Origin of the sequence: Corallococcus terminator (assembly GCF_049194865.1) — a bacterium.
In the GTDB taxonomy this organism is placed as follows: Bacteria; Myxococcota; Myxococcia; order Myxococcales; family Myxococcaceae; genus Myxococcus; species Myxococcus terminator_A.
On the sequence record NZ_JBLZWL010000098.1, the window covers coordinates 1 to 57,671 of the forward strand.

Annotated in this window: 49 protein-coding genes and 2 tRNA genes (1 of these 51 running past the window's edge); 38 read left to right on the plus strand and 13 right to left on the minus strand. The window is 69.1% G+C overall.

All coding sequences use genetic code 11. The features are described 5' to 3' along the window. Positions 1 to 349: 349 nt before the first annotated feature. Positions 350 to 1,648: a hypothetical protein gene (locus tag ACN469_RS30020; RefSeq protein ID WP_498773360.1), complete on the plus strand. Its 1,299-nt coding sequence runs from the start codon at positions 350 to 352 to the stop codon at positions 1,646 to 1,648. 119 nt (positions 1,649 to 1,767) lie between these two features. After that, on the plus strand, positions 1,768 to 3,711 hold the full coding sequence (locus tag ACN469_RS30025; protein WP_498773362.1) for a HEAT repeat domain-containing protein: 1,944 nt from the start codon (positions 1,768 to 1,770) through the stop codon (positions 3,709 to 3,711). 26 nt (positions 3,712 to 3,737) lie between these two features. Here ACN469_RS30025 and ACN469_RS30030 read toward each other — a convergent pair whose 3' ends face one another. Then, entirely contained in the window at positions 3,738 to 5,450 is a 1,713-nt protein-coding gene (locus ACN469_RS30030; protein ID WP_498773364.1) for an HAD-IG family 5'-nucleotidase, read from the minus strand. A 389-nt stretch (positions 5,451 to 5,839) separates the two neighbouring features. Here ACN469_RS30030 and ACN469_RS30035 point away from each other — a divergent pair, with 389 nt between their 5' ends. From ACN469_RS30035 to ACN469_RS30055, 5 genes are read left to right on the plus strand one after another with little or no spacing between them, the layout of a single operon-like run. Then, the gene (locus ACN469_RS30035) at positions 5,840 to 7,909 is read left to right on the plus strand and encodes a serine/threonine protein kinase (protein ID WP_498773366.1); all 2,070 of its coding nucleotides are present in this window, start codon (positions 5,840 to 5,842) and stop codon (positions 7,907 to 7,909) included. A 2-nt stretch (positions 7,910 to 7,911) separates the two neighbouring features. Then, complete coding sequence (locus ACN469_RS30040) at positions 7,912 to 8,577, plus strand: response regulator (RefSeq protein ID WP_498773368.1); 666 nt, start codon at positions 7,912 to 7,914, stop codon at positions 8,575 to 8,577. Between the two features lie 26 nt (positions 8,578 to 8,603). Beyond that, positions 8,604 to 9,923: a M16 family metallopeptidase gene (locus tag ACN469_RS30045; protein ID WP_498773370.1), complete on the plus strand. Its 1,320-nt coding sequence runs from the start codon at positions 8,604 to 8,606 to the stop codon at positions 9,921 to 9,923. An 8-nt stretch (positions 9,924 to 9,931) separates the two neighbouring features. Continuing rightward, complete coding sequence (locus ACN469_RS30050; RefSeq protein WP_498773372.1) at positions 9,932 to 11,389, plus strand: M16 family metallopeptidase; 1,458 nt, start codon at positions 9,932 to 9,934, stop codon at positions 11,387 to 11,389. Then, the gene (locus tag ACN469_RS30055) at positions 11,386 to 12,084 is read left to right on the plus strand and encodes an RluA family pseudouridine synthase (RefSeq protein WP_498773374.1); all 699 of its coding nucleotides are present in this window, start codon (positions 11,386 to 11,388) and stop codon (positions 12,082 to 12,084) included. Before ACN469_RS30050 ends, ACN469_RS30055 begins: the two co-directional genes overlap by 4 nt. A 12-nt stretch (positions 12,085 to 12,096) precedes the next feature. On the opposite strand, the gene ACN469_RS30060 is transcribed toward ACN469_RS30055, so the two are convergent. From ACN469_RS30060 to ACN469_RS30070, 3 genes are read right to left on the minus strand one after another with little or no spacing between them, the layout of a single operon-like run. Further along, positions 12,097 to 12,894, minus strand: a complete 798-nt coding sequence (locus tag ACN469_RS30060; protein WP_498773376.1) for a hypothetical protein — start codon at positions 12,892 to 12,894, stop codon at positions 12,097 to 12,099. Then, entirely contained in the window at positions 12,891 to 14,279 is a 1,389-nt protein-coding gene (locus tag ACN469_RS30065) for a hypothetical protein (protein ID WP_498773378.1), read from the minus strand. The genes ACN469_RS30060 and ACN469_RS30065 overlap by 4 nt, the downstream gene beginning before the upstream one ends. A gap of 40 nt (positions 14,280 to 14,319) precedes the next feature. After that, positions 14,320 to 14,871 (minus strand): hypothetical protein, encoded by a 552-nt coding sequence (locus tag ACN469_RS30070; protein WP_498773380.1) that lies wholly within the window; start codon positions 14,869 to 14,871, stop codon positions 14,320 to 14,322. A gap of 198 nt (positions 14,872 to 15,069) precedes the next feature. Here ACN469_RS30070 and ACN469_RS30075 point away from each other — a divergent pair, with 198 nt between their 5' ends. From ACN469_RS30075 to ACN469_RS30155, 17 genes are all read left to right on the plus strand, one after another. Continuing rightward, complete coding sequence (locus ACN469_RS30075) at positions 15,070 to 15,888, plus strand: MlaE family ABC transporter permease (protein WP_498773382.1); 819 nt, start codon at positions 15,070 to 15,072, stop codon at positions 15,886 to 15,888. Between the two features lie 53 nt (positions 15,889 to 15,941). Next, a complete protein-coding gene (locus tag ACN469_RS30080) occupies positions 15,942 to 16,679 on the plus strand; it encodes an ABC transporter ATP-binding protein (RefSeq protein WP_498773384.1) in 738 nt (245 codons plus the stop codon). Positions 16,680 to 16,780: 101 nt separating this feature from the next. Continuing rightward, entirely contained in the window at positions 16,781 to 18,310 is a 1,530-nt protein-coding gene (locus tag ACN469_RS30085) for an MlaD family protein (protein ID WP_498773386.1), read from the plus strand. 115 nt (positions 18,311 to 18,425) lie between these two features. After that, on the plus strand, positions 18,426 to 19,352 hold the full coding sequence (locus tag ACN469_RS30090) for a PfkB family carbohydrate kinase (RefSeq protein ID WP_498773388.1): 927 nt from the start codon (positions 18,426 to 18,428) through the stop codon (positions 19,350 to 19,352). Between the two features lie 103 nt (positions 19,353 to 19,455). After that, on the plus strand, positions 19,456 to 19,809 hold the full coding sequence (locus ACN469_RS30095) for a TIGR02266 family protein (protein ID WP_498773390.1): 354 nt from the start codon (positions 19,456 to 19,458) through the stop codon (positions 19,807 to 19,809). A 26-nt stretch (positions 19,810 to 19,835) separates the two neighbouring features. Further along, on the plus strand, positions 19,836 to 20,567 hold the full coding sequence (locus ACN469_RS30100) for a metallophosphoesterase family protein (RefSeq protein WP_163869826.1): 732 nt from the start codon (positions 19,836 to 19,838) through the stop codon (positions 20,565 to 20,567). A 56-nt stretch (positions 20,568 to 20,623) separates the two neighbouring features. Continuing rightward, positions 20,624 to 21,340 carry a hypothetical protein gene (locus tag ACN469_RS30105; RefSeq protein ID WP_498773393.1) on the plus strand — a complete coding sequence of 239 codons (717 nt, stop codon included), beginning with the start codon at positions 20,624 to 20,626 and terminating at the stop codon, positions 21,338 to 21,340. A gap of 13 nt (positions 21,341 to 21,353) precedes the next feature. Continuing rightward, positions 21,354 to 22,196 (plus strand): archaetidylserine decarboxylase, encoded by an 843-nt coding sequence (asd, locus tag ACN469_RS30110; protein WP_498773395.1) that lies wholly within the window; start codon positions 21,354 to 21,356, stop codon positions 22,194 to 22,196. A gap of 26 nt (positions 22,197 to 22,222) precedes the next feature. Further along, positions 22,223 to 23,491: a histidine--tRNA ligase gene (gene hisS, locus ACN469_RS30115; RefSeq protein WP_498773478.1), complete on the plus strand. Its 1,269-nt coding sequence runs from the start codon at positions 22,223 to 22,225 to the stop codon at positions 23,489 to 23,491. A gap of 135 nt (positions 23,492 to 23,626) precedes the next feature. After that, positions 23,627 to 24,034: a S24/S26 family peptidase gene (locus ACN469_RS30120; RefSeq protein ID WP_498773397.1), complete on the plus strand. Its 408-nt coding sequence runs from the start codon at positions 23,627 to 23,629 to the stop codon at positions 24,032 to 24,034. Next, the gene (locus ACN469_RS30125; protein WP_498773399.1) at positions 24,031 to 24,327 is read left to right on the plus strand and encodes a PqqD family protein; all 297 of its coding nucleotides are present in this window, start codon (positions 24,031 to 24,033) and stop codon (positions 24,325 to 24,327) included. The genes ACN469_RS30120 and ACN469_RS30125 overlap by 4 nt, the downstream gene beginning before the upstream one ends. Then, complete coding sequence (locus ACN469_RS30130; RefSeq protein WP_498773401.1) at positions 24,327 to 24,863, plus strand: hypothetical protein; 537 nt, start codon at positions 24,327 to 24,329, stop codon at positions 24,861 to 24,863. The genes ACN469_RS30125 and ACN469_RS30130 overlap by 1 nt, the downstream gene beginning before the upstream one ends. A gap of 16 nt (positions 24,864 to 24,879) precedes the next feature. Next, complete coding sequence (locus tag ACN469_RS30135; protein ID WP_498773403.1) at positions 24,880 to 27,975, plus strand: PQQ-binding-like beta-propeller repeat protein; 3,096 nt, start codon at positions 24,880 to 24,882, stop codon at positions 27,973 to 27,975. Then, positions 27,972 to 28,151: a hypothetical protein gene (locus ACN469_RS30140; protein ID WP_498773405.1), complete on the plus strand. Its 180-nt coding sequence runs from the start codon at positions 27,972 to 27,974 to the stop codon at positions 28,149 to 28,151. The genes ACN469_RS30135 and ACN469_RS30140 overlap by 4 nt, the downstream gene beginning before the upstream one ends. Further along, positions 28,139 to 29,032 (plus strand): hypothetical protein, encoded by an 894-nt coding sequence (locus tag ACN469_RS30145; protein WP_498773407.1) that lies wholly within the window; start codon positions 28,139 to 28,141, stop codon positions 29,030 to 29,032. The genes ACN469_RS30140 and ACN469_RS30145 overlap by 13 nt, the downstream gene beginning before the upstream one ends. Further along, positions 29,025 to 29,951 (plus strand): tRNA (adenosine(37)-N6)-dimethylallyltransferase MiaA, encoded by a 927-nt coding sequence (miaA, locus tag ACN469_RS30150; protein WP_498773409.1) that lies wholly within the window; start codon positions 29,025 to 29,027, stop codon positions 29,949 to 29,951. Before ACN469_RS30145 ends, miaA begins: the two co-directional genes overlap by 8 nt. A gap of 116 nt (positions 29,952 to 30,067) precedes the next feature. Continuing rightward, a complete protein-coding gene (locus ACN469_RS30155) occupies positions 30,068 to 30,652 on the plus strand; it encodes an HdeD family acid-resistance protein (RefSeq protein ID WP_498773411.1) in 585 nt (194 codons plus the stop codon). Positions 30,653 to 30,785: 133 nt separating this feature from the next. Here ACN469_RS30155 and ACN469_RS30160 read toward each other — a convergent pair whose 3' ends face one another. The 4 genes from ACN469_RS30160 to ACN469_RS30175 form a co-directional block, all read right to left on the minus strand. Then, a complete protein-coding gene (locus ACN469_RS30160) occupies positions 30,786 to 32,372 on the minus strand; it encodes an IS1182 family transposase (RefSeq protein ID WP_498765577.1) in 1,587 nt (528 codons plus the stop codon). Positions 32,373 to 32,474: 102 nt separating this feature from the next. Continuing rightward, complete coding sequence (locus tag ACN469_RS30165; protein ID WP_498773413.1) at positions 32,475 to 34,211, minus strand: response regulator; 1,737 nt, start codon at positions 34,209 to 34,211, stop codon at positions 32,475 to 32,477. Between the two features lie 48 nt (positions 34,212 to 34,259). Next, positions 34,260 to 35,216: a diguanylate cyclase gene (locus tag ACN469_RS30170; protein ID WP_498773479.1), complete on the minus strand. Its 957-nt coding sequence runs from the start codon at positions 35,214 to 35,216 to the stop codon at positions 34,260 to 34,262. A gap of 398 nt (positions 35,217 to 35,614) precedes the next feature. Further along, positions 35,615 to 36,361 (minus strand): tetratricopeptide repeat protein, encoded by a 747-nt coding sequence (locus ACN469_RS30175; RefSeq protein WP_498773481.1) that lies wholly within the window; start codon positions 36,359 to 36,361, stop codon positions 35,615 to 35,617. Positions 36,362 to 36,457: 96 nt separating this feature from the next. Between ACN469_RS30175 and ACN469_RS30180 the strand changes: the two genes are divergently transcribed. From ACN469_RS30180 to ACN469_RS30210, 7 genes are all read left to right on the plus strand, one after another. Continuing rightward, a tRNA-Leu gene (locus ACN469_RS30180) sits at positions 36,458 to 36,543 on the plus strand. A 99-nt stretch (positions 36,544 to 36,642) separates the two neighbouring features. Further along, positions 36,643 to 37,311 (plus strand): response regulator, encoded by a 669-nt coding sequence (locus ACN469_RS30185; protein ID WP_498773415.1) that lies wholly within the window; start codon positions 36,643 to 36,645, stop codon positions 37,309 to 37,311. A gap of 114 nt (positions 37,312 to 37,425) precedes the next feature. Beyond that, positions 37,426 to 38,712, plus strand: coding sequence for an RsmB/NOP family class I SAM-dependent RNA methyltransferase (locus ACN469_RS30190; protein WP_498773483.1), 1,287 nt, complete (start codon positions 37,426 to 37,428; stop codon positions 38,710 to 38,712). Between the two features lie 56 nt (positions 38,713 to 38,768). Further along, positions 38,769 to 39,170 carry a hypothetical protein gene (locus ACN469_RS30195; protein WP_498773417.1) on the plus strand — a complete coding sequence of 134 codons (402 nt, stop codon included), beginning with the start codon at positions 38,769 to 38,771 and terminating at the stop codon, positions 39,168 to 39,170. Positions 39,171 to 39,224: 54 nt separating this feature from the next. Continuing rightward, positions 39,225 to 39,297 (plus strand) — tRNA-Ala (locus ACN469_RS30200). Between the two features lie 103 nt (positions 39,298 to 39,400). Further along, positions 39,401 to 41,185, plus strand: a complete 1,785-nt coding sequence (locus ACN469_RS30205; RefSeq protein ID WP_498773419.1) for a TolC family protein — start codon at positions 39,401 to 39,403, stop codon at positions 41,183 to 41,185. 54 nt (positions 41,186 to 41,239) lie between these two features. Next, positions 41,240 to 41,878, plus strand: coding sequence for an MlaC/ttg2D family ABC transporter substrate-binding protein (locus ACN469_RS30210; protein WP_498773421.1), 639 nt, complete (start codon positions 41,240 to 41,242; stop codon positions 41,876 to 41,878). A 76-nt stretch (positions 41,879 to 41,954) separates the two neighbouring features. On the opposite strand, the gene ACN469_RS30215 is transcribed toward ACN469_RS30210, so the two are convergent. From ACN469_RS30215 to ACN469_RS30225, 3 genes are read right to left on the minus strand one after another with little or no spacing between them, the layout of a single operon-like run. Then, complete coding sequence (locus tag ACN469_RS30215; RefSeq protein ID WP_498773423.1) at positions 41,955 to 42,956, minus strand: NAD-dependent epimerase/dehydratase family protein; 1,002 nt, start codon at positions 42,954 to 42,956, stop codon at positions 41,955 to 41,957. A gap of 21 nt (positions 42,957 to 42,977) precedes the next feature. Next, the gene (locus ACN469_RS30220) at positions 42,978 to 44,159 is read right to left on the minus strand and encodes an N-acetyltransferase (RefSeq protein WP_498773425.1); all 1,182 of its coding nucleotides are present in this window, start codon (positions 44,157 to 44,159) and stop codon (positions 42,978 to 42,980) included. A 6-nt stretch (positions 44,160 to 44,165) separates the two neighbouring features. Then, a complete protein-coding gene (locus ACN469_RS30225; RefSeq protein ID WP_498773427.1) occupies positions 44,166 to 45,713 on the minus strand; it encodes an aminotransferase class I/II-fold pyridoxal phosphate-dependent enzyme in 1,548 nt (515 codons plus the stop codon). A 432-nt stretch (positions 45,714 to 46,145) separates the two neighbouring features. Between ACN469_RS30225 and ACN469_RS30230 the strand changes: the two genes are divergently transcribed. The 6 genes from ACN469_RS30230 (at position 46,146) to ACN469_RS30255 (ending at position 54,354) form a co-directional block, all read left to right on the plus strand. Next, positions 46,146 to 48,662, plus strand: coding sequence for an efflux RND transporter permease subunit (locus ACN469_RS30230; RefSeq protein ID WP_498773429.1), 2,517 nt, complete (start codon positions 46,146 to 46,148; stop codon positions 48,660 to 48,662). 5 nt (positions 48,663 to 48,667) lie between these two features. After that, entirely contained in the window at positions 48,668 to 49,633 is a 966-nt protein-coding gene (locus ACN469_RS30235; RefSeq protein ID WP_498773484.1) for a phosphatase PAP2 family protein, read from the plus strand. A 39-nt stretch (positions 49,634 to 49,672) separates the two neighbouring features. Next, on the plus strand, positions 49,673 to 50,866 hold the full coding sequence (locus ACN469_RS30240; protein WP_498773431.1) for a methionine aminotransferase: 1,194 nt from the start codon (positions 49,673 to 49,675) through the stop codon (positions 50,864 to 50,866). Between the two features lie 122 nt (positions 50,867 to 50,988). After that, positions 50,989 to 51,717: a class I SAM-dependent methyltransferase gene (locus ACN469_RS30245; protein ID WP_498773433.1), complete on the plus strand. Its 729-nt coding sequence runs from the start codon at positions 50,989 to 50,991 to the stop codon at positions 51,715 to 51,717. Then, positions 51,710 to 52,678: a hydroxymethylglutaryl-CoA lyase gene (locus ACN469_RS30250; protein WP_498773435.1), complete on the plus strand. Its 969-nt coding sequence runs from the start codon at positions 51,710 to 51,712 to the stop codon at positions 52,676 to 52,678. The genes ACN469_RS30245 and ACN469_RS30250 overlap by 8 nt, the downstream gene beginning before the upstream one ends. A 164-nt stretch (positions 52,679 to 52,842) precedes the next feature. Then, complete coding sequence (locus ACN469_RS30255; RefSeq protein ID WP_498773437.1) at positions 52,843 to 54,354, plus strand: methyl-accepting chemotaxis protein; 1,512 nt, start codon at positions 52,843 to 52,845, stop codon at positions 54,352 to 54,354. Positions 54,355 to 54,465: 111 nt separating this feature from the next. On the opposite strand, the gene ACN469_RS30260 is transcribed toward ACN469_RS30255, so the two are convergent. After that, positions 54,466 to 56,430: a TIM44-like domain-containing protein gene (locus ACN469_RS30260; protein WP_498773439.1), complete on the minus strand. Its 1,965-nt coding sequence runs from the start codon at positions 56,428 to 56,430 to the stop codon at positions 54,466 to 54,468. 102 nt (positions 56,431 to 56,532) lie between these two features. On the opposite strand from ACN469_RS30260, the gene ACN469_RS30265 reads away from it, so the two are divergent. After that, positions 56,533 to 57,309 carry an enoyl-CoA hydratase-related protein gene (locus ACN469_RS30265; RefSeq protein ID WP_498773441.1) on the plus strand — a complete coding sequence of 259 codons (777 nt, stop codon included), beginning with the start codon at positions 56,533 to 56,535 and terminating at the stop codon, positions 57,307 to 57,309. 99 nt (positions 57,310 to 57,408) lie between these two features. On the opposite strand, the gene ACN469_RS30270 is transcribed toward ACN469_RS30265, so the two are convergent. Further along, on the minus strand, positions 57,409 to 57,671 hold the 3' portion of the coding sequence (locus ACN469_RS30270; RefSeq protein ID WP_498773443.1) for a YtxH domain-containing protein. Its footprint extends 97 nt past the window's final position; the window shows 263 of its 360 coding nt (coding positions 98–360); the start codon falls outside the window, past its right edge; the stop codon is at positions 57,409 to 57,411.

A 57,671-nucleotide genomic window follows, 5' to 3' on the forward strand; every position in this document is an offset into this window, starting at 1 on the left:
CTACACGGATGACCTGCGCAAGCTCGGACTCACTCCGGAGCCACTGTCCCGCTTCTCCGACGTCGCCTGGGGGCGCGTGGCAGCGCATGCTCCCGCGAAGTAATCGTTGCGCATTGCAACGGTGAGTCGTCCCTGTTTTCCCTGTCTCACGCCAGATGGCGTCAATGACTCAGTGATGTTTTTCATTGCCACGCAGTGAGCCGTCAATTCTTGTCGCGTGGCGGACCCGGGCGAGTCCCGGCAAACCCAGACATATGTAGAACCCCTCATATTGACAGACATGTGACAACTCCTGTGGCATGCGCGCGCTTTCCCACCCCCACACAGTCCGCAAGGAGTTGCCAACGCAATGTTGCGTCCATTCAATGGATTGGCGGTGTTGTTGGCGCTGGTCGCACTGGGCCCCCCAGGCTCGGCGTCCGCGCGTCCCATGTATTGGCCCAATGACCTGGTCTCGCTCGATGACGGGTCTGTCGTGTACGGAGACACGTACACGCTGGACCAGGTCTATTCAGAGGTGACCTACGAGAAGTTCAGCAACTGCACGGGCGTCTGTGTGTCCGGCATGGAGGCGGGGGATCTGGACGCCCACGTCTTCGTGGACGAAGGCGCGGACCCCGAGGCGTCGAACACGACGGAGCCTCCGGGCTCGCAAGTGAATCCTTCGACGGTCGACCCGGCGGGCCAGCCCTTCAGCAAGGCGTTCCACAAGGATGATGGCTTTGGCAACAGCCTGTTCGGCGCGGGCTACACCATCGACGCGACGCTGAATGGTGTTCCGTCGACGGCCACCACGGGCGCGAAGCTCGACGCCACCGCCGAGGGGAAGATCTGGGGCAAGGCCTTCGGCTCGGGCAGGCAGGACCTGCTGCGGGGCCGCGCCACCGCGAGCGGCCACCAGTCGGGGACCTTCGACGCGACGGCGAACGTCTATGTCCTGGGCGCGCAGATCTACGAGAAGAAGCTGTCCGTGGGCACGGTGACGCTGGTGGACGAGGTGCTCTTCAACCGCGAGTTCATCAAGGCGCAGAAGAGCTTCAACATCATGTTCATCTCGGTGACGGTGAAGGCCGCGCTCGCGGGCAACGCCGGCGTCAAGGTGACGGCCTCCGTGGGCCCCACCGCGGCGAAGCTGCTGGCGACTCCCAAGGGTGGCGTCTACGCCACGGCCAGCGCGTCCGCTTCCATCTTCGTGGTCAGCGTGGGCGTGGAAGGTACGTTGACGCTCATCGAGGCCTCGCTGCCCGTCAGCGGACAGCTGGTCTCCAGTGGCTGCAGCACGCTGGGCTGGGATCTCAAGTCCTCGTTCTCGGTGAAGACGCTCTCTGGAAAGCTGAAGGCCTTCGTGAAGATCAAGCTGTTCTTCATCAAGAAGAAGGCCTCCGTCACCGTGGCCTCGTGGAACGGCAACCTGACGGGGAGCACCACCACCTGGAATCTCTACAACACCGCGGGCACCGCGCCGATGTACTTCACGTGCGTGGGCGGCGCTCCCGTGGGAGGGATTGTCACGCTGAACTCCGTGCCCACTCCGCCGACTTCAGGTGGCGGAGGGACCACGACACCGCCCCCCGGGCCTGGTGGCGGTGGTGAGTGCCTCATGGCCACGGTCGCGGGCGAGGGACTGCGCCCCATGCCCTGCCTCTAGTTCAAAGAAGGCCACCCTGACCCAGGAAGGGGACCGCTCCACGTGAGGCGGTCTCCCGCGCATCACTCCCGGCGGTGACCATCGCCGCCGGACACTCTTCGCTTCCTCCAGGACCTCTCGTGCCCCGTCGCCACTGGCTCACAGCCGCTGTCTTCCTCGTCCTCGCGCTGGGACTCGTCGCGCTCCTCGCCAGGAAGGAAGAGGCCGCACCGCCGCCCCTCGTCGAAGCCACCAAGTCCCCGCGTCCGCCGGCGCTCATGCCGGCTCCGATGCCAACTCCTGGCCCCGCGACCACGGACCGGTGGCGCCGCGCGTGGGTTCCTGGCACGCAGTTCGTCTACACCGTCTCCGCCGAGCAGCGGCTCTCGTTCGGCCAGCCCGTCCGGAACGCGCCGCCCACCGTGCGCATGGGCCTGACGGGTGAGCTGAGCCTGGGGGTGGTGGGCGTCCATGGCGACCAGGTGGACCTCCAGGTATTGGTGCGCGCGGGGAGCATCACCTTCGAGTCCGAGGGAAAGGACTCGCTGGACGAGAAGCGGCGCCCGGAGATGCTCGGCCACCTCCAACAGCCGTTCTACGTGACGCTCAACGCGCAGGGCGCGGCCCTGGTGACGTACTTCGAGCTGGGCGTGAATCCCGTGGCGCAGAACTTCCTGCGCTCGCTCGTCGCGTCGACCCAGTTCGTGATGCCGGACTCGCCCCAGGGCACCTGGCAGGCCCAGGAGCTGGATGTCACCGGGCAGTATGTCGCGAACTACCAGGGCTCCGCCGGCCAGCCCTATGTGAAGTCCAAGGTGCGCTACCTCCGGCTGTCCTCTCCCGAGGGACTGCGCGCGATTGCCTCCACCGTTCAGGTCGCGACCCGCTCTCGCACCGCCATCACCCTGGGGGACGAGCTCTGGCCGAAGTCGCTCGAGGGCCAGGAGCGGTTGGAGCTGAACTCGAACGACGGAGCGCCTCCCATCCTGGGCGAGGGCCAGGTGTCCCTGCTGCGCACGTCCGTGCGGCACGTGCCCACGCTCATCGGCATGCTCGACGCGCGACGCAAGCACCTGGGGAAGACGTCGCTGGCCACGCAGGTGTTCGCTCCCACGGACCCGCGCGATGAGCTGCGGCGACAGGTCGCGGGCGCCGGGCTGGAGGACCTCGCCGGCAAGCTCCGGCAGCTTCCTCGGGACGAGGGCGCGAGTGGACAGGCCACCGCCCAGCTCATGGCGCGACTGAAGGCCCTGTTCCAGTTGGAGCCCGCGTCGGCCCTGGCTGTCCCCGGCCAGCTCCGGGGCGAGGAGGATCGAAACACCTACAGCAGCATGCTGGGCGCGCTGTCCGCCGCGAGCACCCCCGAGGCGGTGCGGGCCCTGGGACAGGTCGCGAGCGATGGCACCATGGCGCTGCCCGTTCGAGTCGATGCGACTGCGGCGCTCGGCGCGGCGGAGGCTCCGACGGCCGAGGGCATCGAGGCGTTGCGAGCCCTCTCGGGCAGCACCCAGCAGGAGCTTCGAGGCACCGCCACGCTGGCCCTGGGCAACGCGACCCGGAACGCCCTGGCCCAGGAGGGTGGGGCGCTGGGGGAGTCGCTGATGGCTGAGTTGATGCGGGGAGTGGCGACCGCGCCGACGCCCCAGGCGCGCGCGCTCCAGCTTCGCGCGCTGGCGAACACCGCGGATGCGCGGGTGCTGCCCACACTCCAGGACGCGCTGAGAGACCCATCCCCCATCGTCCGCGAGGCGGCGGCGGAGGCGCTGCGGCTCATTCCGGGGCCCGATGCGGACCGGATGGTGTCCGCCGTCATGGTGGGGGACGCGGCTCCGGAGGTGCGCCGCGCGGCCATCTTCGCGAGCAGCTTCCGTGCGCTGGCGCCCCAGCTCCCCGCCCTGGCGCAGGTGATTCGCCAGGACACGGTGGAGGCGGTGCGCATCGAGGCCGTGCGCCTGCTCGGAACGAATCTCCGCAACGCGCCGGGCGTCGCGGAGATCCTCGCGTGGGCGGGGCAGAACGATCCGAACAGCGACGTGCGCCACACCGCCATGGCCTTCCTCGGCACCCGCGCACCCGTCCAGTAGCGCGGGTGCGCGGAGGGGAGGGCGCTTCAGTCCTTCCCGGCGCCCTTGGGTGGACCTTCACCGCCCATGGGCGACAGCCGCGCGGACAGCGCGCCAGCCTGCTCGTGCGGCATCTGGTCGCGAGGTGAGCGGTAGTACTGCATGGGCGAGTGGTGCAGGAAGTTGGAGACGCGGCTCGTGTAGAGGCACGCGTACTGCTCCACCTGGTAGCCGAAGCGGCTGTTCTCGTTGCCTTCCTTGAACAGCAGGCCCCAGTACGGGTTGAAGCCCTCCTCGACGTCCTCCTCCAGCGTGTCGGCGATGCCCGTCGCTTCCTTCAGCGCCCGGCGCATCTTGTCCAACTCCGACTTCAACTGGCGGCGCTGCTCCTCCACGGATTCGCGCTCGGAGGGCGTCAGCGGCTCACGCTCCAGCCGCCGCTCCAGCAGGTTCAGCAGCGTCTTGTGGTGGTTGACCTCGTCATCCAGGCGCTCGCGGAGGATCTCCATCTGCGTGAGGGTGCCGATCTCCTCGCGCCGCGTGGCGGTGTAGGTGATCTCATCTTCAATCTCCTGCACCACCATGCACGTGCGCCACAGCGACGACTTCTTCGACTTCAGGATGTCGCCGTAGATGTGGTCGCCAACGTAGAGGATGTTCTCACCCCGGTAGCCGGTGAGCTCCTCGAAGCGCGCCAGGTTACCGCCCGAGTACGCCTTGCCCCGGTCCAACGACGTGGCCTCGCCGACGGAGCGACCTTCCTCCGTCGAGGTGTCCAGCTCCAGGAACGGCCGCGCGTCGGTGAAGAAGCCCGGCTTGCCCGCGGCGGTCACCACCACGTCGAAGTAGTTGCGCCAGCTCGGGTACTCCGGCAACTGCCCGTCCAGCAGGTACTTCATCACCGCGTCCGTGTAGTCCCACGCGGAGTTCGTCAGCAGGAACAGCCGCTTGCCGCCCGAGCGCAGCTTGTGCAGCGCGGGCCCCAGCTCCGGGTCCAGGAACACGTACCGGCTCAGGTCCTTGCGCACCTCGCGCTTGAGCGAGTTGTCCCGGTGGACCGCGTCGATGGCCTCGCGGATGTCGTCATACAACTTGCCGTAGTCGACGCTCTGGCCCAGCGACTCCAGCAGCTCGATGATGCCCGCGAAGAGGCACGTCTCCGGCAGCGCGAACAGCGTGTCGTTCCACGCGAACTGCGGGTTGCGCAGCCGCACGCGCTTGTTGCGGTACAGCTCTCGCGACACCTCCGGCTTCAGCGGACGCAGCCCGTGGTACGCGCGGCCCACGTGGCCGAACCGGTCCATCTTGAGGATGTTTCCGTTGAGGCGGTCCACCGCGAGCCCACGCATCACGAAGTGATGGTCGTAGAGCAGGTGCCCCACCAGCGAAGGGTAGTGGTACTCGCTGATGAGCTTGGCCAGCGTCATGTCGAACGAGAGCTGCTCCAGCCGGCGCATGTGGTAGATGGCCAGCGTGTAGTCCATGTCGAAGCCGATCAGCTCCAGGCCGGACATGCGCAGGTTGCGATTGACGAAGACCTCGCGCGCCCTCGGAACCGCGTCCCGGGTGGGGGCACGTGGCGTGGTGAGCAGCCGCGTCAGCGTCTCGTCCTCGAGGAGCTGCTGGGCGTGCTGGGCAGCTGACTCCGCACGCGCGCGGTTGAGAGGTGAACGAAAGCTCCCATGCAGCGGGTCCGGAGACGGCCCGCCGGGGATTGGACGGAAGGGGGACAGGGTTGGAGCCACGGGACGTCCACACATAACACGCGTGCTTGTCGGCGGCTCGGTCCTTGAGGGCACTGGACGGGCATGGCACGCTCTTGGACCGCGATGCGTTCGCCCGTTCGACGTCAGCCCTCGGAGACTCCCGAGGAAGTCCATGCGCGCCTGGCCTCCCGGGTCGCCGCGCTTGAGGACCGGGTGCGACGCCTGGAGGCCCGGCTGCGCGCCGCGCCTCCTCGTCCTGGCGCCAGCCCTCGGAGCACCTCCGGGCGGGCGGCCGAGCCCTCGACGACGGTGTCCCGGCGAGCGCGCCCGCGCTGTCCGGGCTGTACGCTGGAGCTGCCACCGGGCCGACGCGGCGAGTCGTGCGTCTGGTGTGGCTTCGTCTTTTCCGCAGTGCCCCGCCGCCGCCCGGCGCGAAAGAAGCGATGAGCGCCACGTATCGTCTGACGGGTCGAATCGAGTCCGGAGAGCTGGCGGAGCTCTACGAAGCCGTCCAGGCCCCCTCGGGCGAGGTGGTGGTGAAGCTCTTCCACCCCAAGACCTCGGACCCCGCCTACGCGCTGGACCTGGCCGAGACGACCCGGCTGCTCCAGTCCGTGCGCCACCCGGGCATCCTCCATGTCGTGGACATGGGCGTGGTGCGTCAGAGGCTCGCCGTGGTGCGCGAGGACCTGGACGGCGCCCTGCTGGGCACCGCGCTCCAGCGCCTGCACACCAAGGAGGTCGTCCTCCCCTCGGCGGTGGCGCTCTACATCGTCATCCAGCTGCTGGACGCCGTGCAGCACGCGCACGACGCGGGCGTCATCCACGGCGCGCTCACGCCCGGCAACGTGGTGCTGGGCCGCAACGGCACGCCCGCGGTCTGCGACTTCGGCGCGATGCGCGCGCTCATGGCGGTGCCGCAGCTGCGCAAGTCCTTCGCGGGCCGGGGCCGTGGGACGTACCGCGCGCCCGAGGTCTCTCGCGGAGAGGCCGCCACGGAGGCGTCCGACGTGTACTCGCTGGGCGCCATCGCCTACGAGCTGCTCACGCAACGCGAGCCGGTGATCCCCGGCAGCGGCGTCTCCACGCGCCGAAGCGAGGGGCTGCCGCCCCCCAGCCGGTTGGACCGGCGCATCAACGCCCGGTTGGATCCGCTCGTGCTTCGCGCGCTGGAGCCCAACGCGGGGCGGCGGTTCCGCGCGTGCTCGGAGTTCTCGAACGCGCTGCGCAACTTCCTCTCCGCCAGTGGTGGCATGCCGGGCGCGGACGAAGTGCGCCGCTTCGTCACCGAGCTGTTCCCCAACGAGGTCAGCCTCGCGAGCCTCGCGGCCCCGCCGTTCAAGGAGCCCTTCTCGCTGGAGCCCATCTCCGGCGCGGAGATGGACGACCTGGGCCTGGGCGCCGAGGAGCCCGAGGCGTCCATCGTCCAGCGCGCCCCCTACAGCCGCTCGCTCACCGAGACGGAGGCCCGCGCGGCGACGCTGGAGTCGGCGCCCGGCTTCGAGGAGTACCGCCCGGAAGACTACGAGCCGGATATCGCCGCGCCCGCTCCCGAGCCGGAGCACGAGGCGCGCCTGCCCGAAGGGGACTGGACGGAGGGGACGAAGAGCGCCGGGCCCGAGCAGAGCTGGGATGCGCCTCCGGGCGCCGCGCCGCCCAAGCCGCGCCGTCCCCATGGAGCGCAGGCGCAGGGTGGCGGAGCGGGGCAGGGGGCCGCGCGTCCCCAGGCTCGCAATCCGCGCATGCGTGTCGTGGAGGACTTCTCTTCACCGAGCCCGCCGGCCGCCGACGATGACGAGGAGTTCTCCGTCGTCGGACGCCGCGCCGCCGCCCGGGCCAAGCGCGCGCCGCCGCCCGTGGAGAAGGGGCCGCGCACGCTGCCGGACCCGTTCCCCGCGGTGGCCCACCCGGGACAGCGCGACGACATCGCGCTGCCTCCGCCTTCCGCGCCCTCGCTTTCCGCGCGGCAACCCCAGCGGATGAACACGAACGAGCGGAGCATCCAGAAGACGGAGCATCGTCGCGGCAAGCTCGTCGCCATCGCCGGAGTGCTGGCGCTCGTCGGGCTCTCCACGTTCGTCATCGCCGCGTGGCGCCTGGGAGGAAGCGAGCCCATCGAGACGCCGGAGGCTCAGCAGCCCGACGACGCCCCCGTCCTCGCGCCCGAACCGACGCCGATTCCCCGGCCCGCGCCGCCCCCGAAGGCCGCCGCCCCCCGCGCGCCGGAGCCCCGCGAGGAGGTGGAGGAGACGCTCGTGACGCTCAACAAGCCGCCCGCCAAGGTGCGCGGCTTCCTGACCATCGAGACCAACATCCCCGCGAAGGTGTTCCTCGATGGCGACCTCATCAGCCGCTCGACGCCCGTGAAGCGCTACCCCGTGCGCACCGGCTCCTACGAGGTCCTGATGATCGCGCTGTCGACCGGTGAGGTGAAGAAGGCACCGGTCCGCATCGTGAAGGGCAAGACCTATCAAGTGCACGTGGTGGACTTCAGCGTGCCCCCCCGACGGTGACCATGGACTCCACTCGCATCTTCGTCGTCGAGGACCAGCCGCAGCTGCTCAAGAACCTGCTCAAGGTGCTGAGCACGTTCGAGGAGCTGGAGGTCGTGGGCAGCAGTCAGGAGGGCGAGTCCGCGGTGGAGGACATCGTCCGCCTCCGTCCCCAGCTCGTGCTGTTGGACCTGGAGCTGCCCGGCATCAACGGCATCCAGGTGACGCAGAAGGTGAAGCGTCGGGCGCCGGAGGTGGAGATCCTCATCCTCACCTCGTTCGACGACGAGCAGAAGGTCTACGAGGCCATCCAGGCCGGCGCGTCCGGCTACCTGGTGAAGCGCGTGGGCCCGGAGAAGATTCGCGCCGGCATCCACGAGGTGATGGCGGGCGGCACCGTCCTGGAAGCCATCATCGCCCGTCGCTTCTGGAACTACTTCCAGTCCATCCAGGGCAAGCCCGCCACGCCGGAGAAGAAGGCGGACAACCCCTGGAAGCTGACGCCCACCGAGTTCGAGGTGCTGGGCTACGTGGCCAAGGGCCTGTCCAACGCGGAGGTCGGCCACGTGATGACGTTGGAGCGCCGCACCGTCCGGACGCACCTGTCGCATATCTACCGGAAGATGGGCGTCAACTCTCACGTGGAAGCCGTGGTGATGGCCCTGCGTGAAGGTGTCGTGGACCTGTAGCCCCGCCCTGTATACGGTGGGGGCCTATGCGCAAGGCTTCCCCGAAGACCACCGCTCCCGCCCGCGCCGCGGACCCCGCCCTCCAGTCGCTGTTCGACGTGCACGAGGCCACGCTGCCCAACGGCCTCCAGGTGCGACTGCTGGCCAACCACCTGGCCCCCGTCGTCAGCCTCTACACCTTCTTCAACGTGGGCAGCCGCAATGAGCGCCCCGGCATCACCGGCATCAGCCACCTGTTCGAACACATGATGTTCAACGGGGCCAAGAAGTACGGCCCCAAGATGTTCGACAAGACGCTGGAGGCCAACGGCGGCAGCTCCAACGCGTACACGTCCCACGACATGACGGTGTACTACGACGACTTCTCCTCCGACGCGCTGGAGACGGTGTTGGACCTGGAGTCGGACCGGATGCGCTCGCTGCGCATCTCCCAGGACATGCTCACCAGCGAGCGCGAGGTGGTGAAGGAAGAGCGCCGCGTCCGCATGGACAACGACATCGGCGGGATGATGGGCGAGGAGCTGGACTCGCTCATCTACAAGGCTCACGCCTACCGCTGGCCGGTGATTGGCTGGCTGGCGGATATCGAAGCCATCTCCCGCGAGGACTGCCAGGCGTACTTCCGCACCTACTACGCCCCCAACAACGCGGTGCTCTACATCGCGGGCGACATCGACCCGAAGAAGACGCTGGCCCTGGTGCGCCGCTACTACGGCGACATCCCCCGAGGCCCCGCGCCGCTGCCCGTCATCAACGCGGAGCCCGAGCAGCGCGGTGAGCGCCGCGCCACCGTGCGCCACCCCGCGCAGTCTCCCGCGGTGATGATCGGCTACCGCGGCCCGCCCGCGCGCGACGACGACACGCTGGCCCTGGACGTGGCGCAGTACGTGCTCACGAAGGGGGAGGGGAGCCGCCTCGTCCGCTCCATGGTGTACGAGCAGAAGGTGGTGGTGGGCGTGGGGCTCGACTGGGGCTGGCGCATCGACCCTGGCACCGTCCTCTTCTTCCTCGAACTCAAGCCGGGCGCGGACCCGCAGAAGGCGGAGGCCTCGCTGTACACGGAGCTGGAGAAGCTGGCGCGTGACGGAATCACGGACCGCGAGCTCCAGAAGGCGCTCAACAACCTGCGCTCGGACCACCTGCGCGAGCTGGCCACCAACAATGGCCGGGCCCATGCCATGGGCAACTACGAGGCGCTGCTGGGTGACTGGCGTTCCGTCCTCACGCTGCCCTCGGCCTATGCCGCCGTGACGAGCGAGCAGGTGAAGGCCGCCGTCGCGAAGTACCTCCTCCCCGAGCGGCGCTCCGTCGTGACGCTGCTGCCCGCGCCTTCCGCAGAAAGCTGATTGCCTCCATGGCCTCCCGCAAGAAGAGCCGAACCCCGAAGTCCTCCCCCCGCCGCGCCGCGAAGAAGCCGGCGGCCCGGGCCACGAAGTCCGCGCCTCGAAAGACGGCGTCTCGCAAGGCCGCGCCCGTCACCAGCTCGGCCAGTCGCGCGCTGGTGTTCCCCACGCTGCACGAGAGCACCACGTCCAGCGGGCTGCGCGTGGTCGCCGCCGAGCGCGGCCCCCTGCCCATGGTCTCCATGCGGCTGGTGATTCGCGCCGGCAGCGCCACGGACCCCGCTGGCAAGCACGGCATCGCGGACTTCGCGGGCCGGCTGCTGCGCCGTGGCACGCGCCGCCTGAGCGCGGAGGCCATCGACGAGGCCGTGGAGTTCGTCGGCGCCAGCCTGGGCGTGGGCGTGGGCGAGGACACCATGTCCGTCGCCATCACCACCCCGGCCGAGCACTTCGCGCAGATGCTGGGCATCATGGGCCAGCTCGTGAAGGAGCCCAGCTTCCCCGATTCGGAAGTCGTGGACGCGAGAGATCGCGCGCTGGCCCAGTTCGCCAATGACCTGGACGAGCCGTCCGTCATCGCTGACCGCGCCATGGTCCAGGCGCTGTGGGGGAAGCATCCCTACGGGCACGACGTGAGCGGCTCGGTGAAGACGGTGACGACGTTCACCCGGGACGACGCGGTGCGCTTCCACCAGGAGCGCATGGGGCCGAAGATCGCCATGCTGGTGGTGGTGGGCTCGGTGGACCCCAAGCGCGTGGCCGCCGCGGCCGAGGAAGCCTTCGCCGGTTGGACGGGCGGCCCCGACGCGCCCCTGGTGATTCCGCCGCTGACCAAGGTGGCGAAGGCCGGCAAGGTCATCGTGGTGGACAAGCCGGACCAGACGCAGTCGCAGGTGCGCATGGGCGGCCCGGGCTACCGGATGGGCCACGAGGACTACTTCCCGGCCACGGCGATGAACGTGGCCCTGGGCGGTGGCTTCACGTCGCGCCTGATGAACGAGGTCCGCGTCAACCGGGGCCTCACGTACGGCATCGGCTGCTGGTTCGACGCGATGAACGCCGCGGGCATCTTCGCCCTGTCCACGTTCACCAAGACGGAGTCGACGCGGGAGATCATCGACGTGTCGTTGGCGGAGATCACCAAGATGCGCGACTCGGGCATCAAGCCGGGCGAGCTGCGCGACGCGCAGGCGTACATGGGGGGCCTCTACCCGCTGCGCACGGAGACGAACGAGTCCATCGCCGCCAGCATCGCCGACATCCGACTGCACGGGCTCGGTGACGACTGGGTGGTGAACTTCCGCGACAGGCTGCGCGCGGTGACGCCGAAGCAGGTGGCCGCGGTGGCGAAGAAGTACTGCTTCGCCGAGCCGCCCACCATCATCGTGCTGGGCAAGGCGGACGCGGTGAAGAAGCAGCTTCGCGGCCTCGGCCCCATCTCCGTGGTCCAGGCCTCGGAGTACGAGTGACGGAGGTTCGCATCCTCTTCGAAGGGGGAGGACTGCTGGTGGTGGACAAGCCGCCCGGGGTGCCGGTCATCCCCGGGCGTGACGGTGGCCCCTCCCTGCGAGACTCGCTGGGGGAGCAACGCAAACAGAAGATCTTCGTGGTGCACCGGTTGGACCGCGACACGTCCGGTGCGCTCGTCTTCGCGCTCGATGCGCAAGTGCATCGGGCGCTCTCCGTGGCGTTCGAGGCGGGCAAGGTGCGCAAGCGCTACGTCGCGCTGGTGGAGGGGCGCGTCGATGCGCCTCACCTCGTGGACGCGCCGCTGGTGGCCGCTCGCAAGGGCCGCATGCGCGTGGCCCGTCCGGGAGAAGCGGACGCGAAGCCGTCTCGCACCCGCGTGCGGCCGGTGGAGAGCTTTGATTCCGCCACGCTGGTGGAGGCCGAGCCGCTCACCGGACGCACCCACCAGATTCGCGTGCACCTGCTCTCGTTGGGACACCCACTGCTGCTGGACCATCAGTACGGCCGGGACACGCCGTGGCTGGAGAAGGAGCTGGGAGGGCAGGGTGACGCCGTCGTCCTGGCGCGCACCCCGCTGCATGCCGCGCGCGTGGAGTGGCCCGCGCTGCCGGGCGTGGAGGCCCGCGCGGTGGAGTCGCCCCTGCCGCCGGACATGAGCCGCGTGCGGGAGCTGCTGCGGCTCACGCTGACGTGACGACGACGCGGGCTACTTCACCTTGAAGCTGTTGGAAGTGCCCTCGACGCCGAAGCGGTCCTTCACCGTCAGCGTCACGTTGGCGCCCTGGACGTCCACGGAGAGGGGCTGCGTGCAGACGCCCGCGACGAACATGTCCAACGAGGTGGGGCTGACGCCGCCGCTGGCGTGGTTCACGGTGAGGTCCAGCTTGTCCTCGAACTCGGCCGCGCGGGGGCCCAGGGCGCGGACCGTGACGACGAAGGGTTGTCCCTGGGTCTGCTCCTGCACGGGCTCGAACTCGAAGCCGGTGATGTCTCCCGGCTCCATCGGGGTTCCCGGCGTCGGGCCGGCGTCGGGCTCCGGCTCCAGCCCACCGTCGAACTCCAGGCCTCCGTCAGTGACGAAGACGCCTCCATCAGGAACCTCCTCGACCCCGCCATCCTCATCGATGACGACGACCTCTTCGGTGACGGTGAAGCCGTCATCACGGCGCGCCTCGCGCCCATCCGCGAGGACGACACGGACATCGTGAGAGCCCGGCTCCAGCCCCTCCGGCAGGTCCGCGGAGAGGGTGCCGTCCGCACCGAAGTCTCGCAGCGGCGCTTCCACCTCACCGAACCACAGCCGCACGCCCGTCCCCGCGCTCGCCTCCTGTTGGGCGTAGTCCACGCGGATGGGACGCACCACGTCGAGCGTCACGCGGATGGTGCCGGGATAGCCGACATGCGCCTCCCGCGGACTCACCGAGCGGATGGTGGGCGCGGGGAGCACCGCGCTCGAGCCGCAGGCCGACAACAGCAGCGCGAGGAGCACGGTGATGCGCGTCATGGCTCGAACCTCACTCCCAACAGCGCGGCCACACCGCCGAGCTGCGCATCCAGCAGGGGCGTGCTCGCCGGAGCCCAGGCGCCACGCAGCTCTCCCAGCGCGCTCCAGCGCCCGAATCGGTACGCGCCCTGGATGGCCAGAAACCCCATGCCCGAAAGCTTGCTCTCTTTCACTTCCGGCTGGAAGTCGCTGCGGAGTCGATGACGGAAAGGTGCCAGTCCACCTCCTGCTCGGCCGTACAGGGTGAGCGCGGCGAACTGGAGCACCTCGGCACGCACCGACACGAGGACGGGCACCGCCAGCACCTGGGAGCGCACCGTGCCCAGCGTCCCCACCGTCCCATTGAACGTGGCGCCCCGCACGCCCACCTCCAGCTCCGCCGCGAACCTGCCACTCCACCATGGCAGGGCGAGCGAACCCCCGAGCACGCCGAGGGGCCCCGTGTTGTCGCCGCTCGCGAACGAGCCCCCCGCGAGCACGTGCAGCGCCGGACGCCAGGTGACGGGAGGCGCCACGACGACGGGCGGCGCGGGCCCCGAGGGTGCCACGACGAGGGGCGCGCGCTTCACCTCGGCCTGGGTGCGGGCCTCCTCCGCGCCCGGCTCTTGGACGACGGCGGAGACAGTGGTGGCGTCAGGCTCGGGGATGACCCGGAAGCGCGCCAGGTGGTCGGAGCCCCCGGGCACGGGCTCGAGCCGGGCGCCGTCGACGGACAACTGCATCGCGTCCACGTCGACGGGACCTTCACCCGCGATGAACAGCCAGCCTCCGTCGGAGGGGAGGGGCGCCGGAGTGAGCGCCACCACGCGGGGGCTCGCTTGAGGCGCATCCAGGGGCGTGGCCGCATCCGTGCGCAGCTCTCCCCGGGTGGCGAGCACGCGCGCGGAGGTGACGCCGGGAGGCACCTCCACCGGCACGCGAGCCTTGCCCCGGGCATCCGCCTGGATGGGGCCAAAGCGCTTCTCCCCGAGAAGAACCTCGACGGTGGCCCCGGCCGCAGTGGCCACGTCGAGCGTCGTCTGTCCGAGCAGCGCGAGCCGGAACAGCGTCACCTGGGGAGGACCGTCACCGGCCTCGACCCAGAACGCGAACACGGCCACCAGCGGGTGTCGCACCGGAGGCGGCGTCCAGCGGAAGGTGCGCCGGGCACCTCCGTCCAGGCGCTCGTCGGCGAACCGGCCCGAGGAAGCCGAGGCCCGCACGGGCCCCGTGCCCGAGGGCACGCGGACCTCCAACGCGACGGCCGTGTCCCGCCCCAGGACGACGCGGGCGGGGGTGGCGAGCACCTCCAACCCGGAGTCCGGGGGCTCCGCCGCCACGGCCGTCGAAGCGGCCACGGCCAGCAGCACGAGGAACAGCGGGAAGGGCGGCGGGCGGGTGCGCACGAGCAGTACCGCCAGACTTCACCCTCCCAGCGGACCTCGGTCAATCCCCGTTGACGGGGGATTCCTCGACAGGCGCGTCTCCGGCGCCATCCACGGGAGCGAGCTGGGGCTTGTCCGCGGGGCCGGTGACCTGCCGGATGGGCGGGCTGAAGGCCGGCTTCTCCGTCGGAGCGCCGCCTCGGCCGTGCACCAGCGTCTTGGTGTCGGTGCGGAAGGTGAGGTCCACCTTGTCGCCCCGCACCCCTGTCACCAGTCCCACGCCGAACGTCGGGTGCTGGATGACCTGACCCACGCTGTACGTGTCCTTCGGGCTGTAGCGGGGCGCGTTGGCGACGTCCTTGCCCGCGAGCTGCTCCTCGAAGGAGATGATGATCTTCTCCGCCTTGGACAGGCCACTCGAGGACCGGCGCGGGGCGGGCGCGGGGCGGTCCGTCGTCCCCGGAGCGCCTCGGTAGGCGTGGTCTCCGTTGCAGGTGTTGCAGCGCACCCGAGCGAGCTTCGTTCCCACAATCGCCAGGATGGTGTGCGCGAGGGTGAGCTTGCAGCGGGTGCAGTATGCGTCCACCTCGCCGCCGACCTTTTGAGTTGCCATGTTCGTCTGAGTTCTCGGCCCGGCGCGCCTCGCGGGCACCGGGCTTGGAAAGAAAGGGGCGCGGAACATAAACGCATCGCTCCGAAGTGAGGTAGTCCCTTCGTCGCCCGCCCGCCTGGAGACATCACACTCAGGCTTGGGAGGGAACACTTCGCTTGTGCCCCCCGCCGTGGCACGTAAGAGTAGGCGCCTGACCGCATGACCACGCAGACCCCCAGCAAGCCGGCCCCCCGCGAGCCAGGGATGCTCACCCAGTCGGTGGCCAGCTTCGGCAAGGGCCTCATCGACGTCGTCAGCACCATTGGCGGCGTGGTGACGCTGGCCGCCGACGTGGCCCGCTGGAGCGTCAGGCGTCCCTTCCGCCTCCAGAACCTGTTCGCCCAGCTGGACTTCGTGGGCGTGGGCTCCATCTTCATCGTCAGCCTGACGGGCCTGTTCACCGGCATGGTGTTCGCCCTCCAGACGTCCGAGGCCTTCGCGCTCTTCGACGCGGAGAGCCTCGTGGGCCCCACGGTGGCGCTGACGCTGACGCGCGAGCTGGCGGCGGTGTTCTCCGCGCTGATGGTCACCATGCGCGCCGGCTCCGCCATGTGCACGGAGCTGGGCACCATGCGCGTCACCGAGCAGGTGGACGCGCTGGAGACGATGGCCGTCAACCCGGTGCAGTACCTGCTGGTGCCGCGAATCCTGGCGGGCCTGTTCATGGTCCCCATGCTGACCATCCTGTTCAGCACCGCGGGCATGACGGGCGCCTACTTCGTCGCGGTGGGGGGCCTGGGCATCTCCCCGGGCACCTTCCTGACCCGCACCCAGCAGTGGCTGGAGCCCGTCGACATCTACGAGGGCGTCATCAAGGGGGCCGTGTTCGGCGTCTCCGTGGCGCTCATCTGTTGCTACAAGGGCTTCAACGCGTCAGGCGGCGCCAAGGGCGTGGGCCAGGCGACGACCGAGGCGATGGTGGCCAGCGCCCTGTCCATCTTCATCCTCGATTTCATCGTGGGCATCGTGATGCACTGATGGCTGCCTCAGGTCCTCCGTCCAGAACAGAAGCCGGCGCGTCCACGAAGCCGATGATTGAAATCGTGGACCTGCACAAGACGTTCGGTGAGAACAAGGTCCTCACCGGCATCAACTTGAGCGTGCCCGCGGGCAGCACGTGCGTCATCCTCGGCGGCTCCGGCTCCGGGAAGACGGTGCTGATGAAGCACATGATTGGCCTGCTCCGCCCCGACAGCGGAAAGGTCATCATCGACGGCGAGGACATCGTCCCCATGGGCGTCGATGACCTGCAGCGCGTCCGCAACAAGTTCGGCATGGTGTTCCAGGCCGCGGCCCTCTTCGACTCCATGTCGGTGTTCGAGAACGTCGCCTTCCCCCTGCGCGAGCACACCCGCCTCTCCGAGGACGAGCTGTACGCCAAGGTCCGCTCCAAGCTGGATTTGATGGGGCTCAAGCGGGAGGTGGAGACGAAGTTCCCCGCGGACCTGTCGGGCGGCATGCGCAAGCGGGTGGGCCTGGCGCGCGCGGTGGTGTTGGACCCGAAGATCGTCCTCTATGACGAGCCGACGACGGGGTTGGACCCGATTACGACGGACTACGTGGACGAGATGATCCTGGCGGCGCAGCAGGGGCTGGGCGTCACCAGCGTGGTCATCAGCCACGACATCTCCTCGGCGTTCAACGTAGGGGACCAGATCGCGTTCCTCTCCAAGGGTGTCATCGTGGCGCACGGGACTCCGGAGGAACTGCGCGAGTCCCAGCACCCGGCGGTGAAGGTGTTCCTGGAGACGTGGTTCGGGAAGAACTGAGGGCGGGCGCCCTGGCAGGGGTGCGCTTTCAGGAAAATGTGGCACTCCAGATGCAAAACGTTAGAGTCGCGCCCGGCCGGTAGCCCTCGGAGTCACATCAGGTGAAGAAGCTCGTTACGCCCTTCCGTGTTGGCCTGCTGGTCATCGCCGCGGGGGCCTTTTTCGTCTCCTTCGTGCTGTTCGCGCGAGAAGGCGGCCTGAGCGACAGCGACTCCACGCGCGTGTGGGCCTACTTCCGCGACGCTTCCGGCCTCGCGGTGCGCGGTCGGGTGCAGATCGCCGGCATCCGGGTGGGAGAGATTGACGACATCATCCTGGAGGGCACGCGCGCGCGCGTCGTCCTGAAGATCCGCAACGACGTGGACCTTCGCGAGGACGCGGTCGTCACCAAGCGCTCGGAGTCGCTCCTGGGCGACTACCTGCTGGACTTGAATCCCGGCACGGAGAACGCCCCCAAGCTGGAGAACGGCGGGCAGATCCGCCGGGTCATCGACACGCAGGGCATGGAGGCCATCTTCGAGTCGCTGTCGCAGATCACCTCCGACATCCAGCAGGTGACGGGCTCGCTGCGCGAGGTGCTCGGTGGAGAGCGCGGCGCCGGCTCGCTCCAGCGCATCGTCGAGAACCTGGTGCGACTGTCGGACTCGGTGGACGCGACGGTGCGCCGCAACGCGGACCGGCTGGACGTCATCCTCTCGAACTTCGAGGGTGTGTCGACCGACGTGCGCACGATTACGCACAACAACCAGGCCGACGTCGGCCGCATCGTCGACAACATCGAGTTCATCACCCGCGACGTGCGCGAGGTGCTCGCCAGCGTCAAGAACATCGTCGGAAGCGGGGAGGGTGACTTCAAGGAGAGCGTGGCCAGCCTGAAGCAGACGCTGACCAAGCTGGACAACTCCCTGGGCAACCTGGAGGAGATCACCCGCAAGGTGAAGGACGGTGAGAGCGCCGCGGGCATGCTGCTCACCGACGAGAGCGTGGGCCGCGAGGTGCGCGAGACGGTGCGCGACGTGTCCAGCCTCGTCTCCCGGCTGACCGAGCTCCAGACGGAAGTGGGCATCCAGAGCACCTATCTGGCGGCGCAGGGGCGCTCGAAGAACATGCTGTCGCTGCGCCTCATCCCCCGCCCGGACAAGTACTACCTGCTGGAGCTGGTGGACGACCCGCGCGGCACCGTCACCACGCAAGTGGTGCAGACCAACCCGCCCTCCGAGGGCGACCCGGTCATCCAGACGCAGAAGGTGACGAAGGAGAGCCTGAAGATCAGCGCCCAGTTCGCCAAGCGCTGGTACTTCACCACGCTGCGCGTGGGCCTCATCGAGTCCACCGGCGGCGTGGGCGCGGACCTGCACTTCTTCGAGGACGCGCTCACCCTGAAGATGGACGCCTTCAACTTCGCGGCGGACGAGCTGCGTTATCCCCGCCTGCGCGCCACGCTGCGGGCTCAGGCGTTCGACCACCTGTTCGTCGTCGCGGGCATGGACGACATGCTCAACGCGCAGCAGCGCGACACGGCGACCCAGCGCCTCATCGCGGGCCGTGACTTCTTCGTGGGCGGTGGCCTGTTCTTCACCGACGACGACCTGAAGGCCATCATCACCGCCACGGGCATCCCCACCCCCTGAACGGGGTTTTCACGGCTGCGCGGCTTGACGCCAGCCGTGAAACCGCGTACCCGGCACGGGCACGGGGTTCCTGGTAGGGCGCCGTGCCCCCCTCTGTATTTCCAGGAAGCTCGCAATGTCCCTCCTCGTCGTCGGCTCCGTCGCACTGGACTCGGTGGAAACCCCCTTCGGACAGAAGGAGGACGTCCTCGGCGGGTCCGCCACCTACTTCTCCACGTCGGCGTCGTTCTTCACCCCCGCGCGGATTGTCGCGGTGGTGGGCGAGGACTTCCCCGAAGCGCACCTGAGCTTCCTCAAGGGGCGGGGCATCGACCTGGAGGGCCTCACCCGGGTGCCCGGCCGCACCTTCCGCTGGAAGGGCCGCTACGGGTACGAGCTGAACGAGGCGAAGACGCTGGACACCCAGCTCAACGTCTTCCAGACCTTCTCGCCCGACCTGCCCGCGGCCTACCGCGACACGCCCTACGTCTTCCTGGGCAACATCCACCCGGAGCTGCAGTCGCGCGTGGTGGATCAGGTGCGCTCGCCCAAGCTGGTGGCCGCCGACACGATGAACTTCTGGATCCAGGGCAGCCGCGAGGCCCTGCTCAAGACGCTCCAGCGCGTCAACCTGCTCTTCGTCAACGACTCGGAGGCGCGCCAGCTCGCCGGCGAGCACAACGTCGTGAAGGCCGCCCGCGCCATCCTCGGCATGGGCCCGCAGCGCGTCGTCATCAAGCGCGGCGAGTACGGCGCGCTCCTCTTCGATCAGGACCACATCTTCGCCTGCCCGGCCTTCCCGCTGGCCGAGGTCTTCGACCCCACGGGCGCCGGAGACACCTTCGCGGGCGGCTTCATGGGGGCGCTGGCCACGGCGACGTCGGGCATCGACTCGACGGTGCTGCGCCGGGCCATGGTGATGGGCAGCGTCATGGCCTCCTTCACCGTGGAGAAGTTCAGCCTGGAGCGCCTGCGGGAAGTGACGCATCCGGAGATCCGCGCGCGTTTCGCGGAATTCAGGAAGCTGACCCATTTTGACGACCTGGGGCCGCTGGAGCGTTGAGCGCCTGGATGGTGGGGTGGGGTCCTGGCTCACCCACGAACTTGACGGTGGATTCAGGCCGTCTCTAGGCTTCCACCCTTTGGTGCTCGGGGAAGGAAGAGGGTTGAGCGATAACCGAAAGTCCGCGCGGGTACCGACCGTGCTGCGCTGCTGGTGCGAGGGGGACAACGTCACCCTGTATGCCCGCATCACGAACCTGAGCGAGGGCGGTCTCTTCCTCCGGACGAGCACGCCGCTCGCGCGAGGAGCGCGCGCGGTCCTCCGGCTGACGCCTTCGGCCGATCCTGAAGTACAGGCGGCGGCCACGGTGGTATGGCTGAGGGAAGAGGAGGACCGGGCGTACCCGCCGGGAATGGGACTCCAGTTCGAAGCGCTGGATGCGGAAACCCTGGGGCGGCTCCGGCGGATCATCTCGCAGCAGCAGCAGAACCCCGTGAAGGCGGTCTGGGCCGGCTGAACGCGGCGCCACCGACCGAGGCACCCATGCGCATCGCCGTCATCTCCGATATCCACTCCAACATCGAAGCGCTCACCGAGGTGCTCCGCGTCTGCGAGCACCAGAAGGTCGACCGCATCGTGTCCCTGGGGGACATCGTCGGCTACGGGGCGTCTCCCAACCCCTGCTGTGAGCTGGTGCGCTCGGTGGCGGAGGTCACGCTCCTGGGCAACCACGACGCCGCCGTCGCGGGGCGGATGGACTACTCGTACTACTACGACGCCGCCCGGCACGCGCTGGACTGGTCCGCCAACGTCCTCACGGACGAGAACATGGCCTGGCTGCGCAGCCTGCCGTACACGTACCGCATTGGCGAGGTGGGCTTCTGCCACGGCTCGCCCATCGACCCGAAGGCGTACGAGTACATCTTCGCGCTGGAGCAGGCGCGGGAGCTGACGCCCTACGTGGAGGAGCTGCCGGAAGTCACCTTCATCGGCCACAGCCACCTGTGCCGGGCGTTCGCCATCGGCAATGGCGAGGTGAACGACGTGGTGGCCCAGAAGTTCGGCATCCGCAAGGGCTACAAGTACATCATCTCCGTGGGCAGCGTGGGCCAGCCGCGCGACTACGACAACCGCGCCTGCTTCGTCATCTGCGACACGGATGCGCGCACGGTGGAGTACGTCCGGGTGGAGTACGACATCGAGACGTCCGCCCAGAAGATCTTCGACGCCGACCTGGCGCTCAACTTCGGCAAGCGCCTGTTCCTCGGCGTTTGACGCGGTGCCTTGGCGAAAACTGGGCAGGGTGGGGGGAAATGAAATAAACCGGGTGCGTGCGCCCCCAGGTCCTCCGAGCATCCCTCCGGCCCTTCGCGGCCCTTGTCTCCGCCCTCTTCCTGGTGCTGTCGGCCTGCCGTCGCGAGCCGCCACCTCCGTCCGCCGAGTACGAGCAGGCCACCCGGCAGTTCCGCGAGCTGTACGCGCAGAAGCTGGATGAGGCGTATCTGGACCCGAAGATGGGGTCCATCGAGGCGCAGCTCCAGCGAGTGCCCCAGGACAGCCTGGATGCGCCCTCCGCGCAGGAGCTGCTCAAGCGCATCCAGACCAACCGGGCCCGCATGCAGGAGGCCGCCGTCGCGCGCCAGAAGGCCGTGGCCAGCGCCCACGAGGTCGTCCCGAACGCGCCCTCCACCACGCTGGCGCCGCCGCCTCCTCCTCCGCGTCCCGAGCCAGTGGACGCCGGCCCTCCGGACGCCGGCCCGACGAATGGCCCCCAGATCGGCACCCCGGCGAACGAGCTGGTCGCCGGCTTCCGTGGCTGCTTCAAGCGCGGCGCCCCCATCAACGTGGAGGGACGCGGCATCCGGGAGGCCTGGGAGCTGACGGCCGGCACGGCCTGCGGCCTGGAGTTCCCGGGCCATGCGGACACGGTGCTGCTCGTCGAAGAGGGACGGGTGTTGATGCTGTTGCCCAAGAGCTCCGTGCGGTCGGTGGTGAGGCCGCAAGATTCCGGGACGGTGCCCGCCGCGGGGACCGACGCCGGCCGTTAATCAAAGACGCCCCATGAACGAACAGACCTTCATGAAGTTGATGCGCGTGTTGCCCAAGTCCGCCCTGTCGACGGCGGTGGGAATGGCCACGCGAGTGCCCATCCCCGCGCCCGTGCACCAGGCGGCCATGCGGGCGTTCGCCAAGTCCTACAACGTGGACATGGCGGAGGCCGAGCACCCCATCGAGCACTACCCGACGTTCGCCCAGTTCTTCACGCGAGGGCTCAAGCCGGGCCTGCGTCCCATCGACCCGGACGAGAAGGCCGTGGTGTCCCCCGTGGACGGCCGCGTGTCGCAGCTGGGCTACTCCGAGCACGGCCGGTGCCTGCAGGCCAAGGGCATCGAGTACACGGTGGACGAGTTGCTGGGTGACGCGGAGGCGGCGAAGCCCTTCCACGGCGGCGCCTGGACGACCATCTACCTGTCGCCGCGCGACTACCACCGCATCCACTCGCCGCTGGCGGGCACCATCACCGGCTACGCGTACATCCCCGGTGAGTTCTGGCCGGTGAACCCGGCGTCGGTGAAGAACAAGCAGGCCCTGTTCTGCGTCAACGAGCGGCTGGTGACGTACCTCCAGACGTCGGCGGGGCAGTGTGCCGTCGTGAAGGTGGGCGCCACGTGTGTGTCGCGCATCAAGGCGTCCTACGAGGACATCACCACGCACACGGGCCAGCCGGGCAAGGTGCACCGGTATCAAGAGGGCTACAAGGTGGAGAAGGGCGGCGAGCTGGGCCGCTTCGAGATGGGCTCCACCGTCATCCTGTTGTTCGAGCCGGGCCGCGTGAAGTGGGACCCCGTGATGCAGGATGAAGCGGTGCTTCGCCTGGGTCAGCGCATCGGAGTCATCCCGTGAGTCAGACGCTCAGCGCCGTCAAGGGCATGAACGACCTGCTGCCAGGGGAGATTGAGATCTGGCAGTACGTGGAGGGCCTGGCGCGGGAGCTGTTCGGTCGCTTCGGTTACGGAGAGATCCGCACGCCCATGTTGGAGGACACGGCGCTCTTCGTGCGCAGCGTGGGCGAGGAGACGGACATCGTCGGCAAGGAGATGTACACCTTCATCGACAAGGGCGACCGCAGCCTGTCGCTGCGTCCCGAGGGCACCGCCCCGGCGGCGCGCGCGTACATCGAGCACTCCATCCTGAACCAGGAGCCGCTGACGCGCTGGTTCTACACGGGGCCGATGTTCCGGTACGAGCGGATGAAGACGGGCCGCTACCGGCAGTTCTATCAAATCGGCGCGGAGGCCTACGGCTCGAAGGAGGCCGCCCAGGACGTCGAGGTGATGGACATGGTGGCCCAGTTCCTCCAGAAGCTGGGGCTCCAGGACATCACGCTCAACCTCAACTCGCTCGGAGACGAGACGTGCCGGCCCGCGTACCACGCGAAGCTGGTGGAGTACCTGGAGGCCCACCGCGAGGAGCTGTGCTCCGACTGTCACCGGCGCATGGAGAAGAACCCGCTGCGGGTGCTCGACTGCAAGAACCCGACATGCCAGGCGGTCGCCTCCAAGGGCCCCAACGTGCTCGAGTTCCTGTGCGAGCCGTGCCGCGCGCACTTCGATGACGTGCAGCGCAAGCTGACGGCGCTGGACATCAAGTACGTCGTCAACCCGCGCATGGTTCGAGGCCTGGACTACTACACGCGCACCGTCTTCGAGTTCATCGCCTCGCACCCCGCGCTCGGCACCGCCAGCACGGTGGGCGCTGGCGGCCGCTACGACAAGCTGGTGAAGAGCCTGGGTGGGCCGGACGTGCCCGCCGTCGGCTTCGCGTGCGGCCTGGACCGCCTGGTGCTCCTGCTCAAGGAGAGCCAGCAGAAGTTCGGCGCGACGCCGGACCTGTTCATCGCGGTGGCGGACGCGGGCTCGCAAGACGCGGCCTTCACCCTGGCGAGTCGTCTGCGACGTGACGGCCTTCGCGTGGACTTCGACACGCGCGGCGGCAGCCTCAAGAGCCAGATGAAGCGCTCGGACAAGAGCGGGGCGCGCTTCACGCTCGTGCTCGGTGAGCTGGAGCGCACCAGCGGACAGGCCAGGCTCAAGCAGATGGCTGGAGGGGAGCCCATCCCCGTGGCCCTGGACGACATCGCGCGGACCGTGCGGGCCCATTCGGCCGCTCCCCGGGCGGACGGACCTGTCGCCTCCTGATACAGAGACGGGAAATTTTAGGATTTCCCGTCTTTTGTTTAAAACCAGAGGAACCTCGTAACCTCCTGGAAATTCAGGGGAACCCCCTGGGACTCATTCGCGCCGCCTGGGCCGCTGCGGTAGACTCGCGCGGAAATGTCGGGTGAGTCCCCCACCTCCGCTTCGCCTTCGGCCTTTCGCTGGATTCCCGTACGGGGAGACAGCATGTGGCCATCGTTGCGGGCAGGGGACTTCGCCGGGGTGGAGCCGCTGTCTGGCGAGGCTCGGCCGGGTGAGGTGGTGCTGGCGCGGTTCGACGATGCGCTCGTCCTGCATCGAGTCCGTGTGACGGGTTCGGGTGTGCTGTCGCTGCGTGGGGACAATGCGCCGGCCGAGGACCCTCCGATTCCGGCGTCGCGCATCCTCGGGCGTGTGACGTGTGTGCGGCGGGGTGCGGTGGAGCTGGGCGCGGAGTGGGATGTGGGGCCGTCGCGACTGGGACGGGTGCGCGCGGTGGTGCGGGGCAGGGTGGCGCGGTGGCTGGGACGGGGAGGGCGGCCATGAGCGGCGACTTCTCGGCGGACCACCTTCCGCGGCGGCGGGCGGGCGCGGAGGGACAGCGCTTCGGCGCGGATTATCTGCTGCTGGACGCGGAGGGGCGCACGCTGCGCGGCCTCAACGCGACGGCGGTGCGAGTCTGGGAGCTCAGTGACGGGACGCGCTCGGCGCGCTCGGTGGCCGAGGTCGTGGCCCGCGAGTTCTCGATGGACGTGGGACAGGTGCTCACGGACACGTTGCGGTTTCTCTCGGACCTGACCCGCATGGGTCTGGTCGACGAGCTTCAGGAGGTACGGTGATGCGAGCGCGCATTGCAGGCGTCTCGGCGGCGGCGCTGCTGCTGACGGCCTGTACAGAGGGCGGTATCTCGCCCAGGGTGTTCGACTGGACGGATGCACCCGCCGAGGGGACGCCGCCCGAGCCCGTCTCTCCGACGGACGTGCTGGGTGAGGAGAGCGAGGCCGCCCGGCCTCCGGCTCCTGAAGCCGCCGCTGAGGGCGAGCCGATGCCCGCGCCTGTCACCGGACGCGCGGAGGTCGTGGGGTTGGACGCTCGCGGCCTGTCGGACGTGGCCCAGGTGGACGTGGACCTGACGGTGAGCGGAGTGAACGGCAAGGGCCGCGTGGAGGTCGAGTTCGTGTCGCCCTCCGGCCATCCGTACGAGCGGCGCACCTCCGTGGTGGAGGCGAAGCCGGAGATGACTCGCACCGTGCGCTTCTCGCTGCCCGTGGCCGGGACGACGGTGGCCACCTCTGGCATGAGCGGGACGTGGCAGGTTCGCTTCTTCCTCGACGGCGCGCCGCTGACCACGGCCGCCTTCACCTTGGAGCCGTGACTTGAGGCCCGCCGCCATGATGCCCGTGAACGCCCGCCTCGCCGCGCTTGTCGCGGTGCTTGTCCTTCCTTGCGCCGCGCTGGCGCAGACCACGCCCCGCTCCGCCGTCTTCACGACGCTCGCTGCGCCCGGGGAGACCCAGGCGACCGTGGTGATGGACGAGGTCTCCGAGCTGCGCGTCCAGGTGCGCAACAACACCCGGAGCACGTCGCCGCAGTTCCGTCCCATCAACCAGGTCACGTTCACGCTGCCGACGGGCTACACGCTGCTGGAGAGCCCTCCTCCTCTTGGGTGGATGGTGGACCACACCATCGGGGTGCGACAGGTCAGGTACAACCTCCCGGTCAACTGCGCGTTGGCCGATGCCGGGCTGATGCAGAACGAGACGGCGACCTTCACCCTGCGGATGATTCCGCAGGTGAGCGGGGCCAACGCCGGAGGTCAGGAGTTCCCGGCGCTGACGGCACATGAGGCCTGCGGAAACCTGTCCTTCGCCACGAACCGGACTGAAGCCATCGCGGAGTGGCGTCGCGTGGGCTTGTCCACGCGGGTCGACATCCAGCCGCGGGTGCTGCCCGTAGGCGACGACCTCACCGCGCGCCTCGTCATCGAGAACCGGACCAGTCAGGCGGCCGCGCAGAACAACATCACGGCGGAAGGCCCCAGCACCGGCTCGGGCGGCGTCTCGTTCGAGATCGTCGAACTCCAACCCGCCAACTTCACGGTGAGCCTTCCGATCCGAGGCGCGGGCATCCTCTCCGCGCGAGCCACCACCCAGACAGGTGGGACCATGGTGGCCAGTGTCCGAGCCCTCAACACGAACAGCACGGTCACCTCCTCCGTGGCGGACAGCCCCGTGGTGAACGTGGGCGTGCTCGCGGCCTCCGCTGACGTGGACACCGTCCAGGCTTTCACGGGCGAGGCCGTGAAGGTGCGGCTCAGCGTCACCAACACGTCCACCACCGCGTCCTATCTGAACGTGACGCCCCGGGCGCCGGTCCTCGTGGGCACCGCCGTAGCGACCCTTGTTTCGGGTCCCAGCCCCGCGAGCGTGACGCGACTGGCTCCCGGCGTCTCCGCGCACTTCGTCTGGAGCTACACCCTCACCGGCGCCGAGTTCTCCCCGTATGCCTTCGACTTGCAGGCGGATGCGACGCTGAACGGAATCGCCGCGACGACGCAGGTGGTGCGCACGGGAGAGGGCCGCATCGTGGCGCATCGCCTGAAGGTGAGTCCGTCCGTGCTGGCGCCGGGCACCTTGACCAATCAGGTCGTGGTCTACACGGTCCAGAACCGAGGTCCCTTGCCTCTCGACGAGGTCTCGCTGCTGCGGCCCGCGGCGAACTACTTCACGTTCGTCGGCGGCAACCCGGCGGCTCCCGCGGGGTGGTCGGTGTCCAACAACGCGACGAGCTTCACCTGGGTGGCGAACAACGATGCCGCGCGCATCATGCCCGACCAGGAGCGCACCTTCACCGTGACGTACGCGACCGTCATCAACGTCGCCGCGCCCACGGCGTTCCGTCATCGGATGCACCTGCCCCGTGCGTACCCGTCCGAATCGGCCGCGCGCATCGAGGCGCCTGTCACCATCGCCACGGGTACCGCGCCGGAAGTCGAGCGCCTCACTGCGGTGGCGCGGGACGCGAGCGTGACGGTGACGTGGGACAACCCCGCCATGCACAATGGCGTGCTGGTGCTTCGCGCCGCGGGGGCCGCGCCCAACACGATGCCTGTCGCGGGTCGGACCTATGCCGCGGGCTCGACGCTGGGCAACGCCACCGTCGTCGCCTCCGAGAGCTTCAGCGCGACGTCCTCCATCACCGACACCACCGTCGTCAACGGCACCACGTACCACTACCGGGTGTTCAACACGGATGACGTGGGCCGCTACGCGCCCGGTAACCGACCCACGTCGGCGGCGCTCATCGCGACGCCCCGGGCTCGCGTGGGCGCGGCGGCGCTGTGGTGCTACTCGGTGGGCCTGTCCGCGCTCCTCCAGCCCATCACCGAGCTGGGCGCGGGGATCTTCAGCTCCTACAACGACTCGGTCGTCGCCAACCTCACCAACGTCACCACGCCCTCGGCTGATGGCGCCGAGCGCTGGCGTCCGCTCCCGCTGTCGGGCCTCATCGGCAGCCGTTTCCCGGTGGTGCCGCTCAACGGGCTGGCCGGGCAGTACATCCTCACCGCCGACCAGGCGGGCGTGGCCTATGCGATCAACGCCGCCACCGGCACGGTGCTGTGGCGCTGGGACAACACTGGCGCGCCCATTGGCATCATCCAGTCCTTCCCCGTGACGCAGCTCCACGACTTCGCGAACCCCGCGTACAAGGCCGCTCGGCCGAACGTGGACCTGGTGTTCTTCGCGACGCGGCTGGCGAACCCGGCCCTGAATCGCGTGGTGGCGCTCAACGCCCGGACGGGCACGTCCGTCTTCACCTACCAGCCCGGAGACCTGGGCATGGTGAGCGGCGGCATGGTGATCGACTACACCACCAACCGCCTCTTCATCGGCTCGAAGACGCATGGCGGCTCGACGGCCTCGCTCCGCGTCCTGAACACTCTGACGGGCGTGGAGGTGGCGCGACTGTCGCTCGGTGATCTGGACCACAGCCTGGTGCGCAATGCCGTGGCGAATCAGATCTTCGCGACCAACAGCGACGGTGTCGTGCACGCCGTGGACGCGGGCACCCTGGCGCCCGTGTGGAATGTGAATGTGGGCACGCGCCCCTCGCCGAGCACTCCCGCGTTCACCAGCTTCGTGCGCCCCCTGGGCGGCGGCTTCGTGGCCAGCCTCGCGAGCGGACAGGTGGCGTTCTGGGACTACGCGGCGCATGGAGCGGCGACGCCCACGCAGGTGTGGACCACGCCCATCGCGAATCCCTCTGGCACCTTCACCCTCAACTCCGCCGGCGTCGTCCGCATCTACGTGGGCAGCTCCGATGGGAAGGTGCACCAGCTCGAGATGATTGGCGGAGTGGACTCGCAGCAGGTGTCCATTGGCGCCGCGCAGCTCATCGGCACTCCGACCGTCGACAACACCGTCTCCCGACTGCATGTGGGCTCTCAGGACGGCCGCATCTGCGCCTTCCCGGTACCGTTCCCGTGAAAAATCCCTCGACTCCCTCGTCTTCTCCGTCGCCGACGGCGGAAGCTCCTCGGGCCACTTCGGCCCAGGCCACTCCGCCCTACGAGGCTCCCGCCATCCTGTGGGAGCAGCCCTTCGTCGCGCTCGCCGCCATGTCCCAGTGCAACATCCCCGGCGAATCGGAGTGCACGCCCTGAACGCGCCGGGAGCCGGCCCGTCCGGTCCCCAGCGCTCCGACGACGATGGCCTGGAGCTGTCCGGCCCGTGGCTCTCCATCGCCGGCTGGACGGTGGGCCTCGAAGTCCCGGACGCCCGTGTCCGGGAGCTGCTGCACCGCTCCCTCTCCGGCTTCGTGAGGGCCCCACCGCCGGCCGGTGTCCTGTTCTCCCGGCTGCGCCTCGTAGCCCCCTCCGTGGCCCGTCCCGAGCCGACGACTCGCGAGCTGCCCCGACCCTGGCGTGAGCAGGAGGGCTCGCTCCGGCTGGAAGGGGAGGACTACTCGGCGAGGCTCGACGCGGACGGCCTTCGCGGTGACGTGGTGGGCGCGGGTCGCTTTCCTGTCGAGGTGGTGCTGCGGGTGATGCTGGCGGCGGAGCTGGCACGACGCGGCGGATTGCTGGTGCATGGTGTGGCGCTGGTGCATGGCGAGACGGCGGCGCTCTTCACGGGGCACTCGGGCGCGGGCAAGAGCACCCTGGGTGGGCTGTGGATGGACGCGGGTGAAGCGCTGCTCTCGGATGAACTGGTGGCCGTGTGGCCCGATGCCGTCGATGGCACGTGGCGGGCCGCGGGCACTCCGTGGAACCTCGGGTTCCCTCGTGAGGCGAGGCTGCGAGCCGTGGGGACGCTGGCCTGGGATTCGAGCTCGCGCTGGGAGCAACAGCGTGCCGGGGACGTGGGCCGCGTGCTGGTGCACAATGCGCTGCTGTCCGAGGCTTCCCCGGCGGGCCGCGCGGCGCTGCTCGCCTCGGCGGGGAGGTTGTTGTCGGACGTGGAGCCGGTGCGGCTGGTGTTCTCGCCAGATGCGTCCGCCGCCGCCGTGGTGCGAGAGGCCCTGGGAGCATCGGGACATGGTTGAGGCACAGGAGGGGAGGCCGATGCTGACGGTGCTGGCCGGGCCGACGGCGTCGGGGAAGACGGCGCTGGCCCTGGAGCTGGCGCTGCGGCTGGGCGGGGAGATCGTCAGCGCGGACTCGCAGCAGGTGTATCGGCGCTTCGATGTCGGCACCGCGAAGCCCTCGACGGAGGAGCTGGCGGCGGTGCCGCATCACCTCGTGTCCGTGGTGGACCCGATGGAGACCTTCTCCGCCGCCGAGTACCAGCGTCGAGCGGACGCGGCCATCGCCGACATCACCGGACGAGGCCGGCCCGTCGTGGTTGTCGGAGGCACGGGGCTGTATCTGCGCATCCTGCTTCACGGAGTGGTGGACGCGCCGGGGGCACTGCCGGAGCTGCGCGCGGAGCTGGAGGCGCTCGCGGCGGAGCAGGGACGCGAGGCCGTGCACCACCGACTGGCCCAGGTGGACCCGGAGACCGCGGCGAAGCTGCCCATCCAAGACCTGGTGCGCGTGGTCCGCGCGCTGGAGATTCACGCGCAGACGGGAGTGCCCGCGTCCGAGTTCCGCAAGGCCCACGCCTTCGCTCCGGACCGGTATCCGTTCCGGTTCTACGTGTTGGACCCTCCGCGAGAGGAGCTGTACACCCGCATCAACACGCGCACCGAGGCCATGTTCGCCGCCGGGCTCGTGGAGGAGACCCGGGCACATCTGGAACGAGGACTTGGCGACGCGGCCCCGATGCGAAGCGTGGGCTACGTGCAGGCGCGCGCCGTGGTGGAAGGCCGCCTGTCCGTGGATGAGGCCATCCGAGACACCGCGCAGGAGACACGGCGTTACGCCAAGCGCCAGCTCACCTGGTTCCGGAAGGAGCCCGGCGCCGTCTTCATCCAACCTCCGTATGCCTCCCTGCGTGAGAGCACACCGAGCCTCCCTGGCTGAAGTCACCCTCCAGGGAGGGGCGAGGAGGGGAGGCGCGGGAAGAGGGGCCGTTGTCCCCGTGCGCGAAGGCACCCATGTTCGCCGCTGAATCTTTCCTCCAAGGGAGGCGGACCGACATGGACACCAGTTTCAAACGTGAACCCCTGACAGGTGACCGAAGCAAGGCCGCCTCGGCTGCCTGGGGCCCCCCCTTCGTACTGGGGCTGTTGATGGCCGTTCTTGGCTTTGTCGCGCTGGGCGCCTCGTTCCTCACGAGCCTGGTCTCCGTCATCCTCTTCGGCGCGCTGCTGGCCGGAACGGGTATCGCGGAGATTGTCTCCTCGTTCCGCGTCAGGAAGGCCGGTGGCCCGTTCTGGCTGTACCTGCTGAGCGGCGTGCTCTCCACGGTGGTGGGGTTCTTCGTCCTCGTGTACCCGGCGGCGGGCCTGGGGGCGCTGACACTCCTGCTCGCTGGCTACTTCTTCGCCAGTGGCCTCTTCCACGTGGTGACGTCGCTGATGGACCGCTATCCGCAGTGGGGCTGGGATTGCGCCTATGGCGTCATCTCCATCGCCCTGGGCGTCATCATCATGGCCCAGTGGCCCGTCTCCGCGGTGTGGCTGGTGGGGACCCTGGTGGGTATCTCCATCCTGATGCGTGGCATCGCGCTCATGGCCGGCTCGCTGGAGCTGCGCAAGGGCCTGCGTCGCGTCACCACGTAACCGGCACGTAGAAGGACGAAAGGGCACGGTGGCCATCAGGCACCGTGCCCTTTGTCGTGGGCCCATCGAGGGCACGGTGGTCCATGGCACCGTGCCCGTCGTCACCTCTCCCTAGAGCGCCGAACAGGTTAGGTCACGCCGCGAGCTGGAAGCGCGCGGCGACCTCAAGGTTTTGGACGACCGAGAGTCGCCTGAGGTCAAAGAGGTTGCGGCGCGTGCCTCGGTAACGGGCCTTCGGACCCTGGCGGTTGGCGAGATGAGCCAGGCGATGCTCGACGCCGACCCGCTCGCGGAGTTGTGCGCGGCCCGCGCGCGACTGCAGAAGTGAGCGAAGGCGATGCTGGAGCCGCTCGTCATCGCCCATCGTGACGCTGCGCCCCTTACCGGATGCGGCCTGGGTACAACTGGGGCGCAGCTTGCACGGTCCGCAGGCTTCCGGGTCGAAGTGCACGACGGCGCCGGGCTCGAAGGGCTCCACCTCACCCGCGGGGCACGTGAGGGTACCGTCGCGGATGTTCACTTTGAAGTCGCGCTTGCCGAACAGTCCCGGCTTCGCGCTGGCTCCTCGCCACGGCCGGCAGACGAGGTCGCCGCCGCTGGCCAGCACGTCCTCGGCCATCGTGCTGTTGAGGTATGCCCTGTCGACGAGCAGAACGTCGGGATAGAGGTCCTGGTGGGCCATGTCTTCCTGCAGTGCGTCCGTCGCCTCGTCTTCGGGGCGGTTGGCGGGTGACACGGCGCAGGCCACCACGAGCTCGGTGTCGAGGTCGATGCCGACGTGCTGCTTGTAGCCATTGAAGCGCTTGCTCTTGCTCTTACGCCCGTGGCGCATGTCGGCGTCCTCGATGGAGATGCGCCTGTCGGCTGCCACGCCTTGTCGAATCTGAACGCCTCCTTCGGGGCGAGGCTCGAGGTCCTGTTCGCGCACCTGCGCGAGCGCTTCGATGTAACGCGTCAGCGGCGCCTCGACGCACGACTTCGACTGCTTCGCCACCCAGGCCATGAGGCGGTCGAGTTGTCGGCACAGGCGATTGAGTGCGTCGAGCTTCGCGTCGGGCGCACTCCAGTCGATGTCGAGGCCGGCCTTGATGCTGCTGGCCCTCAGCAACGGCGCATCGGCCTGCTGACACACCTCCTCGACGTCAGTGCCGAGCGCGAGCGCCATGCACTCGGCCACCTTGCGGCCTGCGTGGCCGAGCAGGTTGATGGTGTCCTCAACCCGCCCGGCTCCCTCTAAAGGGCGGCTGTCGACCCCCACTCGCAACGTCTTCGGCGTCTTTTTCGAATCGAACCCCTTCGTCCGCTTCGCCACCTCGACGGTGTGCTCGAGCAGCCGACGGTCCATCTCGTGCGCGATGAGGCGCTCGCGGAACTGCTGCAGCCCGCCCTGCGAAAACGCGGGCGCGTCTTCTTCATCATCGAGCGTTCCGAGAACCAACCGCCAGCAGCGGTCGCTCGCCGACAGACGCACCGCTTCCGCATCGGAAGTCTGCAGGTAGGCCTGTAGCAACAGGCCCATGCACATCAGCGCAGGCGGCTGCGCGGCTTCACCCTGGCCCGTCTGTCGATACATCGACTCCAACTCGGCCTGAAAAGCGTCGTCGAACAACTCGTGCCGGTGCTCGCGCAGAAAGACGAAGAGCTTCCGACTCTTGCCGGCGAGCTTCAGGAGCTTCTGCTCGCGGGCACTGCACTCCATCGTGGGCTTCCATCGGTCCAAGTGGCACCTCCGTGAGGAGGTGACCTGAGCACTCGGCGACAGCCCGCGTCGACCGTGCTCGTAAGCGATCGATTTTCCTCGGGCTGATTCCTGATCGGCGCTCTAGGAGGCGGCGTAGCGGTCCGAGCCACCCGCGTCACTCGGCGGTCGCGTCGCGGCCTCGGACGTGGTGCTCGACGAGGTCAGCCGCCCGGTCAGGATTCGCAGCAGTCGCTCCGGATCCACGGGCTTGGGCAGGAAGGCCTCCGCGCCCGCGTCGAGCGCCCGCTGGCGGACGTGCGGGCGATTCAAGCCGCTCATCACCAGCACCCGTGTGTTCCGGGTGAGGGGATGCTGCTTCAAGCCCTCGCACAGTCGCAGCCCGTCCACCCAGTGCAGCACGACGTCGAGGATGATGGCCGTGGGCGGCCGTCGCGCCACCGCGCAGAACAGCGCCAGCTCGTCCGCGAACGCCACGACCTTCGCGCCCGAGCTCTCGAGCAGCGCCGTCAGCGCCTCGCGCGCATCGGGGTCATCGTCCACGACGTAGTACAGGTCCGGCTCCAGCTCCGGCACCGCCATGGGCACCGGCTCCATCGTCGTCCTCAGCCAGGAGCCCACCACCTCACGCAGGCCCGCCCAGCGCACCGCGCCCAACAGCGCCATCGGCGTGGGAGCACTCAGGCCCAGCACGCCACCGCCGTAGACGCCCGCCGACGTGCGCCGACCCTTCGCCGCGACGAAGGCCCCGGGCGCTCGCTTCCCAGCTCTCCGCAGCCAGGACGCCGCTCGGGCGCCCGCCGCCGCGTCCTCCAGCAGCTCGCACAGGCCCTCGCGGACATACCGACGCTCCAGCGCGGCGCCATCCAGTCCGCCATCCAGCAGCGCCACCGCCGCGCGACTGCACGAGGCCAGCGTCTCCGACAATCCCACCTGGAGCGGATGACCGAAGGCCGCGGGGCCCACGGCGATCTGCCCGGGCGCCACCAGCGTGCGCCCCGGTCCATAGGGCAGGCGGGTCGTCTCCAGCGCGGCCAGCTCGAACCCTTCCTCCAGCAGTCCATCCCGCGCGGCCATCATCAGCGCCTGGCACAGGTCGGCCGGCGTCACCGCCGGGCCAAAGGCCAGCGCATAGACGGAGTCCGCGCCCGGCAGGAGGAACAGCCCATCCACCGTGGGCAACGGCGCCACCCACAGCCTCGCCACGGGGGCGATCTCCAGCCTCGGCGATGCCTGGCGCAGCCGCGCCTGAACCGCGGCGACCGTGGGCGCGGGACGGAAGCCCGGGAAGAACGCGTCGCCCATCAGCGGCCCGGCGCCACCCGCCATGGCCACCGCATGGAAGCGCTCACCACCACCCTGCGCGCGGACCACCAGCGGACCCGCGCCTCGCACGGCCGCCGGCGCATCCGGGGCCGCGGGCTGCCGCTCCACGCGGTCCACATGCCGCTCGAGGAACCGTGCCCCCTGCGCGCTGGCCGCCGTGGCCAGGATGTCCCGCACTTGAGCCAGTCCACCTTGCCCTTGGGGCCAGCCGTCCACCACCCAGAGTCCACCAGGGGAGGAGGGCAGCAGCTCGCGACGTCCCTCGGCGATGATCTCCACGCCCCGCAGCTCGTGGGCGCGCCACTCGGTGGGGATGCGACAGCCCAGGGCGGCCAGGCGAGAGCGACACTCGGGTGTCAGCACCACGGGAGGCGCGGTGCGCTCCGACAGTCCTCCGGAGTAGACGCGCACATCGAGCGTCAGCCCCCGTGCCCTGCCATTGAAGAGCAGCGAGGCCGCCAGCCCCGCCCCCGCGATACCGCCCCCGACGACCGCCACCCTCGAACCGCTCGTCAGCCTGTTGCCCAGAATCATCCGCGCCCTCTAGCTTCCCACCGTCGCCTGCTTCGTCGCGTCCCGCGCTCAGTGTCTCTGCACGGGCGGCGCGAGCGCCGGACGGCCGAACACCACGACCCTGTCTCGACCTTCGCGCTTGGCCTCGTAGAGGGCCGCGTCCGCCGCCTTCATCAGCGCATCCGTGTCGTCCCGGGGTGTCTCCAATGTGTGGTCGGCGATGCCGACGCTCACGCTCAACCCGAAGGAAGCGGGGCGGCCGTCGCTCTTCTGCACGCCGACGGAACGCAGCCCGGTGCGGATGCGCTCGGCGAACACCGACGCCTCCAGTGCCGTCTGGTGGGGCAGCAGCGCCACGAACTCGTCGCCGCCGAAGCGCGCCGCGAAGTCCGACTCGCGCAGGTTGCCCTTGAGCTGGTTGGCCAGCGCGAGGATGGCCCGGTTGCCCACGTCGTGCCCCATCCCGTCGTTGATGGCCTTCAAGTGGTCCAGGTCGATGACCACCACGCTGAGCGGGTAGCCGTAGCGCTGGGCCCGGCGCAGCTCTTCTTCGAGCCGCACGGTGAGCGCCCGGAAGTTCGCCAGCCCCGTGAGGGCATCCGTCTGGGCGAGGATCTGGAGCCGCCGCTGCTGTTCACTCTGCCGCAGCGCCCGGTCGATCCGTGCCATCAGCTCCCTCGCGCTCGCCGGCTTGTGGATGAAGTCCACCGCGCCCAGCTCCAGGCAGCGCTCCAGCGTGGCCTCGTCCGCGTCCCCGGTCAGGAAGATGACCGGCGTGGACTCCGTGCGGGAGTCCTGCTGCAGCGCCTCCAACACCGCCAGCCCATCCCCTCCGGGCAGGAATCTGTCCAACAGCACCAGGTCGGGACGATGTTCGCTCGCCAACTCCAACCCCACGCCCGCATCCGCCGCGCCCAGGACGTCGAAGCGCGAGGCGAGCAGGTCCGACAGGCTCTCTAGCACGCTCGCATCGTCCTCGATGACCAGGAGGAGGGACCGCTCCGAGGTGCGCCCTCGCCGTTGCATGAACTTCTCCGCTTCGTTGGTCTCCCGGTGACTCGCGGTCCAGAGGTCTCGGATTCCACGCCCCACCAGGTGCTCTCGCCGCCCATGCGCCCCACGCGCATCCGCCACCGCCCGGTCCTGCGAGCACCCATCGCCACCCGCAACCTTCACCCGAGACCTCCGGCCGCCAAGCCCGACTGACGCGCCCGACAGGTGTCCAGCCCTGTCGACGCGCGTGGGCAAAGAGCAAGCAGCATGCCCTTGGAGCAGGCATGCGGCCTGGAGTCATTTCAGGGGGTTGCGGCGGTAGCGCTTCCTCGCGACGAAGGCGGATCGGAAGTCGTTCCAGCGTCAGGGCAGGGGAGGCGGTAGGAATTCCCGGGCGAGGGAGGGCGCGAACGCCCTCCACGCTCCTGGGATCAACGTCGGGTAACGAACTGCATGCGGCGTCCACCACCGCCCATGGGCGGCATCGTCGGCGGGGCCTCGAGCCCGAACTGCCACCACAGGGGCTCGTAGGGCTTCATCTTCAGCCGCTTGTCGTTCTGGAGCTGGGCGAGGCTGGCCTTCAGCTTCTCGTCCTTGGGGTTCTCCTCCACGCCCCGGCCGAGCACCTTGAGGGCCTCGTCCTTCTCCTTGTTCTGCAGGAGGCACCAGGCGTAGACGGCCCAGACGATGGCTTCCTTCTTCCCGCTCTTGGTGGCGGACTCGAAGGCGGTCTTCATCCCCGTGAAGTCCTTGCGCTGGTAGCGCAGGGCGCCCTCCATGGCCTTCGCCATGTAGTTGCGGGAGCTGCCCTTGCTGAAGGCCGCCTGCGCCCCGTCATGGTCCTTCACCATGTACTTCAGCATCCCAATCTGGGCGTGAATCTCCGGACCCACCATGAACTGCCACTTGTCATAGACGAGCCCCTTCTCGAGCGTCTTCACCGCTCGGTCGACCCGGCCCTGGGCGTCCTTCTGACTGGTGGGCTGGGACTGGAGGTCCTGTTGCACCGTCGTCATGAGGGCCTGGATGCGGGTGGCGACCCTCCGGGCCAGGAAGACGAAGGTGCCGACCATGGCGATGAGGCCAGGCACGAGGCCGGCCCAGATGGAGAAGCCGGCGAACTTCACCAGCAGCGCGACCACGATTCCCACTGCCAGCGAGATGAGCAGGTTGTACATGCGGGGCCCCTCATAGCGATGTGCGTCCGGCACCGCAATCTTCGGATGCATCCTTGCGACCGTCGCGGTATACGTCTGGCCGCTTCCGTAACAAACGGCCCTCTGTCGAAATTGGTAGACGAGGCGGACTCAAAATCCGCTGCGGCTGACCCCGCGTCCCGGTTCGAGTCCGGGGAGGGCCACTTCCCGAAGGGGGTGGGTGACTGGCATGGCACCGCCGGTTCCCCCGCCTGGGACCGTGGAGGACGTGCTCCGGTCAGGGGCGTTGGAGATACCCCGAGATGAAGGTTCTGCTGGTCGAGGACGACGCGAGCCTCCGGGAAGGGATGGGTGAGCTGATCTCCGACCTGGCGGAGGTTCGCTCGGTGGGAGACGTGAGCTCCGCGCTGGCGGCCCTGAGCCAGGAGCGCTTCGACCTCGTCGTGACGGACCTGCGCATCGGCGGCGGGGAGTCAGGCGGGCGCCTGGTGCTGGAGGCGGCTCGAAAGGGTCGGCAGGCGGTGGCCATCGTCAGCGCCGCGGCTCCGGAGGAAGTGGCCCGCGCGTTGCGGCCCTCGGTTCCGGACGGCGTGCTGGTGAAGCCCTTTCAAATCGAGGACATCCTCGGGCTGGTGGAGCGCTTCCTGGCGGTGCACCGCAACGTGGAGCTGGCCTCGCGAGGGCAGGTCCCCTCGGAGAGCGACTGGGTGGAGTGCGCGCCGGGGGTGCACCTGGCCTCGCCGGGAGCCAAGGCGGGCGGCGCCATCTGGGTGCGGGTGGCCGCGGAGGGACAGTGGGAGTGGGCGGCCCGGCCCCGCGGGCGGGAGGCGGCCCTGCTGCTGGAGGGCGAGCTGGAATTCGAGGGGACACGCTTCGTGGCCCCGGCGACGTTCTTCGTGGGTGCGGACGAGATGCCCGAGGTGCGCTCGCCCACCGGGTGTCTCGTCATCACGCTCGGCCTGGACGGTTGAAAGGGCAGGTTGGCACCCGTGGACACTGTTTGGCCTACAACTCCGCATGATGCGGCACGTCTCGGTCGTCCCTCGCGGAGGGCGGCGACGGCGGCGCTGGAAGCGCACATCGCGGTGCTGCGGGGAGATCCACTGAAGGCCGCGCTGGCCAATGCGCTGCGGGACGCGGATGGGCTCGGAGGCCAGGAGCGACGCTTCGCCGCGCTCGTCGTGCGCGAGCTGTCCCGACACCAACGCCTCTTGGACCTGGCGGCGAAGCTCCTGGGCCACCCGCCGGGAAAGCTGGTGATGGTGGAGGACCAGGCCCTGGTGCGGTACGCGCTGTGGCGGCGAGTCTTCTGTGGTGAGACCTGGGCGCGCATCGGCCCCGAGGTGCGACTGCCGGGGCCCATGAGGCCGCGCACCCTGAAGGACGAGGTGCTCCAGAAGGTGGTGGAGTCGGCGCTGCCCGAGGCGCCGCTGCCGGACTCCCACGTGGAGCGGCTCGCCATCCGGTACTCGTTCCCCAACTGGCTGGTGCAGAAGCTGGCGCAGGCGTACCCGGACGAAGCCACGCTGGAGGGACTGCTCTCTTCGCTCGACGAGGAGCCGGGCCTGCACTTCCGCGTCAGGCCTCCGGGCACGCGGGATGAAGTCCTGGCGGCGTTGGTGGAGGAGGGCGTCGCCGCGGAGGCGGTGCTCGCCGCGCCGGACGCGGTGCGCGTGGTGGATGCGAGCCATCGCGTCTTCGAGACGCGGATGATGAAGACGGGGCGGCTCCAGGTTCAGGACGTGGGCAGCCAGCTGATTTCAGAGGTCTGCCGTCCGGCGGGCGGTTCGCTGACGGGCCTCACCGTGGCGGATGTCTGCGCGGGCGCGGGCGGCAAGACGCTGGCGCTGGCGGACTTCGTCGGTCCTTCGGGCCGGGTGCTCGCGGGAGACCGCTCCCGCCGCCGGCTGGCCGAGGCCCGCGAGCGGGTGCGTCACTTCTCGCTGCGGCAGGTGGCCTTCCCCCATCCCTTGCCCCTGTCCGACGCGGACGTGCTGCTCATCGACGCGCCGTGCAGCGGCACGGGCTCGCTGGCGCGCGAGCCGGATCAGAAGTGGAAGCTCACCGCGCAGGAGATCGCCAAGTACCAGACGACGCAATCCGAGCTGCTGGAGGAGGTCTCCCGGCAAGCCAAGCCCGGAGCGCTCATCGTCTACGCGACCTGCTCGGTGTTGCCGGACGAGGACGAGGTCGTCGTCGAGGGCTTCCTCGCGAAGCACCCGGAGTTCACTTTGGAGCCTGTCTCTGACGTGCTCGGAGCGGAACGGGCCGCGCTCGCTGCTCACGGGCCGTACCTCAAGGCCCTGCCGCCGCGTGTACCGGGGGGCGGGTTCTTCGCCGCGAGGCTGCGCCGGACGACGGGGCAGGGTTGACAGTCCACGAGCCCACACGCTACGCCAGTCTTGGTTCTTCAAGGGGTGACACCCACGTGGCGGCCGACTCGAAGCAGTCCGATGTGGTGAAGCAGATCAACGAGGCCTTCGAGGCGGCGCAGGCCCGTCTGGCGCAGCTGCGCGAGGCGGTGGAGCGCAACACCGACCTGGCTCGCGCGAACGCCAAGGCCACCGTGCTGAAGGACCAGAAGGACCGTGCTCTCAAGGAGCTGGGCGACCTGGTCTACCGGCAGATCCAGAAGGGCAAGCTGGAGCTCCCCGCGGGCTTCGCGTCCGCGCTCAAGGGCATCGAAGCGGCCGAGCAGGCAGCCGAGGCGCATGCTCGCGAGCTCACCGATATCCTCCGGGAAGGTGAAGAGGTCGCCGAGCGGTTGAGGGTTGGAAAAAACGCACCGAAGCCTCAAACAGTTCTTGGCCCTGGGAACAAGAAACGGTAGAAGGCACCCACTTTCGACGTCGGCCGCGACCCAAGGCGGCCAGCAGCAAAAGACGGGGCTATAGCTCAGCTGGGAGAGCGCTTGAATGGCATTCAAGAGGTCACCGGTTCGATCCCGGTTAGCTCCACTCTGAAGTAGGAAGGCCCGCCCGGGAAACCTGGCGGGCCTTTTTCGTTTCCGATGGGTTCGTCGTGGCCTTCTCGGATATGGGGCCTGCGAGAGGTCGAGCCATGCGCAGACACCTGGATCGAGGCGTGACAGTAGCGCTGGTGCTCACGGCGGGGCTGTCAGCCGCCCAGTTCACACCAGGCTCCGCGGGGCAGGGTGGTGGCGCGACGCCAGGAACGACGGGGACCACCGGCGGCTCGACCACCGGTACCACCGGAACGGGAACCAGCGGCCAGTCGGGAACGGGGACGGGAAGCTCCACGCCCACGCCCACTCCCACGCCCGGCACGGGGACCACGGCCCCCACCACGCCGAGCACCTCCGCGCCGCAAGGGCCCTCTCCGACGACAGGCTCGGGAAGTGGCACGAGCCTGCCGCCCGGGCCGCCGACGATTGCACCGGAGACGGTGGACACCTCGACGAATCCCTCGGGAGGCCGCACGGTGTCTCCGGCGCCCATGCGAGAGACGGCGCGCGAGGCTCAGCAAGCCAAGGAGGGCGTGGCGCAGGTGCCGGACTCGGAGGCGCCGCCGGCCAAGGCCGCGCCCCTGACCCTGGCGCAGCTGGTGGAGCGTGCTCGCACGACGGACTCCCGCGTGGAGGAGGCGAGCGCCGAGCTGCGCAAGTTCGAGGCGCTCTACAAGCAGGCGCGGTGGGCGTGGTTCCCCAAGTTCGAGATCTCCGTGGGCGCGGGAGGCCCGGTGCCCGAGGCGCGCAACGACGGCCTCGGCGGGCCCCCCACCACCGAGGCATCCCTCGAGGGCGACACCAACCTCGGCAGGGTCGGAATCACCGTGTTCTCCTCTGGCAACGCCGTGCTGCCGCTCTACACGTTCGGCAAGCTGACGGCGCTGGAGAAGGCCGGCGCGCAGGGGCCCATCCTCGGCGCTGCGCTGCGTGAGCGCGCCCGGGACGAGGCGGGCTTCCAGGCCGCGCAGGCGTACTTCAGCTACCAGCTCGCGCGCTCCGGCGTGCAGCAGCTCGAGGACGTGTCCAAGCGACTGGAGGACGCCGCCGAGCGCATCGCCGGGCTCCTCAAGGAAGAGTCCCCGCAGGTGTCCCAGGTGGACACGTACAAGGTCCGCTTCTTCCGCCAGATTGTCGAGGCGCAGAAGGCGAACGCCATCCAGGGTCGCGCGCTCGCGATGACTGCCATCGGCGTGCTGGCCAACGCGGCCCCGGGCGCGGCGGTGGACATCGTCGAGGAGGACCTGGCGCCCGAGTCCGAGATACAGCCCCCCTCACTGGAGCGGGCGCTGGCGCTGGCCGAGCAGTACCGGCCGGAGCTGACCGCCATCGCCGCCGGCATCGTCGCTCGCGAGTCCGAAGTGCTCATTCGCGAGCGGGCCTACTTCCCGGACCTGGGCCTGGCGGGCTTCTACGACGTGCGCTTCACCACCAGCGCCACGCGGCAGCGAAGCCCCTTCGCGTATGACCCGTACAATGATCGCACCGCCGGCCTGGGCCTGGTGGTGCGCGGGACGTTCGACATCCCCATCAAGGATGCGCAGTTGGATCAGGCGCGGGCGGAGCTCGACAAGCTGCGCGCGCAGGAGAAGCAGATCCACGCCGGCATCCGCCTGGAAGTGACGAAGGTGCACGGCGAGCTGGTGGCAGCGTGGGCCCGCGCCAAGGCCTTCACGGACGCGGAGAAGAGCGCGCGTCGCTGGGTCACCGCCGCGTTCGCGGCCTTCGACCTGGGAACGGGAGAAACGCGCGATTTGGTGGACGCCTTCACGGCCTATGCGCAGGTTACAGGCGACCGGTCGAAGAGCTGGTTCGACGTCCGGTTGGGAATGGCGGCCCTCGCCCGTGTCACGGGGACGCCACCCGCCCCAGGTGAATAATCGGGGCGCCGCGTCTGTCCGCTGTACCGTCCTCCTTCACGGAGTCGAAAAGCCATGATTGCTTCCCTGCTTGCCGCCACCCTGCTTGCCGCGGCGCCTGGTCCCCTCTCAGTCGTGAAGTCCGGGAACGCGGATGTGCAGAAGGCCGCCAACGCGCCCGGCGCCACCGTTGAATCCCTCGCCACCGTCGTCGAGAAGTTCGTCGACTTCCAGGAGCTGGCGAAGCGCGCCCTCGGAGACAAGACGTGGGCCTCGCTCACGCCCGCCCAGCGCAAGGACTTCTCCGAGACGATGACGGGGCTCCTGCGCGCCTCCTACGCCCAGAAGGCCATCGGCCAGGCCCAGGCCGACGTGAAGTACGGCGAGGAGTCCATCAAGGGCGCCGAGGCCACCGTCAACACGACGCTCACCCTCAAGAAGGACCAGATTCCCGTCGACTACCGCCTCTACAAGACGACGGGCGCGAAGAGCGACTGGCGCATCTACGACGTCGTCACCGACGAGGTGTCCCTCGTGGACACGTACAAGGGCCAGTTCCAGAAGCTGCTGAGCACCAAGGGCTTCGACGGCCTGCTCTCCACCTTGAAGACCAAGCGGGCTCAGTTGGAAAAGGAGAACGCCGCCAACTCCGCCAAGGGTGCCTCCGGAGCAGCGGGCTCGGCGACGGGCGGCTCGGCCGGCCCGACGAAGTGAGCTGAGTCGGACCTCGCATCACCCGAGACACTTCGAGGCCGGGGCTCCCATGCGAGGGGCCTCGGCCTTCGTCATTTCAGGTGCGCGCGAGCTGCTGGTACGACGCGAGCGTCCCGACGAGTCCCTGGGCCAGGGAGATGGTGGGCAGGAAGCCCAGCTCGCGAGAGGCGCGCTCGGTGCTGCAGGTCCACGCGGCGCAGGTCATCTCCCGCACCTTGTCGCGGTTGAGGATGGGGGTGATTCCGCGCAGCCGGGCGATGACCTCGGAGCCCAGGCCAATCATGTAGCCCACGCTGTCGGGCACCGGCAGCACGGTGGGCGCCTTGCGTCCCAGGGCCTGGGCCACCGCGGCGCACAGCTCCTCCCAGGTGTACTCGACGCCGTCGGACACGGTGTACACGCCGCGCGCCGGGTCCGCCTTGTCCAGCGTGGGGCCTCGCTCGGCCGCCGCGAGCAGCGCGGTGTTCAGGTCATCCACGTGGATGAGCGAGTAGCGCTTGGGCCCGAAGCCGCTCTTGAGCGCCAGCCCTCGCTCCGCCATGGGAATCACGGAGGGGATGAACTCCACGTCACCCGGGCCGTAGACCATGGGAGGCCGGACGATGACGGAGGGCACCCGGTCCGCCAGCTCGCGCACGGCGTCCTCGCCGCCCAGCTTGCTGCGGCCATAGATGGAGACGGGCGCCGGAGGGTCTTCCTCACGGCGCGGGCGCTCGGGCGTGGACGGCCCCGCGGCGGCCAGCGACGAGCAGTAGACGAGCCGGGGAGGGCGGGGGAGCGACGCCATGGCCTCCGCGACGCGGCGGGTGCCATTCGCGTTGCCCTCGAAGTAGCCCGCGGGCTCCCGGGCCTTGGTGACGCCGGCCAGGTGCAGGACGCAGTCGACGTCGCGCACGGCCTCGGCCAGCCCCTCTCCCGTCGTCAAATCTCCCACGGCGAACTTCGCGCCGAGCGCCGCGAGCGCATCGCGACGAGAGCTTTGGCGCACAAGCGCGGTGAGCGAGTCACCTCGCTCGACGATACGGCTCGCGAGCCGCTGGCCGATGAAGCCAGTGCCACCGGTGAGGAGGAAGCGCACGTGGAGACTCCAGGAGGAGGGTTACAGCGGGCGCTGGTAGATACGGTACGCCTTGGAGCGCTGGCCGCCCATCGACTCGATGGCGCGGTTGACGAGGTGGTTGTCCTCGAGCGTCCAGGAGATCTCTCCACCGGAGTACCCGAGCCGGTGCGCGGTGCGCAGCGTGTCCAGGTACAGGATGGCGTCCAGCCCTCGGCGTCGGTAGCCCTCCTTGATTCCGAGGGTGATGAGCCGCAGGCGGCGGATGCTTCGCGAGGCGAGCGCCAGCTTCACCAGGCCGATGGGCAGGCCGAACGTCGTCAGGCGCCCGTTGGCGGCCTTGAGCGCGTGGTTGGCGTCCGGCAGCGTCATGGAGAAGGCAACAGGCTCGCCCTTCACCTCGGCGATGAGCACCAGCTCCGGCCGGACGATGGTCTTCATGTCCTTGGCCAGGTGGTCGAACTCCCGGTCCGTGAAGGGCACGAAGCCCCAGTTCTTCTCCCAGGCCGAGTTGTAGATGTCGCGGATGCGATCGACTTCGTTGGCGAAGTCCTTGAGGTTCACCGCGCGCACCGTGATTCCCTCGCGCTGGCGCATCTTCTCCGCGATGCGCACCACCTTCTCCGGCGGCTCCGCGGACGCTGACAGCTCGTAGGCGAACAGGTCCTTCGCCTTCACCAGCCCGCACGCCTCCAGCAGCGTGGCGTAGTAGGGCGGGTTGTACGGCATCATGACGGCCGGCGGCGCGTCGTGCCCCTCGATGAGCAGGCCCCAGTCCTGGTTGGACGAGAAGTTGGCCGGCCCGAGCATGGAGTCCAGCCCGCGCTGCTTCAGCCACGCCCCCGCCGCGTCCAGTAGCAGCCGCGCGACGCCCGCGTCATTCACGCACTCGAAGAGGCCGAAGAAGCCCTCCTTGGTGCCGTGGATCTCCTGGTGGCGCGGGTTGCGGATGGCGGCGATGCGGCCCACCACCTCCTGGCCCCTCCGGGCGAGGAACAGCTCCACCTCGCCGTACTCGAAGAAGGGGTTCTTCTTCGTGTCCAGGAAGTCCTTGCGCTCCATCTCCAGCGGCGGAACCCAGTTCGGATCACCCGCGTACAGCGAGGAAGGGAAGCGGATGAACGTCATCCGCGCCGAGGCACCCCGCACGGGCGTCACCAGGACGTCCGAGGGAAGGGGAGGGAGGACAGGCTGCGTCGCGGGCTGCTCGGCGGGGAGGGCCATGGTGGATCAGGACCTCTCGGCGGGGTTGCCGTCGGTGCCGTTGCGCATGAAGAAGTGGGCGCCCTTCTCCAGGAGGAGGCCGGGCAGCGTGCCGCGCTTCTCCCACAGCTTCATGGGCGCGGAGCGGAGCTGACGCAGGTCCTCCGGCTGGAGGTTGGCCGCGCGCCAGGTGAGCTGCTCCACCGCGTCGAAGATCTTCCCGGCCACCTCGCGCGACGACATGCGCTGGAGCTGCTCCAGGGTGATGCCACCCTTGTCCGCGAGCAGTCCGGCGGAGCCCGCCGCCCACTTCTCGCTCGCCTTGTTGGAGCGCACGGACGTGCCCGGGCGGGCGATCTGCACCGGCTCGTACACCGAGGGGCGCGTCTCCGGAATCACGCCCAGCTTGCGGCCGATGGTCTCGAAGGTGTCCAGCACCCGATCCAACTGCGCGTCGGTGTGCGTGGCCATGTACGAGGTGCGGATGAGCGCGTGGCCCGCCTCCACCGCCGGCGGAATCACCGGGTTGGCGAAGACGCCCGCCTCGTGCAGCGCGCGCCAGAAGCGGAAACACTTCACCTGGTCGCCGATGTGCACCGGAACCACGGGCGACACCGAGACGCCGGTGTCAAAGCCCATGGCGCGGAAGCCGTTGTGCATCTTCTCCGCGATGTCCAGGAGGCGCGCACGGCGCTGCGGCTCCGCCTCGATGATCTCCAGCGCCTTGAGCGCCGAGGCGATGGACGCCGGCGTCATGGACGCGGAGAAGATGACCGAGCGGGACTTGTGACGGATGTAGTTGATGACGTCGAACGGACCGGACAGCACGCCGCCCAGCGACGCGAAGCTCTTGGAGAACGTCCCCATGACGAGGTCCGTCTCCTTCTCCAGGCCGAAGTACTCCGAGGTGCCCCGGCCCTTCTCGCCCAGCACGCCCATCGCGTGCGCGTCATCCGTCATCACCCGGGCGTTGTACTGCTTCGCCAGCTCGGTGATGCGCGGCAGGTTGCAGACGTCTCCCTCCATGGAGAAGACGCCGTCGGTGATGATGATCTTCCCCGCGTTCGGATCCGCCTGGGACAGGAGCTGCTCCAGGTGGTCCATGTCGTTGTGGCGGAACTTGCGCTCGGTGGCGAAGGACAGACGGATGCCGTCCACCAGCGACGCGTGGTTCTGCCGGTCGCTGAAGACGATGTCGTGCCGGCCGAGGATCGACGCCAGCGCCAGGTTCGTCTGGAAGCCCGTGGAGATGACCAGCGCCGACTCGCGGTTGAGGAACTTCGCCAGCCGTCCCTCCAACTCCTCATGCAGCGCCAGCGTGCCGTTCAACAGTCGCGAGCCCGAGCACGTCGTACCGAACTTCTCCGTCGCCTTGATCGCCGCTTCCTTCACGCGCGGATCCGCGGACAGACCGAGGTAGTTGTTGGAACCGACCATGATCACCCGCTTGCCCTCGATCTCCACTTCCGTGGCGCCGTGCGACGCCTCGATGACGCGGAAATAGGGGTAGAGGCCGGTGGCCTTCGCGATGCGGTAGTCCTTCCAGTTGCTGCACTTGTCGAAGACGTCGCTCATGGTGTTCTGTGGTCTTTCTGTATGTCTGCGTCGGGGGAGGGTTTGTCGCCTGTCAGGCGGATACGAACTCCGGTCGCCGCTCACCATGCAGGGCTCATTCCGAGCCGGGGGCAACCTTGCGTCCGTCGACCTCCCTCGGGGGACGCGGGGCGGTGAATAAAGAGGCCGAGGGACAGTGTCAAGGCGCGGACTGTCGCTTGAGTCCCATGCGAGAGTCCCTTTGAGGTCCATGCCTTGACAGCACCATCGCTTTGGTGGCACCCCGCCGCTCCACACCGTCTTCCAGTGGATAATGGAAAGCACCGTGTGTACTCGGCCGCACGTCCGGCGGCACCTGAATGACGGGCGGAAGGCTTTCCTGCGGCCCGTTGTTTGCGGGGGCCAAGAGTGGCCGGGAATTTGCTATGCCCGGCCTTCATCGAGGAGTGGACGGTGGCCAGGTCTCTGCGGCAACGGTGGTTCGAGGGGTTCATCCAGACGGCGGTCTCCCGGCCCTGGTACGTGCTGCTGATCTGCGCATTGCTGGCCGCCGGGGGTATGGCACTGGCGTCGCGGTTGGAGTTTCGTGGCTCATTCGTGGAGCTGCTCCCGCAGGGTGCCCGTGAAGTCCAGGACCTGACACGCGTGTCGCAGAAGGCGGGTGGGGACGGGTACCTGGTCATCGTCGCGAAGGGAGACACGCCGGAGCGGCTGAAGGCTTACGCGAGCGAGCTGAAATCGCGGCTGGAGGCGCTGCCGGAGGTCCGCTACGTCGAGCACAACTACGACGTGGAGTTCTTCCGCCGTCACGGGCTGCTCTTGCTGCCCGCGGAGAAGCTGGTGGAGCTGCGCACGGAGCTGGCGGCGCGGGTGCGCTACGAGCGGCAGCAGGCCAATCCCTTCTACATCGACCTGGGGGCCACGCCTCCGCCGCCCACGTTCGAGGAGATTGCCCGCAAGCACTCGCCCAACGCGCCGGTGAACGAGTACCTGGCCAACGCGGACGGGACCGAGGTCTACCTCATGCTCAAGCCCATGGGGACGGCGGGCGATTTGTCCTTCGCGCGCCGCTTCGTGGAGCTGGCCATGGGCACCGGCCGGACGCTGGCCTCGGAGCGCTTCCCGGACGTGAAGCTGGAGGCCACGGGCAACTTCCAGAACCGAATCGAAGAGGACGCGGTGATGCGCGGTGACTTGTCCCGCGCCGGCACGCTGTCCGCGCTCATCGCGATAGGGCTCATCCTGCTGGCCACCCGGCGCATCGCCGCGCTGGCCGTCGTCGGAGTGCCCGTCGTCGTCGGCCTGCTGGTGACGTTCGGCGTCGCGCAGCTCGCCATCGGCCACCTCAACGTGGTGACGGGCTTCCTGGTCGCCATCCTCATCGGCCTGGGCATCGAGTACGGCGTGCACCTGTGCATGCGCTACTGGGAGGAGCGGCGGACGCGCTCGGCGCGCGACGCGCTGGCCACGGCGGTGCGCGGCACGTTCAGCGGCGCGCTCACCTCCGCGGTGACGAACGCGGCGGCCTTCTTCGTGCTGCTCCTGGCCCAGTTCCACGCCTTCAACCAGTTCGGCTTCCTGGCGGGCCTGGGCGTGCTGCTCGCCGTCTTCGCGGCCTATGCGCTGGGCCCGTCGCTGCTGGCCATCGCGGAGCGGCTGCGCCCCGCGCGCAAGGACAGCGAGCCTGAGTCCACGGAGGTCGTTCAGGCCGCGGCGGTGGCCCCTCCGACTCCGGCGCGCGAGTGGCGGCGCTGGCCCACGTCGGTCATCGCGCTGATCGCCCTGGCGGTGGTCGGCTTCGCCGCGTTCTCCGTCTCCATCGCCCCGCGCCTGGGGTTCGAGACGGACATGCGCAAGCTCAAAGGCGACTCGCCAGCTTCGCGGCTGGATGACCACGTCACCGAGCAGCTCGGGCAGCCGCTCAATCCAGCCATCTTCCTGGTCGATGACCTGACCCAGGCGGCGAAGGTGGAAGAGGTCATCGCGGAGGTGAAGCAGCGCAACGGCGCCGACTCCGTGTTCCTGCGCACCACGTCCTTGAACGACCTGGTGCCTGGGGACCTGGAGCGCCGGCAGAAGGAGATCTCCGGCATCCGGACGCTGCTCCAGGGCCTGCCCGAGGCGGCGCGCGAGGACCCGCGCCTGAAGGACTTCGAGCAGATGGTGGAGGCGAAGCCGTATGGCATGGACTCGCTGCCGGCGGAGGTGCGCCATCGCTTCCTGGCCACCGATGGCCAGGGCACCTTCCTGCTCTTGTTCCCATCGGTGTCCAACTACGACACGGCGGACTTGAAGCGCTGGGCCGCGCAGATTGACCAAGTGGTGGAGGGCGCGACGGCGCGGGGCGTGGAGCTGTCGGTGCTGGACAGCAACCGCATCGCCGCGCGCATCTTCGCGCTGGTTCAGGGGGACGGCTCGCTCATCCTCGGCGCCGCGGCGGCGGTGGTGTTCTTCGTCATCCTGCTGAGCCTGCGCAGCCTGAAGCGCGCGCTGCTGGTGACGGGGCCGCTGTTCCTGGGCATGACGTGCCTGGCGGGCGGCATGTACCTGTTCGACGTGCAGCTCAACTTCATCAACGCCGTGGTGCTGCCGAATCTCCTGGCCATCGCCGTGGACAACTCCATCCACCTGTATCACCGGTACGAGGAGGAGGGCCCCGGCTCGCTCGGCAAGGTGGTGCGGCACACGGGGCTGGCGGCCGTGGTGGCCACGCTGTCGAACGCGGCCGGTTACGGCGCGCTGCTCGTGGCCAACCACCAGGGCCTGCGCAGCATCGGACAGATTGCGCTACTTGGGGTCGTGTGCACCTTTTTGGGGACCACGGTCTTCTTCCCCGCGCTGCTCGCTCTCTTGGAGCGCTGGAAGGAGAGGAAGGGCTCGGTCGTGCGGGAGGGCGCCGTCGTCCGGAGTCTCGAACTCGACATGGCCGGCCAGAACGCCGCGCCATCGGCGGAGCGGAAATCGGCGTGAGTCACGTGACCTTCCAGAGCCTCCGTGGCTCCAGCCCCGTCAACGGCCCTCGTGATGCGCAGGTCCGGCTGGGGGCGGTGGACCTCATCATCGTGATTGCGTGCTCGCTCGGCGCCCTGGTGCTGCTCGGGCCGGGCAGGTGGGCGCCGCAAGCCATTCCCAACGCGGGGCTGTTCGCCTCCATGGCCGCAGGTCCGCTGGTGCTGCGGACGCTGGAGTCCTGGTTCCCTCGCCAGCGCTGGCTGACCGTCATCGCTGACTTCTGGCTGCTGCCCGTGGCGGTGCTGACGCACTCGTGGCTGTCGCCGGTGGTGGACACGCTCAACCCGTTCCTGCGGGACGCGCAGCTCGTGGCGGCGGACCAGCGCATGTTCGGGCTCCAGCCGGCGGTGGTGCTCTCGCACCTGGTGCCGCCCTGGCTCAACGACGTGCTGATGGTCTGCTACTACGGCCACTTCGTGTGGCCGCTGGTGCTGGGCATTGGCCTGTACCGCCGCGCGCGCGGGGCCTCGGCGGAGTTCGACGAGTACCTGTTGGGCCTGGGCCTGCTCTTCATCTTCAACTACTCGGCGTACTCGCTGGTGCCCGCGGTGGGGCCGCGCTACTTCCTCATCGACTCATTCGCCGCGCCCCTGCAGGGCACGCTGACGCCGATGCTGGACTCCATCATGCGCCGGCCGCTGTTCGGGCGGGACTGCTTCCCGTCGGGCCACACCGGCACCACGCTGGTGGTGCTGTTCTACTCGTGGCGGTTCTCCCGGAAGCTGTTCTGGGTGATGTTGCTGCCGGGCATCGGCCTCATCGTCGCGACGCTGGCCGGGCGCTTCCACTACGCCACGGACCTTCTCTGCGCGGTGCCGCTGGTGATGGTGGTGGTGGGCATGGCCGCGGCCTTGTCCCGAGCCGCTCGTCAGCGCGAGAGCGAGAGGGCCGCGCGTTCCGTCCCGGTCGACGCTATCTTGCGCCCCTGAGCCCGGTCCGGCGACTGACGCCGGCCGCCAGGAGCCCCCATGTCCAGGCCCGTGTTGTCGCAGCGCGTGTCCCGGTTCGGCACCACCGTCTTCTCGGAGTTCAGCGCCCTGGCGCAGAAGCATGGCGCCGTGAATCTGGGGCAGGGGTTCCCCGACTTCGACGGGCCGGACGCCGTGAAGGAGGCCGCCCAGAAGGCCATCCGCGACGGCGTCAACCAGTACGCCATGAGCGCGGGCGCCCGGGACTTGCGGGTGGCCATCGCCGAGCACTCCGCGCGCTTCTACGGGCAGACGGTGGACCCGGACACCATGGTGACCGTGACGAGCGGCGCCACCGAGGCCATCCTCGATGTGATTCTGGGGCTGGTGGACCCGGGTGACGAGGTGGTGGCCTTCGAGCCGTTCTACGACTCGTACGACGCCAACATCACCTTCGTCGGCGCCACCGCGCGCTGGGTGCCCCTGCGGCCCCCGGACGAGGCGCATGCGCAGTGGTGGTTCGACTGGGACGAACTGCGCGCGGCCTTCGGTCCGCGCACGCGGCTGCTCATCCTGAACACGCCACACAACCCCACGGGCAAGGTCTTCACCCGCGAGGAACTGGAGCGCATCGGCGCGCTGTGCGCCGAGCATGACGTGAAGGTGCTGTCCGACGAAGTCTACGAGCACATCACCTTCGCTCCCGCGCGCCACGTGCGGCCCGCCACGGTGCCGTCGCTCGCGGACCGGACGGTGACGGTGAGCAGCGGCGGCAAGACGTTCAGCCTCACGGGCTGGAAGGTGGGCTGGGTCATCGCGCCGCCCGCGCTCCGCGATGCGATTCAGCGCGCGCACCAGTTCGTGACCTTCGCCACGGCGTCTCCCTTCCAGGCGGCCATGGCGGCGGCGCTCCGCCTGCCGGACGCGTACTTCGAGGAACTGGCGGCGACCTACCTGGCGAGACGGGAGCGGCTGCTCGCCGGGCTGCGCGAGGCGGGGTTGCCGGCATACACGCCGGACGGCAGCTACTTCATCCTCGCGGACATCCGGGGCTTCGGCTTCGCCGACGACGTGGCCTTCTGCCGTCACCTCGTATCGGAGGTGGGCGTCGCGGCCATTCCTCCGAGTGTCTTCTATGGGCCCGAGCACCGGCACCTGGGGCACGGGCTCGCACGCTTCGCGTTCTGCAAGACGGACGCGGTGCTGGACGAGGCGGTGCGCCGCCTGCGCGCGAAGCTGTCTCCTCGACGCTGACGGTGTCATGCCTCGGGCGTGCCACTCATGCTTGGGGCCGTGCGCGTTGCGAGCCATGGACGCGGTTGCTACATCCCCTCGCAGGAGGGCGGCCCGGCACTTCCCGGCCGCCGCGTGCGTCCGTGGACTTCTTCGGCGAGCTGTACCTGCGCAGCACGTTGCCCTTCCTCTCCGAGTCCGTCACGGCGAGGGAGGTGGACTACCTGTCGCGCGTGTTCGCCGACGTCCCCGGCTCCGGGCCCGTGGTGGACCTGGGCTGCGGCCATGGTCGCCATGCCTCGCGGCTCCAGGCCTCGGGTCCCTTGGCGGGCCGCGTCATCGGCTTGGAGAAGGACGCGCTCTCGCTGGCGATGCGACGCCCCGGCTTCCCCGTGGTGCGCGGCGACTTGAGGGCCTTGCCCTTTCGGGAGGGGAGTCTGTCGGGTGCATACGCGTGGTATTCCACGCTGTTCGCCTTCACGGACGAGGAGCACGTACACATCCTCCGGGAGCTGGCGCGAGCGATGCGCCGGGGAGGGCGACTGGTGTTCCAGACGGTGCCCCACGAACGACTGGCTGCGTCACCGGGCGCCGCGTTCCAGCGTGGGCTTCCCGGCGGTGGCGTGCTGGACGAGGAGAGTCACTTCGACGTGGTGACGGGACGCGACGTGGGACGCAGAAAGCTCACGCTCCCGGACGGGCGCGTCCTCTCCGCGTCCTACGCCATTCGTTACTATCCCCTTGCGGATCTGGCCGGGCTGTTGGAAAGCACGGGGTTTTCAATCTCCTGGGTGCACGGCGGGCTCGATGGCGAGCCGCTGACGCATCTGTCTGCCGACCTGATTGTGGGAGCGGTGCTGCGAGATGGCTGAGAATTCACGAGCGCGTGGAACCCTGCTGAGCCAGCTGCCGAAGCGGGTGGACGTGTATGAAGTCGGCCCTCGGGACGGACTCCAGAACGAGCTGCGCACGCTGCCCACGAAGGACAAGGCGCGGCTCATCGACGCCCTCGTGACGGCCGGCGAGAAGCGCATCGAGGTGACGTCGTTCGTGTCACCCAAGTGGATTCCCCAGCTCGCGGACGCGGAGGAGTTGCTGCGGCTGGTGGGGCGTCGCGAGGGCGTGGTGTTCTCCGCGCTGGTGCCCAACCTCAAGGGGCTGGAGCGCGCGAAGGAGGCGGGGCTGCAGGAAGCGGCGGTGTTCATCTCCGCGTCCGAGGCCCACTCCAAGAAGAACATCAACAAGAGCATCGCCGAGGCCATGGCGGGCGCGCGTGAGGTGACGTCCGCGGCGCTCCAGGCGGGGATGCGCGTGCGCGGCTACCTGTCCACCGTGTGGGGCTGCCCCTACGAGGGCCACGTCCCGGTGGAGCGCGTGGTGGACATCTGCCGGTACCTGGTGGACGCGGGCATCTACCAGCTCAGCCTCGGCGACACGATTGGCGTGGGCACGCCCCGGCAGACGGAGGAGATCCTCGAGGCGCTCCTCAAGCACCTGCCCGTGGAGCAACTGGCGCTGCACCTCCACGACACCCGAGGCACCGCGCTCGCCAACTCGCTGGTGGGCCTGTCCGCGGGAGTGACGACCTTCGACGCGAGCATCGGCGGGCTGGGCGGCTGCCCCTATGCCCCCGGGGCCGCTGGCAACCTGGCCACCGAGGACGCCGTCTTCATGTTCCACGGCATGGGCGTGGACACCGGCATCAACCTGGACCGACTGGTGGAGGCCGGGGAGATTGCCCAGGAGCTCATCGGCCGGAAGCTCGCGGGCAAGTACCTGCAGGCCGCGCTGGGCGAGCGCGAGAAGAAGGCCTCCCGCCGCGCGCAGACCTGAGCCAACCCTGTGCGGCGTCCCCGGGCTTTCAATCGGAGGACGCCCGGGGCTGCCGATCCGCGAGAGGTAGCAAGCCTGTAATTTTTCGACAGCAGTTCCGGTGCGAGTGAGTCGCTGGTAGCCTGGGTGGCAGTCGACCCTGCTTCTACACCTGGATTTGCTTCATGACCCACTCGGTCGACGCGACGGCCCTCGCGCGACGCTCGCTGGAAATCTTCGACGAGCATCAAACCGCCCTCAACCGCCGGACGGACCGCATGTTCGCGGTGGTGATGGGACTCCAATGGTTGGGGGGACTCCTCACCGCGCTCATCTTGTCGCCACGGACGTGGGCGGGGACCGCGAGCGAAGTGCACCCCCATGTCTGGGCGGCCGGAGGGCTCGGCTTCGTGGTGGCCAGCCTCCCTGTGACGTTGATCCTGCTGCGTCCCGGGGGCGAGTCCACGCGGTTCTCCATTGGCGTGGCGCAAGCGCTGATGTCGGGGCTGCTGATCCACATCACCGATGGCCGCATCGAGACGCACTTCCACATCTTCGGCTCGTTGGCCTTCCTGGCCGTCTACCGGGACGTGCGCGTGCTGCTCGTCTACTCGGGCGTCGTGGTGGTGGACCACCTGATGCGCGGGCTGTTCTGGCCGCACTCCATCTTCGGCACGGACCTGGTGAGCGTCTGGCGTCCGCTGGAGCACGCGGGCTGGGTGCTGTTCGAGAACGTGTTCCTCATCCTGACGTGCCTGAGTGGACGGAAGGACTTGCGGGAGCTGGCCTCGCGGCAGGCCCGGCTGGAGCTGAACCAGGCACAGCTCCAGGCGAAGGTGGTGGAGCCGCTGATGGACTCCGCCCGCGAGCTGACGGAGGCGATGCTCTCCCTGACCATCACCACCGAGGACCAGCGCCGGATGTTGTCGCGACAGGCGCAGGCCCTGTCGGAGACCCAGGTGACGGCGACGGAGATTCAGCGCACGTCGGAGGAGACGTCGCGGCAGGCGGAGGCCATCCTCGCGTCCACGACGCAAGCGGGCGATGCGGGCGCCGCGGCCCAGTCGATGATTGGCAAGAGCATGCTCGGACTGGAGGGCATCCGCGCCCAGTCGTCGGAGCTGTCCGAGCAGCTCGATGAACTGGGCGCCCGGGCCCGTCAGCTCACCGCCATCGCCGCCACCGTCAAGGACCTGGCGGACCAGTCCAACATGGTGGCCCTCAACGCGGCGATTGAAGCGGCGCGCTCGGGAGAGACGGGCAGGGGGTTCGCCGTGGTCGCCACGGAGATGCGTCGGCTCGCGCGCCAGTCCCAGAAGGCCACGGGCGAGGTGCGCGTCATCCTCGACGACACGATGAAGTCCATCCAGGCGGTGATGGTCGTGAGCAAGCGGGGCTCCGAGCGGATGGCCCAGGACCTGGAGGTCGTACGAGCGTCCGGCGAGAGCCTTCGTGGACTCACCTCGATGATGGAGAGCAGCACCGACAGCGTGCGCCGCATCTCCGCGGCGGTGGGACAGCAGGCGGCGGGTGTCTCGCAGCTCTTCGGCGCGGTGAATGACCTGTCCGCGATGATGTCGGAGACCATGGACCGGCTGGATGCCGCCACCTCCGCCACAGGCGCGCTGCGCACCGTCACGGACCGCGTGCAGAACGTCATCCAGACCTACCAGCCCGAGTCACAACGCCCCTCCTGAGCCCTCGGGCCCAGGGCCGCACTTCACTCCCAGTAATCGTTCTCGGAGTGCGTCTCGTGGGGTTTCCAGAGGGGGCGGAGTCCGCGGCCCGCCCCTCTCAGGAGCACGGATTCACCGGTCGCCGATCATCGACGCCAGCTTCTCCTGGAGGCCCAGATGGGCCGCCGCGGACTCCAGCATCCGGCGCTCCTTGCGGTCGATGCGGCCATCCACCAGGGCCATCTCGACGATGTTGCGCAGGAAGACCTCGGCCTCGGGGCTGCCCCGGACGACGAGGCGTTCGAAGAGCTGCGGCCCCGCGTTGAGGGCCATCTCCACCTGGGCCCACGCGACGTCCCAGCGCTCGGCGCACAGCTTCAGCAGCTTGCGCTCGGCGGGAGTCACGGTGCCGTCGGCGGCGGCGATGGCGGCCATCATGTAGAGCAGCCGCTGGCGCTCCTGGACATCCATCACCGCATCCGTGCCGTTCCCCGGCGGGGCCACCGCGGGCGCACCACCATTCGACGGCCGAGCGGCTGGCGAGCGGGCGGGCGGCGCCCGGTAGCTGCTGGCGCCCTCGCGGACATTCCACGCCTCGAAGGGCAGCGCGGACGTGAGCACCCAGTCCCTGTCACCCGTGGCGAGCTGCGTGCCGCAGAACTCACACGCCGTGGCGGCGCTGTCGGTGAGCGGCGCGTTGCACTGGGGGCAGCGGTCCGTGGACACGCCATTCGCCGTGTTCGTCCGAGCGCCGTGCTTGCGCACCAGCGTGAAGACGAAGCGCTGGGGCAGGGTGGGGATCTGCGGCGGACGCTCGTTGACGGGGCCCACGCCCATGCGCGCGCTCCAGCGAATCTCCACGTGGGCGCGGTCATACCCGCGCGGATCCACCTCCAGCAGCCGCACGTCCACCGAGCCCACCGCGCATTCCAGGAACACCCGCCGCCGGCCCTGACGGAGCAGCCCGTCCAGCTCCGAGTTCAGCGTACTGACTGCTTCCGGCGTGGCCACCTTGGACAGGCCCTTGGTGTCGCCCCGGCTCTGCGCGTCGATCCACTTCCAGAACAGCAGCGACGCACGGTCCTCGAGGACCTCCAGGTTGAGCGCCGGGTCATCCTGGCGCGCCTGCATCAGCCCATCCACCGTCCGGTGGTAGCGCGAGTGCTCCACGCCCTGCGTTATCTCCGTGAGCGTCCAGTCGTAGTTGCCGGAGTTCACCACCGCGTTGCAGAACTCGCAGCGGTTGGCCGCGCCGCCCTTGTACGGAGCGCCGCAGTTGGGGCACTTGCCCTGGAACAGGTCCGCGCCGATGCGCGTCTGCGCGCCCGGCTTGCGCACGAAGGTCCACACCTCCGTGAAGGTCTCCATCCGGGCCTTGCGCGCGGCCTCGACTGCCTGGGCATCCGTGTCGTTCGCCGACACATCCGTGTCCCGCATCCGCGCCTGCACGCGGACCTGGATGCTGTCGAACCACTCGCTCTGCTCCAGGCCGATGAGCTGGACGTCGAGCACCTCGATGTCGGTGATGGCATCGCGCACGCCCTGCGCATCCAACAGCTTGAGCTGCACACCGAAGCGCTGCCACGTCGCGTCCGACAGGAAGGGCCGCACCGGGGTCATGTCGCGCCGGAACCAGGCCTGCTGCAGGTCCATGAACAGCCGGCGCACCTTGCCGAGCACCGGCTCCAGCTCGAACGCGGGGTCCTTCAGCTTGAGCGCGTTGACCCAGCCGGACACGTCGCGCGAGGTCACCTGGGTGCGCTGGTCCGCCTCGTACTGGTCCAACGCCTTGCGCGTGGTGGCCGTCGGGTGGAGGTTGCGCTTGTAGAGCCAGTACCCGACGCCGCAGATGACCAGCAGCGGAATCATCACCTTCGGGTAGCGGAACACCAGGCGGAACGCCTCGAAGAGGATCCAGATGGGAATCCCATCGCCGCCGCCATCGCGGTCGGAGGAGGGCCGTGTGTAGTGCTCGCCACCACCACCCCGGGCCAGGGCATCGAGCGGAATGAGGGCCAGGGCCACCAGGGGCAGAGCCGAGGGCCACCAGGAGGCCCACGGGGCGAGCTGTCGGAGCACGGTGCGCGGCGAAGGCATGAGGGGATGCTAACCGTTTCCGCCTTGCCAGACCCGCCTTCCCGCCGCACTCTGCCGCGTCCCAGAGCAGCCCGCCGGGCGGGCCCTGGAAGGGGAGCGGATATGCCGGAATTCAAGGTCGACGCACGCGGTGCCATCGAGATCTGGACCATCGACGGCGAGGGCCGCCGCAACGCCATCAGCCGCGCCATGCTCCAGGAGCTGGGCGCGCTCGTCGCTCGCGTGTCCACGGGGCACCAGGTGCGCGCCGTCGTCATCACCGGCGCGGGAGACAAGGCCTTCTGCGCGGGCGCGGACCTCAAGGAGCGCGCGGGCATGGCCGAGGACGAAGTGCGCTCGTTCCTCGACGGGCTGCGCAAGACGTTCCGCGCGATTGAAAAGAGCGACTGCGTCTTCATCGCCGCCATCAACGGCGCGGCCTTCGGCGGAGGCACCGAATTGGCGCTCGCCTGTGACTTGCGCGTGGCGGCCCCCGCGGCCGAGCTGGGCCTCACCGAGGTGAAGCTGGGCATCATCCCCGGCGGCGGCGGCACGCAGCGCCTGGCGCGACTGGTGGGCCCGGGCCGCGCCAAGGACCTCATCCTCACCGCGCGGCGCCTCAACGCGGCGGAGGCCTTCGCCGTGGGACTGGTGAACCGGCTGGCGCCCGAAGGGCACCTGCTGGAAGTGGCGCACGGGCTGGCGGAGTCGGTGGTGGACAACGCCCCCATCGCGGTGGCCACGGCCAAGCACGCCATTGACGAGGGCACGGGCCTGGAGCTGGATGACGCGCTCGCGCTGGAGCTGCGCAAGTACGAAGAGGTCCTCAAGACGGAGGACCGCCTCGAGGGCCTGCGCGCCTTCGCGGAGAAGCGCCCCCCCGTCTTCAAGGGACGCTGAGAAACACACGAAGGGCGGTGGCTCGCGACTCGCGAACCCCGCCCCCGTGACCTTCGTCGGGTCGGACCCTCGTCACCGAGTGGCCCGCGCGACGAGGCGCTAGGCGCTGGCGCTCTTCTCCGGCGCCAGGCCGATGTTCTGCTTGTTCATGTACCCCATGGCCTTGTCCTTCACCTGGGTGCGCAGGTCGTCGCCCGTCTTGGGCGTGAGCAGCAGGGCCGCCACGCCGCCCGCCACCGCTCCGATGAGGAACAGCCCCAGGCTGCCCAGCCCGGCGCGCCCCGGCTTGTAGGTCGTCAGACCCACGTGCCGCAGTGCATCATCCGGCTCGAAGTCGTCCCAGCGATCACGGGCGACGCGGG

Bases quoted from the DNA above. Each gene is read 5' to 3' on its own strand.
- ACN469_RS30020 (WP_498773360.1), top strand. From the start codon at position 350: ATGTTGCGTCCATTCAATGGATTGGCGGTGTTGTTGGCGCTGGTCGCA.
- ACN469_RS30030 (WP_498773364.1), bottom strand. From the start codon at position 5,450: ATGTGTGGACGTCCCGTGGCTCCAACCCTGTCCCCCTTCCGTCCAATC.
- ACN469_RS30035 (WP_498773366.1), top strand. From the start codon at position 5,840: ATGAGCGCCACGTATCGTCTGACGGGTCGAATCGAGTCCGGAGAGCTG.
- ACN469_RS30040 (WP_498773368.1), top strand. From the start codon at position 7,912: ATGGACTCCACTCGCATCTTCGTCGTCGAGGACCAGCCGCAGCTGCTC.
- ACN469_RS30045 (WP_498773370.1), top strand. From the start codon at position 8,604: ATGCGCAAGGCTTCCCCGAAGACCACCGCTCCCGCCCGCGCCGCGGAC.
- ACN469_RS30050 (WP_498773372.1), top strand. From the start codon at position 9,932: ATGGCCTCCCGCAAGAAGAGCCGAACCCCGAAGTCCTCCCCCCGCCGC.
- ACN469_RS30060 (WP_498773376.1), bottom strand. From the start codon at position 12,894: ATGACGCGCATCACCGTGCTCCTCGCGCTGCTGTTGTCGGCCTGCGGC.
- ACN469_RS30070 (WP_498773380.1), bottom strand. From the start codon at position 14,871: ATGGCAACTCAAAAGGTCGGCGGCGAGGTGGACGCATACTGCACCCGC.
- ACN469_RS30075 (WP_498773382.1), top strand. From the start codon at position 15,070: ATGACCACGCAGACCCCCAGCAAGCCGGCCCCCCGCGAGCCAGGGATG.
- ACN469_RS30080 (WP_498773384.1), top strand. From the start codon at position 15,942: ATGATTGAAATCGTGGACCTGCACAAGACGTTCGGTGAGAACAAGGTC.
- ACN469_RS30090 (WP_498773388.1), top strand. From the start codon at position 18,426: ATGTCCCTCCTCGTCGTCGGCTCCGTCGCACTGGACTCGGTGGAAACC.
- ACN469_RS30100 (WP_163869826.1), top strand. From the start codon at position 19,836: ATGCGCATCGCCGTCATCTCCGATATCCACTCCAACATCGAAGCGCTC.
- asd (WP_498773395.1), top strand. From the start codon at position 21,354: ATGAACGAACAGACCTTCATGAAGTTGATGCGCGTGTTGCCCAAGTCC.
- hisS (WP_498773478.1), top strand. From the start codon at position 22,223: ATGAACGACCTGCTGCCAGGGGAGATTGAGATCTGGCAGTACGTGGAG.
- ACN469_RS30120 (WP_498773397.1), top strand. From the start codon at position 23,627: ATGTCGGGTGAGTCCCCCACCTCCGCTTCGCCTTCGGCCTTTCGCTGG.
- ACN469_RS30125 (WP_498773399.1), top strand. From the start codon at position 24,031: ATGAGCGGCGACTTCTCGGCGGACCACCTTCCGCGGCGGCGGGCGGGC.
- ACN469_RS30130 (WP_498773401.1), top strand. From the start codon at position 24,327: ATGCGAGCGCGCATTGCAGGCGTCTCGGCGGCGGCGCTGCTGCTGACG.
- ACN469_RS30135 (WP_498773403.1), top strand. From the start codon at position 24,880: ATGATGCCCGTGAACGCCCGCCTCGCCGCGCTTGTCGCGGTGCTTGTC.
- miaA (WP_498773409.1), top strand. From the start codon at position 29,025: ATGGTTGAGGCACAGGAGGGGAGGCCGATGCTGACGGTGCTGGCCGGG.
- ACN469_RS30155 (WP_498773411.1), top strand. From the start codon at position 30,068: ATGGACACCAGTTTCAAACGTGAACCCCTGACAGGTGACCGAAGCAAG.
- ACN469_RS30165 (WP_498773413.1), bottom strand. From the start codon at position 34,211: ATGATTCTGGGCAACAGGCTGACGAGCGGTTCGAGGGTGGCGGTCGTC.
- ACN469_RS30170 (WP_498773479.1), bottom strand. From the start codon at position 35,216: ATGCAACGGCGAGGGCGCACCTCGGAGCGGTCCCTCCTCCTGGTCATC.
- ACN469_RS30175 (WP_498773481.1), bottom strand. From the start codon at position 36,361: ATGTACAACCTGCTCATCTCGCTGGCAGTGGGAATCGTGGTCGCGCTG.
- ACN469_RS30185 (WP_498773415.1), top strand. From the start codon at position 36,643: ATGAAGGTTCTGCTGGTCGAGGACGACGCGAGCCTCCGGGAAGGGATG.
- ACN469_RS30205 (WP_498773419.1), top strand. From the start codon at position 39,401: ATGCGCAGACACCTGGATCGAGGCGTGACAGTAGCGCTGGTGCTCACG.
- ACN469_RS30210 (WP_498773421.1), top strand. From the start codon at position 41,240: ATGATTGCTTCCCTGCTTGCCGCCACCCTGCTTGCCGCGGCGCCTGGT.
- ACN469_RS30220 (WP_498773425.1), bottom strand. From the start codon at position 44,159: ATGGCCCTCCCCGCCGAGCAGCCCGCGACGCAGCCTGTCCTCCCTCCC.
- ACN469_RS30225 (WP_498773427.1), bottom strand. From the start codon at position 45,713: ATGAGCGACGTCTTCGACAAGTGCAGCAACTGGAAGGACTACCGCATC.
- ACN469_RS30240 (WP_498773431.1), top strand. From the start codon at position 49,673: ATGTCCAGGCCCGTGTTGTCGCAGCGCGTGTCCCGGTTCGGCACCACC.
- ACN469_RS30250 (WP_498773435.1), top strand. From the start codon at position 51,710: ATGGCTGAGAATTCACGAGCGCGTGGAACCCTGCTGAGCCAGCTGCCG.
- ACN469_RS30255 (WP_498773437.1), top strand. From the start codon at position 52,843: ATGACCCACTCGGTCGACGCGACGGCCCTCGCGCGACGCTCGCTGGAA.
- ACN469_RS30260 (WP_498773439.1), bottom strand. From the start codon at position 56,430: ATGCCTTCGCCGCGCACCGTGCTCCGACAGCTCGCCCCGTGGGCCTCC.
- ACN469_RS30265 (WP_498773441.1), top strand. From the start codon at position 56,533: ATGCCGGAATTCAAGGTCGACGCACGCGGTGCCATCGAGATCTGGACC.